General features: G+C 41.8%; 56 protein-coding genes, 10 tRNA genes and 2 pseudogenes (1 of these 68 cut by a window edge). 3 read left to right on the forward strand and 65 right to left on the reverse strand.

Annotated elements, in window-relative coordinates; translation table 11 throughout:
- The 29 genes and pseudogenes from G636_RS0105330 to G636_RS19370 all read right to left on the reverse strand — a co-directional run.
- Positions 1-361: the 5' end (the start) of a glycoside hydrolase family 2 protein gene (locus G636_RS0105330; protein ID WP_026507200.1), read on the reverse strand. Its footprint begins 1412 nt before the window's first position; the window shows 361 of its 1773 coding nt (coding positions 1-361); the start codon lies at positions 359-361; its stop codon lies beyond the left edge, outside the window.
- Between the two features lie 14 nt (positions 362-375).
- A complete protein-coding gene (locus tag G636_RS0105335; RefSeq protein WP_026507201.1) occupies positions 376-2625 on the reverse strand; it encodes a GH36-type glycosyl hydrolase domain-containing protein in 2250 nt (749 codons plus the stop codon).
- 16 nt (positions 2626-2641) lie between these two features.
- The gene (locus G636_RS0105340; protein ID WP_026507202.1) at positions 2642-3487 is read right to left on the reverse strand and encodes a carbohydrate ABC transporter permease; all 846 of its coding nucleotides are present in this window, start codon (positions 3485-3487) and stop codon (positions 2642-2644) included.
- Positions 3488-3496: 9 nt separating this feature from the next.
- On the reverse strand, positions 3497-4408 hold the full coding sequence (locus tag G636_RS17420; protein WP_051226553.1) for a carbohydrate ABC transporter permease: 912 nt from the start codon (positions 4406-4408) through the stop codon (positions 3497-3499).
- An 18-nt stretch (positions 4409-4426) separates the two neighbouring features.
- Positions 4427-5932: an ABC transporter substrate-binding protein gene (locus tag G636_RS0105350; protein ID WP_026507203.1), complete on the reverse strand. Its 1506-nt coding sequence runs from the start codon at positions 5930-5932 to the stop codon at positions 4427-4429.
- Between the two features lie 102 nt (positions 5933-6034).
- On the reverse strand, positions 6035-7603 hold the full coding sequence (locus tag G636_RS0105355) for a response regulator (RefSeq protein WP_026507204.1): 1569 nt from the start codon (positions 7601-7603) through the stop codon (positions 6035-6037).
- Positions 7604-7650: 47 nt separating this feature from the next.
- Positions 7651-9492 (reverse strand): sensor histidine kinase, encoded by a 1842-nt coding sequence (locus G636_RS0105360; RefSeq protein WP_026507205.1) that lies wholly within the window; start codon positions 9490-9492, stop codon positions 7651-7653.
- A gap of 130 nt (positions 9493-9622) precedes the next feature.
- Positions 9623-10423, reverse strand: coding sequence for a GH12 family glycosyl hydrolase domain-containing protein (locus tag G636_RS0105365; RefSeq protein WP_026507206.1), 801 nt, complete (start codon positions 10421-10423; stop codon positions 9623-9625).
- A 10-nt stretch (positions 10424-10433) separates the two neighbouring features.
- Positions 10434-13559, reverse strand: a complete 3126-nt coding sequence (locus G636_RS0105370) for an endo-1,4-beta-xylanase (protein WP_026507207.1) — start codon at positions 13557-13559, stop codon at positions 10434-10436.
- Between the two features lie 279 nt (positions 13560-13838).
- A complete protein-coding gene (locus G636_RS0105375) occupies positions 13839-14393 on the reverse strand; it encodes a hypothetical protein (protein WP_051226555.1) in 555 nt (184 codons plus the stop codon).
- Positions 14377-14799, reverse strand: coding sequence for a DUF4430 domain-containing protein (locus G636_RS0105380; protein ID WP_026507209.1), 423 nt, complete (start codon positions 14797-14799; stop codon positions 14377-14379). The genes G636_RS0105375 and G636_RS0105380 overlap by 17 nt, the downstream gene beginning before the upstream one ends.
- 75 nt (positions 14800-14874) lie before the next feature.
- Positions 14875-16236 carry a manganese efflux pump gene (locus G636_RS19360; RefSeq protein WP_051226557.1) on the reverse strand — a complete coding sequence of 454 codons (1362 nt, stop codon included), beginning with the start codon at positions 16234-16236 and terminating at the stop codon, positions 14875-14877.
- A gap of 28 nt (positions 16237-16264) precedes the next feature.
- Positions 16265-17440 carry a cation:proton antiporter gene (locus tag G636_RS0105390; protein ID WP_026507211.1) on the reverse strand — a complete coding sequence of 392 codons (1176 nt, stop codon included), beginning with the start codon at positions 17438-17440 and terminating at the stop codon, positions 16265-16267.
- A gap of 103 nt (positions 17441-17543) precedes the next feature.
- A complete protein-coding gene (bcp, locus tag G636_RS0105395; RefSeq protein WP_026507212.1) occupies positions 17544-17996 on the reverse strand; it encodes a thioredoxin-dependent thiol peroxidase in 453 nt (150 codons plus the stop codon).
- Positions 17997-18150: 154 nt separating this feature from the next.
- A pseudogene (locus G636_RS21255) lies at positions 18151-18264 on the reverse strand (HD domain-containing protein); the annotation flags it as partial.
- A gap of 39 nt (positions 18265-18303) precedes the next feature.
- Positions 18304-18780 carry a MazG nucleotide pyrophosphohydrolase domain-containing protein gene (locus G636_RS20215; protein ID WP_026507214.1) on the reverse strand — a complete coding sequence of 159 codons (477 nt, stop codon included), beginning with the start codon at positions 18778-18780 and terminating at the stop codon, positions 18304-18306.
- Entirely contained in the window at positions 18768-18908 is a 141-nt protein-coding gene (locus G636_RS20220; protein WP_196803037.1) for a hypothetical protein, read from the reverse strand. The genes G636_RS20215 and G636_RS20220 overlap by 13 nt, the downstream gene beginning before the upstream one ends.
- A gap of 13 nt (positions 18909-18921) precedes the next feature.
- Positions 18922-19884: a MarR family transcriptional regulator gene (locus G636_RS0105415; RefSeq protein ID WP_196803038.1), complete on the reverse strand. Its 963-nt coding sequence runs from the start codon at positions 19882-19884 to the stop codon at positions 18922-18924.
- 118 nt (positions 19885-20002) lie between these two features.
- Positions 20003-20155, reverse strand: a complete 153-nt coding sequence (locus G636_RS20225; protein WP_155832325.1) for a hypothetical protein — start codon at positions 20153-20155, stop codon at positions 20003-20005.
- Positions 20152-20442: pseudogene (locus G636_RS0105425) on the reverse strand (hypothetical protein); the annotation flags it as partial. The gene G636_RS20225 and the pseudogene G636_RS0105425, both read right to left, overlap by 4 nt.
- A 178-nt stretch (positions 20443-20620) precedes the next feature.
- Positions 20621-21667 carry an RNA ligase (ATP) gene (locus G636_RS0105430; RefSeq protein ID WP_026507217.1) on the reverse strand — a complete coding sequence of 349 codons (1047 nt, stop codon included), beginning with the start codon at positions 21665-21667 and terminating at the stop codon, positions 20621-20623.
- The gene (locus tag G636_RS0105435; protein WP_242826925.1) at positions 21664-22452 is read right to left on the reverse strand and encodes a tRNA(His) guanylyltransferase Thg1 family protein; all 789 of its coding nucleotides are present in this window, start codon (positions 22450-22452) and stop codon (positions 21664-21666) included. Before G636_RS0105435 ends, G636_RS0105430 begins: the two co-directional genes overlap by 4 nt.
- Positions 22453-22524: 72 nt before the next feature.
- Positions 22525-22600, reverse strand: a tRNA-Met gene (locus G636_RS20230).
- Positions 22601-22719: 119 nt separating this feature from the next.
- Positions 22720-22791 (reverse strand) — tRNA-Gly (locus tag G636_RS0105440).
- Between the two features lie 83 nt (positions 22792-22874).
- Positions 22875-23588, reverse strand: coding sequence for a metallophosphoesterase (locus G636_RS0105445; protein WP_026507219.1), 714 nt, complete (start codon positions 23586-23588; stop codon positions 22875-22877).
- A 3-nt stretch (positions 23589-23591) separates the two neighbouring features.
- Positions 23592-23954, reverse strand: a complete 363-nt coding sequence (locus G636_RS19365; protein WP_051226559.1) for a helix-turn-helix domain-containing protein — start codon at positions 23952-23954, stop codon at positions 23592-23594.
- A 285-nt stretch (positions 23955-24239) separates the two neighbouring features.
- Positions 24240-24542 carry a hypothetical protein gene (locus G636_RS0105455; RefSeq protein ID WP_196803039.1) on the reverse strand — a complete coding sequence of 101 codons (303 nt, stop codon included), beginning with the start codon at positions 24540-24542 and terminating at the stop codon, positions 24240-24242.
- Between the two features lie 282 nt (positions 24543-24824).
- Positions 24825-25253, reverse strand: a complete 429-nt coding sequence (locus G636_RS17430; RefSeq protein ID WP_051226561.1) for an ImmA/IrrE family metallo-endopeptidase — start codon at positions 25251-25253, stop codon at positions 24825-24827.
- On the reverse strand, positions 25228-25677 hold the full coding sequence (locus tag G636_RS19370) for a helix-turn-helix domain-containing protein (protein WP_026507221.1): 450 nt from the start codon (positions 25675-25677) through the stop codon (positions 25228-25230). The genes G636_RS17430 and G636_RS19370 overlap by 26 nt, the downstream gene beginning before the upstream one ends.
- Positions 25678-25846: 169 nt before the next feature.
- Here G636_RS19370 and ftsZ point away from each other — a divergent pair, with 169 nt between their 5' ends.
- Positions 25847-27037: a cell division protein FtsZ gene (ftsZ, locus tag G636_RS17440; protein ID WP_035778840.1), complete on the forward strand. Its 1191-nt coding sequence runs from the start codon at positions 25847-25849 to the stop codon at positions 27035-27037.
- Positions 27038-27119: 82 nt separating this feature from the next.
- Here ftsZ and G636_RS17445 read toward each other — a convergent pair whose 3' ends face one another.
- The 23 genes from G636_RS17445 to G636_RS0105585 all read right to left on the reverse strand — a co-directional run bounded on the left by G636_RS17445 (position 27120) and on the right by G636_RS0105585 (position 40046).
- Positions 27120-27314, reverse strand: a complete 195-nt coding sequence (locus G636_RS17445) for a hypothetical protein (protein ID WP_035778842.1) — start codon at positions 27312-27314, stop codon at positions 27120-27122.
- Positions 27315-27345: 31 nt separating this feature from the next.
- Positions 27346-27510, reverse strand: a complete 165-nt coding sequence (locus G636_RS20470; RefSeq protein ID WP_196803040.1) for a hypothetical protein — start codon at positions 27508-27510, stop codon at positions 27346-27348.
- A gap of 7 nt (positions 27511-27517) precedes the next feature.
- The gene (locus G636_RS17450) at positions 27518-28120 is read right to left on the reverse strand and encodes an AAA family ATPase (RefSeq protein ID WP_051226566.1); all 603 of its coding nucleotides are present in this window, start codon (positions 28118-28120) and stop codon (positions 27518-27520) included.
- 155 nt (positions 28121-28275) lie between these two features.
- Positions 28276-28806, reverse strand: coding sequence for a hypothetical protein (locus tag G636_RS19380; protein WP_051226568.1), 531 nt, complete (start codon positions 28804-28806; stop codon positions 28276-28278).
- A gap of 33 nt (positions 28807-28839) precedes the next feature.
- A complete protein-coding gene (locus G636_RS19385) occupies positions 28840-30900 on the reverse strand; it encodes an AAA family ATPase (RefSeq protein ID WP_051226570.1) in 2061 nt (686 codons plus the stop codon).
- A gap of 112 nt (positions 30901-31012) precedes the next feature.
- Positions 31013-31375 carry a hypothetical protein gene (locus tag G636_RS0105495; protein ID WP_026507222.1) on the reverse strand — a complete coding sequence of 121 codons (363 nt, stop codon included), beginning with the start codon at positions 31373-31375 and terminating at the stop codon, positions 31013-31015.
- Positions 31376-31456: 81 nt separating this feature from the next.
- Positions 31457-32107, reverse strand: coding sequence for a hypothetical protein (locus G636_RS0105500; RefSeq protein ID WP_196803041.1), 651 nt, complete (start codon positions 32105-32107; stop codon positions 31457-31459).
- A gap of 42 nt (positions 32108-32149) precedes the next feature.
- Complete coding sequence (locus G636_RS19390) at positions 32150-33343, reverse strand: MBL fold metallo-hydrolase (protein WP_051226572.1); 1194 nt, start codon at positions 33341-33343, stop codon at positions 32150-32152.
- A 25-nt stretch (positions 33344-33368) separates the two neighbouring features.
- Positions 33369-34352: a helix-turn-helix transcriptional regulator gene (locus tag G636_RS0105510; protein ID WP_026507224.1), complete on the reverse strand. Its 984-nt coding sequence runs from the start codon at positions 34350-34352 to the stop codon at positions 33369-33371.
- Positions 34353-34457: 105 nt separating this feature from the next.
- Complete coding sequence (locus tag G636_RS0105515) at positions 34458-34856, reverse strand: hypothetical protein (RefSeq protein ID WP_026507225.1); 399 nt, start codon at positions 34854-34856, stop codon at positions 34458-34460.
- 205 nt (positions 34857-35061) lie between these two features.
- The gene (locus G636_RS0105520) at positions 35062-35244 is read right to left on the reverse strand and encodes a hypothetical protein (RefSeq protein ID WP_026507226.1); all 183 of its coding nucleotides are present in this window, start codon (positions 35242-35244) and stop codon (positions 35062-35064) included.
- The gene (locus G636_RS0105525) at positions 35234-35566 is read right to left on the reverse strand and encodes a hypothetical protein (protein ID WP_026507227.1); all 333 of its coding nucleotides are present in this window, start codon (positions 35564-35566) and stop codon (positions 35234-35236) included. The genes G636_RS0105520 and G636_RS0105525 overlap by 11 nt, the downstream gene beginning before the upstream one ends.
- Positions 35567-35655: 89 nt before the next feature.
- Positions 35656-35740, reverse strand: a tRNA-Ser gene (locus G636_RS0105535).
- Between the two features lie 5 nt (positions 35741-35745).
- Positions 35746-35830 (reverse strand) — tRNA-Ser (locus G636_RS20235).
- 44 nt (positions 35831-35874) lie between these two features.
- Positions 35875-35953: transfer RNA gene (locus tag G636_RS0105545), tRNA-Leu, on the reverse strand.
- 3 nt (positions 35954-35956) lie between these two features.
- Positions 35957-36041 (reverse strand) — tRNA-Leu (locus G636_RS0105550).
- 80 nt (positions 36042-36121) lie between these two features.
- A tRNA-Tyr gene (locus tag G636_RS0105555) sits at positions 36122-36203 on the reverse strand.
- Between the two features lies 1 nt (position 36204).
- Positions 36205-36279 (reverse strand) — tRNA-His (locus G636_RS0105560).
- A 2-nt stretch (positions 36280-36281) separates the two neighbouring features.
- Positions 36282-36354 (reverse strand) — tRNA-Glu (locus tag G636_RS0105565).
- A 47-nt stretch (positions 36355-36401) separates the two neighbouring features.
- Positions 36402-36656 carry a helix-turn-helix domain-containing protein gene (locus G636_RS0105570; protein WP_026507228.1) on the reverse strand — a complete coding sequence of 85 codons (255 nt, stop codon included), beginning with the start codon at positions 36654-36656 and terminating at the stop codon, positions 36402-36404.
- A gap of 362 nt (positions 36657-37018) precedes the next feature.
- Positions 37019-38236, reverse strand: coding sequence for an RNA-splicing ligase RtcB (locus G636_RS0105575; protein WP_026507229.1), 1218 nt, complete (start codon positions 38234-38236; stop codon positions 37019-37021).
- 129 nt (positions 38237-38365) lie between these two features.
- A complete protein-coding gene (locus G636_RS0105580; RefSeq protein WP_026507230.1) occupies positions 38366-39835 on the reverse strand; it encodes a DUF2828 family protein in 1470 nt (489 codons plus the stop codon).
- A gap of 146 nt (positions 39836-39981) precedes the next feature.
- Positions 39982-40046: transfer RNA gene (locus G636_RS0105585), tRNA-Leu, on the reverse strand.
- Between the two features lie 165 nt (positions 40047-40211).
- Between G636_RS0105585 and G636_RS0105590 the strand changes: the two genes are divergently transcribed.
- A complete protein-coding gene (locus tag G636_RS0105590) occupies positions 40212-41198 on the forward strand; it encodes a WYL domain-containing protein (protein WP_026507231.1) in 987 nt (328 codons plus the stop codon).
- Here G636_RS0105590 and G636_RS17470 read toward each other — a convergent pair.
- The 4 genes from G636_RS17470 to G636_RS0105610 form a co-directional block, all read right to left on the reverse strand.
- A complete protein-coding gene (locus G636_RS17470; protein ID WP_035778845.1) occupies positions 41171-41389 on the reverse strand; it encodes a hypothetical protein in 219 nt (72 codons plus the stop codon). The two genes, G636_RS0105590 and G636_RS17470, sit on opposite strands and share 28 nt — an antisense overlap.
- 33 nt (positions 41390-41422) lie before the next feature.
- Positions 41423-41785, reverse strand: a complete 363-nt coding sequence (locus G636_RS0105600; RefSeq protein WP_242826926.1) for a multidrug transporter — start codon at positions 41783-41785, stop codon at positions 41423-41425.
- Between the two features lie 42 nt (positions 41786-41827).
- Positions 41828-42058 (reverse strand): hypothetical protein, encoded by a 231-nt coding sequence (locus G636_RS0105605; RefSeq protein WP_026507233.1) that lies wholly within the window; start codon positions 42056-42058, stop codon positions 41828-41830.
- Between the two features lie 110 nt (positions 42059-42168).
- Positions 42169-43110, reverse strand: coding sequence for a hypothetical protein (locus G636_RS0105610; protein WP_026507234.1), 942 nt, complete (start codon positions 43108-43110; stop codon positions 42169-42171).
- A 218-nt stretch (positions 43111-43328) separates the two neighbouring features.
- Between G636_RS0105610 and G636_RS0105615 the strand changes: the two genes are divergently transcribed.
- Entirely contained in the window at positions 43329-43778 is a 450-nt protein-coding gene (locus G636_RS0105615) for a hypothetical protein (RefSeq protein ID WP_026507235.1), read from the forward strand.
- Here G636_RS0105615 and G636_RS0105620 read toward each other — a convergent pair.
- The 9 genes from G636_RS0105620 to G636_RS17475 form a co-directional block, all read right to left on the reverse strand.
- Entirely contained in the window at positions 43775-44845 is a 1071-nt protein-coding gene (locus G636_RS0105620; RefSeq protein ID WP_026507236.1) for a serine/threonine protein kinase, read from the reverse strand. The genes G636_RS0105615 and G636_RS0105620 overlap by 4 nt on opposite strands.
- A 14-nt stretch (positions 44846-44859) precedes the next feature.
- Positions 44860-45051 (reverse strand): hypothetical protein, encoded by a 192-nt coding sequence (locus tag G636_RS0105625; RefSeq protein WP_026507237.1) that lies wholly within the window; start codon positions 45049-45051, stop codon positions 44860-44862.
- Positions 45052-45115: 64 nt separating this feature from the next.
- Positions 45116-45490, reverse strand: a complete 375-nt coding sequence (locus G636_RS0105630) for a VOC family protein (RefSeq protein WP_026507238.1) — start codon at positions 45488-45490, stop codon at positions 45116-45118.
- 75 nt (positions 45491-45565) lie between these two features.
- Complete coding sequence (locus tag G636_RS0105635; protein ID WP_026507239.1) at positions 45566-45775, reverse strand: hypothetical protein; 210 nt, start codon at positions 45773-45775, stop codon at positions 45566-45568.
- Positions 45776-45782: 7 nt separating this feature from the next.
- The gene (locus G636_RS0105640) at positions 45783-46208 is read right to left on the reverse strand and encodes a DUF523 domain-containing protein (protein ID WP_026507240.1); all 426 of its coding nucleotides are present in this window, start codon (positions 46206-46208) and stop codon (positions 45783-45785) included.
- 156 nt (positions 46209-46364) lie between these two features.
- Positions 46365-47093 (reverse strand): MerR family transcriptional regulator, encoded by a 729-nt coding sequence (locus G636_RS0105645; RefSeq protein ID WP_026507241.1) that lies wholly within the window; start codon positions 47091-47093, stop codon positions 46365-46367.
- An 85-nt stretch (positions 47094-47178) separates the two neighbouring features.
- The gene (locus tag G636_RS0105650) at positions 47179-47973 is read right to left on the reverse strand and encodes an aminoglycoside N(3)-acetyltransferase (RefSeq protein WP_035778847.1); all 795 of its coding nucleotides are present in this window, start codon (positions 47971-47973) and stop codon (positions 47179-47181) included.
- A 69-nt stretch (positions 47974-48042) separates the two neighbouring features.
- Positions 48043-48759: an SAM-dependent methyltransferase gene (locus tag G636_RS0105655; protein ID WP_026507243.1), complete on the reverse strand. Its 717-nt coding sequence runs from the start codon at positions 48757-48759 to the stop codon at positions 48043-48045.
- A 34-nt stretch (positions 48760-48793) separates the two neighbouring features.
- Complete coding sequence (locus G636_RS17475; protein WP_081668282.1) at positions 48794-49372, reverse strand: DUF5131 family protein; 579 nt, start codon at positions 49370-49372, stop codon at positions 48794-48796.
- Positions 49373-49517 lie beyond the last annotated feature (145 nt).

The raw sequence follows: 49517 nt of genomic DNA on the forward strand, positions 1-49517 counted from the left end.
CCTTTTCTCCCTGACCCGGGTCATATTTAAAGCACCTGGTAAAGACCATACTGCCGTCGTAGATGAGATACTCTCTCTCGAGAGTATTCCAGCATGAAGGCAGTTCCATAAGAGGCCAGCTATCAAAAGAATAATCTACAGGAAGGGTAAATCCCTTGTCATCAATATATCTCTCGTTAAACCACTTCTGACGAAGGCAGGTGTCATACTGGTCAACTGCATAATGCCAGCTGCCATTTAAGGATATGCTCTTTCTGCCCCCTGTAAATACCATAGTATCCGCCGATGCTTTAAGGCTCTCATATTGCTCTGTATAATCCTCAAGATGAATATCTGACATATATTTTCCGGCTTTAGTCATTTTTTCCACTCCATTCAAATATCTTCCGGCCAAGTAGCGGTGATATCACCGTCATAAGCCCTGTTAGTAATGATGTAACCCTGTTCTTTACCAGTATCTCTCCTGATACTGATGCTGCGCATGCCATCCCTTGTCTTTATCCTGCAGGATACCCTGTCCCATTCGGAAGGAAGGCAGGGATCTATAGTATCAGCACTTCCGTCCCTGATGCCAAAGATCTCTTCTATTATCAGAAAGAGCATCCAGGCCACAGTTCCTGTTCCGTAGTGCCTACTGCTCCTGCCATAGTTAGGAGACGTCCTTATACCGTAATAGTAATTGGCAAGATAAGTCGGACACTGAAGGCTCACCGAGGGCGGATTATAGGGATTGGTGGGAAGGGTACGTCTGATAGTGTCGTAGAGGCCGTCTGCGTCACCCATAAGAGCCTGTGCATAGGCATAAAACATGGATGCATGGCAGTATACAGAACCATTCTCTGTAGTGCCCGGCATTTTCACACTGATCCTGCCCCATCTGGGGTCCCATTTATAAAAGGGAGGATTCATAAGAAGGGGACCAAAGGGAGTCATAAGCTCATGCCCCATGATCTCAAATAGCTGTCTATATCTGCCCTCATCTGCAAGATCAGCTATTACAGCCCAGGACTGACTATTAAGAAAGAGCCTGTCAGATACGTCTCCTAAAAGGACGCCGTCATCATCTATTGCAGCCGCATATCTGTCAGTGCACCAGGCGTGCTCATTCACAGATTCTCTCATCTTGCCTGCAGCTGCTCTCAGCTCCTTTGCTGCCATAGGATCATAGCGCTCCATGATGGACATAAGCCTACGGACCGCATATATAAAGGCTTCGGATAGCCAGACTGATTCGCCTCTCCCTTTTCTCCCGGCGCCATTAATGGGATCATTCCAGTCTCCGTCTCCCATGAGGCACAGCCCTCTCTCTCCTGTGTGATCGGCCAGGTATCTAAGAGCCATGATCATATGCTCAAGGAGAGTACCCTTCCCTCCATCAGCATAGGGAACAGTTTCAAAGAAGAGCTTCTCATCTGCCATACGTCTGATCCAGCTCTCCAGGCAGATGACCAGCCAAACAGGGCCATCTGTATGGCGAAGCCTGCATAGGGCACCGCCTTGTCCTCCCGAGGTATCATGCCATTGCTGCAAGAAGCCGTCTCTATGCTGAAGTCTTATAACATCTAAAAGATAGTTCCCGGCCCTGACAGGGTCTATCATGGCAAGGCCCATTGCATCCTGGAGCCTGTTCCTGACAGGGCAGTAAGTCCCTCCCCTGTTGTGAGTAGTCAGTTCTATGATCTGCTTTTTAAGCCAGTAATTGGCAAAGGCATCAAGGTCCTTATCCGGAGTGTTTATATATAAGCCTCCAAGCTGCCTTTTCCAGCTCCTGACAGCTTCCTCTTCCAGTCTGTCATATTCGCTTGAGGAAAAGGATCTGCTAAGAGAAGAGATCTCACCGGGGTCACTTGTAGCTCCTGCTTCCAGGCAGATAACCCTGCTCTCTCCCGGCATCAAAGTGATATCATATGCAAAGGCGCTGCAAAAATCCTCTGCCTCTCCTGCTACCCCGCTTAGCCTTCCTGCTGTAACCGCAGCGGGAACCGATGAAGGGACCCCCGGGCCAAAGAAGCGAAAGAAGCTCATATCAAAGGAAGACGGCTCAGTATCTGATATTGTATATATATAAGTCTTCTCTGAAAGAGTAGCCTCATAGTCTTCATACAAAGCGTGATAGGCCGGCGCATGCTTGATGATCGCTTTACTCTCAGGATCATACTCGCATTTGCCGCCCATAACCCCATGGTCATAAGGCATAAAACAGGAAAAGAGGGAGAGTTTCTTGTCCAGCTCTCCCTTATTACTGATACTGATCTTCCACAGTTCCCTGCTACCCTTCGCCGGTACAAAGACCTTGATAGAAGTAGATATATCATGATAAGAAGATATAAGCTCTGTGGAATGGATACCATGTATGCAGCGATATTCATCTGTCTTGCTGCCAAGCGGGTAATAGCAGGGGCTCCAGACCTCATTGTCATTTTGGTCCTTTAAATAGAAAAATCTGTTTTTTAAAAATACTTTTTTTCTAACATAATCATCTACTATATAAGCCTCTCCCTGAAGAGTCTGACTAAGTTCAAGATAGTATTCATCATTAAAGAGATGATTGGTCCAGTCTCCGGGAGTAAGCGGAGTAGATATCTCATATGAGCGTCCATTATCTGTAAATCTGCCATATTCCATAAATGCTGCTGCCTCCCTACATCTTGACAGCGCCTTCAGTCACGCCGGAGATAACCCACCTGCTGGTGAATACATAGACAACTACAACGGGGAGTATTGCAAGGCTTGCTCCCGCAAGGAGCAGCCCCCACTCCGTAGCAGCTTCACCTGTGGAATCCTTGAGGGCAATGACTGCCACTACGAGAGGCTGGATCCTGGTATTGGTAAAGGTCATGACATAAGGCCAGAAGAAGTCATTCCATATCCTGTTAAAAAAGATAATAGAAAAAGTGCCTATCATGGGCTTAGCCAGAGGTATACCTATATAGAAAAATCTCTGAAAAAGGCTGCAGCCATCAAGGGATGCCGCTTCATCAATGGCCCGTCCCTGACTTTTGAAATAAGCTTCGAAAATAAAGACTTCCGCACCTGCTGTTGTGATAGTGCCCAGGATAATAGAAAGCCTTGTTCCTGTAAGACCTAAATTTCTCATGATCTCAAGCTTTGGATAGAGTGTCATGGGCCCGAGAGCTACAAACATGGTAGCAAGGATTGAAAGGCGAAGAGCCTTTTTGCCTATAAACTCCTGGTTGGCTATACAAAAGCCAAGTACACAGACATTAAACATAGATATCACAGTACCCACTGATGCATAGAGAACACTGTTGCCGATGTACCCAAGAAAATTAGCCTCCTTAAAGGCCCTTGTATAATTGCTCCATACCACCTTATGCGGCCAGAAGCCGCTGTCTGTGAGGAGCTCCGAAACAGGCTTTAGTGAGCCCATAATACTGAATGCTATGGGAAAAAGCACGATAATACTAAGGGTTATCAAAAAGAGATAAATCCCTGCATTTTGGATCAGTTTAATATATTTACGCATTTATTCACCTTAATCGTATTGCATACGCTCGGTAACGAGCTGATAAATTGCTGTAATAAATCCCACTATCACTGCAGATACAACCGCCACCGCAGCTCCCAGGCCGTACTGAGCCGTAGTTCCACTAGGGAAGAAGAGATTGTAGATATACATGAAGGTCAGCTCTGTGCTGTGCCCCGGACCACCCTTAGTCAGGATAAAATAGGAGCCCATAGCCTTGAGACAGCCCACAAGAGAGAGCATGATGATAACCTGACTCATGCGTGCCATCATGGGAATAGTGATGTAAAAGAGGCGCTGCATATCCGTGGCCCCGTCTACGCTGGCGCTCTCATATACATCCTTGGGAATATTGGTGAGCCCTGCTATAAAAAAGAGCATGTTCAGTCCAAAAAAAATCCACGTATCGGAAAGCACACCAATCAAAAAAGCAGTGGAGGTATGGGACAAAAGATTGTATCCCGGCGTAATCACACCCATTTTGCTCAGATAGCCTGTGATGATACCATTGAAGGGATTAAGCATGATACCAAACACCATAAATATTGCAAAGCTTGGAAGAATCTGAGGCATATAAAAGAGTGTCTTAAAGAAGGTGCGTCCCCTAACCTTACCGCTGACCAAAAGGGCAGATATGAAAGCCAGCGGGATCTCTATCGCTGTCTTGATCAGAGCATACATAAGGGTCCTTCCCCAAGATGTCCAATACGTGGCAAAAGAATGAAAATCGAATATCTTCCTGAAATTATTCAGTCCGACATAGATAGGAACTGTAGTTCCGTCATAGTTATAGAGGCAATATTTAAGTGCCCATATTATGGGATAGATTCCCATAGCAAAGAATAGTATCAAAGTAGGAGCCAGGAGGAGGTAGGCCGGTACACTCCTCCTGAGCTTCTTTGCAGAATCAGAAGATCTCATAGATGGCTGCTCCTCTTCTTAATCCTGCATAGCCTGCCATTCATCGGCAGTAACATAATGGATCTTTTCCGGATCGATGGCTTTCATGGGATCAAAATCACTAACAGTCATGATCTTGCCAAGGAAGGCTATATCATTACCTGCTGCAGCTGCCTTCTCTTCATCCATCCTGGCCTGCTCTAAAAGACCGTCATTGTAGCGCTTTGACAGGTCTGCAAGAGTAGCATCTATATCCATATCAGGAGAGTCGATGAGCTGAGCAAAGGTTGTAGATTCGTTATCACCTGTGATCTGCACTCCCAGATTAACATTGGATACCTGTACCATATCCTCTGAAGGGCTGTACTCAACCCACTGAGGGAACTGGGCTGCAGGCTTATCCTGTGCTGCTTCAAGAGCCCAGGGAAGTACAGACATATCAGTAGCCTTGGACAAGAGCTCTGACTGATAATCTTCGCCCAGCATAAATTCTACAAACTTAGCAGCTTCCTCTTTATGTTCACTTGTTGCTGACAGCATGTAATTAGCAGAATCTCTAAGGCAAAGTGCACCTTTATTTTCTCCGTCTATGGCAACAGGCCACTCAAATACGCCCCAGTCGCAATCTGCTTCAAACTGTGTGTTGATAGCTGCGCAGTCCCATGAAACTGAAGGAATCATACCGATCCTGCCTGCCGCAAACTGAGCACGAAGACTGTCATTGTCCAGTGTCTCTGCTCCGGGGAAGGTGATGCCTTCAGCGATCATCTGTCTGAAAAGCTCTATATAGGGTTTTGCATAGGAAAAATCATATCTGTTTGAAGCAAAGTCGTAGCCCATCTTGTAATAGCCTTCAAGAGCTCCAACAGGCTCCATGATAAAGGGTACTGCAGATCCTGACGCAGCAGAGCTAAGTCCAAAGCCGTAATAGTCTCCGTTACCTGCCTCTGTGATGAGTTTTGCGTCCTCATATACTTCCTGCCAACTGGTGGGAAGCTCAGTAATGCCTGCCTTTTCGAAGAGTTCCTTGTTATAAGCCATCTTGTAGGTCTTGGCGCCCCATACAAAGGCATAGGTATTAAGCTCGCCGTTTACTTCCACCTTGTAGGTATAGGGATTGATCTTCTCTTTAAAATCCTCTGAAAGATAATTGTCCCAGGGCTCAATCCATCCGTTGCTCAGAGCTTCTGCCACATCACTTACGCCATGGAGAATATCAGGCGCCTGTCCTGAAAGGATGGCAGTCTTGAGCGCAGTCTGCCACTCACCTGTTTTAAGTACTACCTCTACTGTGATATTGTCTTCATTAGTCTCATTGAATTTCTCAACCATGGGCTCTATAGCGCTCATGGAGCCGCTGGTCCAGGTAAAATACTGGATCGTCACAGGTTCCTTGTCAGAAGCCCCTTCTTCTGATTCCTTTGAATCTGCGGAAGAATTGGTAGGAGCATTTTCATCCCCTATAGCCACCTTGTCACCACAACCTGCCAGCATAGTAAAAGTCGTTAACAGCGCCATTAGAAATCCAAGCGTTCTTTTTTTCATATTGCTATCCTCCTCATTAGAATTGTTATCACCTAACAATCTAAAGTCTAACAAAGGAGTGTGTGAAAAACTTATGAGTAAGGTTTAGAAACTTCATATCAATTATTTATCTTCCCAATATTTCTTATATACTCTTGACAGATATCGTCCATCCTTGTAGCCCAGAAGGCCTGCCGCCTGATTTAAGGTACACTTATCCTCTTCTATCAGTTCTCTGGCGCGCTCCATCTTGACACGCACCACATAGTCTTTGAAATTCTCACCGCTCTCTTTAAATAGAAAACTAAGATAATTGGGGCTGACAAAAACACTCTCAGCAACAGTGATAAGTGAAACGTCACCTCCAAGGTCCTGCCTTATATATTTTTTGGCCTTCTCTATAATTCCTTCATTTCTAAGGAGGCGGTCATCATTGATGATCGTAGCTATGGCAGTAAGCTGTTCTTCTATCATAGTGTGAAGCTTGTCCAAAGTCATATACTGATCACCGCCTGAGAGCAGGGAAGACATCTCTCCAATTCTCACAGAGATAGCATCGGCAGTCTCTGATGCATCAGCCTCGATAGACTTATCCAGCATGGATATCAGTCCCTTTAGCCTGTCCATGATATATTCTCGGCCCTGAGAAGCATATTCGGACAAGGCTGCAAAATAAGCAGTGAGATACCTGGTAGTGCCTTCTATATCCCCTACGCTTACAGCCCCTGTCAGAAGCTCTTCCTTTTCCTTTAATAGTAGAGCATTTCCGCTTTCTCTTTTCTCTACATCTCCTATGAAAATGATTGAACCTTCGCCCATAAAGAAGCGGTAGCTCAGCGCTTTCTCGGCATCCCTATACGCAACGGCTATCCTGGAAACATCTGTGATCAGCCTGCTGATACCTACGCTTACAGACTTAGCGTTTCGCAGGAATATCTCCTTTTGGATCCTTAATGCCTTACCCTGAAGAAAGACCACAAAATCCTTTTTGCTCATATCAGACGGCTTATTACAAATGATGATCAGCCTGTCTTTCATGTCAATGGACACCTCGGTGCGAAGCTCAGAAGCCATCACCTCACTACTGATCTCCTGCAGGGCCATAAGAGTCATCTCCAGCTCCATCCTGTCTTCCATATAGCTGTCAGGCTCGCAGACAAGGACTGAGAGATCTTCCAGCTCAAGTTCTATGGACAATGATCCAAAGCGCTGTCCTATCTGCTCCTTTTTTTGACTAAGGCCCCCTATAAGCTGGTTGATATAATGCTGTCTCATAATAGGAGCAGATTCTTCTAATTTGCTCTTAAGGCGTCTTGTAGAGATGATCTCATCTCGAACAGAGGCTACTACCTCCATTAGTTTTTCTATTTTGACAGGCTTTAGAAGATAGTTGCAAGCCTTATATTCCATTGCCTTCCTGACAAAATCAAATTCCTCATGTCCGGACAAAAGGATAACGCGTATATCAGGGTAACGCTCATATACCTCTTTGGTAAGCTCAAGTCCGTCCATGACAGGCATTACCACGTCGGACAGTAGTATATCCGGCATTTCTTTTTCTATCATTTCCAGGGCCTGTTTGCCATTTGCTGCAGCACCCACAATTTCTATACCGCATTCATCCCATTTGCCTACCCTGCATATACCTTCTCGCAGGATAGTCTCATCTTCCACTACTATCATCTTTAACATAATCACATCACCCAAAATTACCTGAGCTTTACTAATAACAGACAAAGCTACTGCATTTCGCTATCTATATCACCAGGCAACAAAGATTCTCTGTAACGCAAAGGGAATCTGATTGAAGCCTTTGTATACATTCCATCCTGCGATTCGTAGAACACACTTCCCATTCCCTTTGAATAAAGTTTTATACGCTCTTTAACATTAGAGATCGCATAGCCGTGATTATCTTTAGCAGCCGTGATATACTCGCCTTCATTTAACTGCCTGCATATGGAAGAATCCATACCACTTCCATTATCTGTTACATCAAATAGAAGAAAATCATCCTTGCAAGTCACCTTGATATCTATATGTCCTTTTCTATCAATCCCTTCAAAACCGTGGATAAGACAGTTCTCCGCAAGAGGCTGCAATATCAGTTTGGGTATCCTCTCCTCTTCAAGTCCTTCTTCAAGCTCTATAGTATAATCAAAGCTGTCATCATAACGCACCTTCTGAATATCCAGATATTTACTCACATGATCCAGCTCTTTGCGGACGCTGGTGATATCTTCGCCTTTGTTCAGGCTGAGCCTGAAGAAGTCTGCAAGATCTGCTATGAGATCCGCAATCTTGTCCTCGTTTTCCATTTTGGCAAGCCAGTATACCATGTCCAGAGTGTTATAGAGAAAGTGAGGATTGATCTGGGCCTGAAGAGCTTTAAGCTCCTGTGCATGCTTTTGATTTTCTACCCTTTTAACTTCAACAAGGAGGCGCGAGACCTCCTTCATAAGGGTGGCGAAATTATCACCCAGCTCCGCCACCTCATCGTGGTATCTGGTATGAAATTCCACCTCCATATTATTTTCTATAGCAGTATCCATAGCTTTAGCCAGGCTCCTGACAGGCCTGGTAACCGTTCCTGACACAAAGGATGCGATCATAAATACCACGATCACTGCCAGCCCAAAGAGCAGCATGGCCACCTTTCGGATCTCACCGGTCTGCCTGTATAGCAGATTCATATTATAGACATATGAGATGTTCCAACCTGTGAGATCCATCTTACTGATATGGATCTGCAGCCTGTCCTCTTCAAATTCACCTTCGAAATCTTCTCTTATCTTCTGAGGCAAAAGCTCACTGACCGCGATCTCCTGCCTTCCGGCGAGCCCCTCCCTGTCTCCGGATCTGGCAATGATATCACCCTTATTATCAAATATCAGGACATTAGTATTTCTCTTTTCCGCTTCTTTACTCATGATATCTGTCAGATACTTTTTTCTAAAAGCAAATACCATGACGCTATAGTCCTTATCCAGATCCGACTGATAGCCAACTACAGCCTTGGGTCCATCATTGCTGCCCGAAGTCTGATAATAAAAGGATCTGACCATGTAGAGATCCTCTGAATTGCCATTCATGTACAGGAGTCTGTTCTTATTATCCATCGCCGCCTGATAGTAGGGCGTAGACCTGAAGCTGTCATAATCCGTGGATATGCGATATTCGCTGGAATATACATCACCTGAAGGAGTATACAGATATATCCCGTCCAGAGTATCATGATTTCTAAGCTTGATACTCAGCAGATAAGTCCTGATCTCATTATCAAGCTTTATCTGCTCAGACTTATCGCTTATATCTTCAGAAGCCTTGAAATATAGCCTGGTAAATGCATCATCATCAAAAAGGCCAATGAATTCGGCATTAACAGAGGAAATCCTGGCATATATAGTTTTCTCTAAATATCCCAAGGAATCCTGAAGAATAAAGGTTTCCTGCTTTTTAAGCAGACCTGTTGCAAAGAAATATGCATAGCAGGTGATGATACTGATAAGTATCACGGCAAATATGGTATATAGAAATGTGATCCTGGTCCTGATGGAACAATTCAAAAAAAATCTCTTCATGGCAGATCCTTAAGTAATTCTGCAAAATTTCTCCACACATATGTAATCGACATTTATGTCGCAAAAACCATGTATATGTAATATATCATTTATTTTTACGACATTGAAGTACCGATAATGATCCGTACATCTATTGCTGTACATCACATTTGTACAATCTGGTATTGACCCTCCCTTCTCCTTCTACAATCTCGCTGCCCGCCTCTATGGAATGTATCCAGCCGCCTGCGCTGACTCTTCCTGTATCCAGGAGATACTGCATAAAGTCCTTGAGATTAAGCTTGATACTGCATGTATTACTAGTCCGCTTAAAGCTGATACATGTCCACGCATCATCTCTCACAGTAGAATATACCGTACCGGAATAAATATCCCACTGGCTTCCCCCTAGTGAAACGCCGGATGCTATCCTGGTCCCAAGAGGCGTTGCGCCTCCTGCAGCATAGGTCCATATCATGATCTCATAGTCATGCCATACCTTTTCCCCAAAAGAGGGATTGATCCAAATATCCCAAGCGCAATTAAAGGTGCCCGACGGAGTCCTGACATTGTCAAAGCCTGTGAGATCGTAATCCCATTCCAGCCAGATATTTCGCCCCTGTCCAAGACCTGCAGGCAGACGGCTTGGATTGGAATCACTGTTTACTTTAATTGAAGGATAGGATTTTACTTTATTATTAATCCCTGTAGGCCATTTCCATCTCCATCCAAAATTATTGACAGTAGGCCCATCGCCAAATATACTCTGGGAATAATCCGGGACGCCCCCTTTGCCCCACATATTATTTACCAGAAAGTATTTGGGCTGATCCACCAAGGTTATAGTATTACCATCCCCCCATTTTTCTATAGTTTCTGCATGAGCACTTACTCCCAGGCAGAGCATAACTGCTGCCAGGAGCAATGCTATTAACCTTCTCTTTGTCCCCATATGATCCTCCTTACCTTGTCAGTCTCTGACTCAGAATACCGGAGAGTATCTTTATGATGGAACGGACTACTATTTCTACTCTCTTTTCGATTATTTCAATCTTTTTATCTATTCTGTCTTTATCGCATGAAGTCTGTTTCTTCACAGTTACGGTAACCGTCGCAGGTTCCGCTGCCTTGTACTCATCAGTTTCTTCAGACCTGATCGTAACAGTAAAATTACCTGAGTAATTCCTGGGAATAGTAACTATTCCATTAGCATCTACCTTAGCTTTACTATCTGATGATTCATATGTCAGATTAGCTGCATCTGAGCTGGCATTTAACTTCAGAGTCTGAGTTCTAACAGATGAAGATACGATAGTAATATCCTTTTTACCTACTAAGATAGTATTATCTTTTTTCTCAGGCTCTTCCGGAATATCTTCACCGGGATCAGCGGGATCAGATCCTGTAGTCACGTTTATCACTACCGGTTCATCACCCAGCTCCACTTCGTACTCATATTCCTCGCCGCAGGCTGTCACAGTCACCTTCTGAGTGCCCTTAAAGGCACGGATGCTGTAGATACCATCTATATCTGTCGCACCTTCTTCATTGGTCCACCACTCATTGTAGATCATGTCATGCCATACCTGGCCGTTGGGCTTTAGGTTAAAATCGCTGTCCACCATGGCAGCTTTGGGCTGATACATGCAGCCCTGGTAGAAGCCCCAGGTGGTAATGGATGACACAGCCTCTTCACTAAACACCGCGATCATAAAATCTCTGGTAAAGCGTGCCTGAAATTCCGGATCATCATCTTCATAGGTAAACTCTGTGATCTCAATATCCTTGCCCAGTCCCGAGAATCTATCCAGGATATTGATGATCTCAATGGGAGAGATCAGACTTATATGGCCCTGGATGCCTATGGTTGTAAGAGGCGAATTCTCGGAGAGATATTTGCAAAGCTCATAATGATAATCCTGATGACCCTTATCCCTTGATAAGATACCATAATCATTGTAGGTAAGCTTGCAGTCAGGATCTGCGGCCCTTGCTCTGTCAAACCATGCAGCTACTGAGTCAAAGCTGTAATAGGGACTGTCCGCCGGATAGGAGCTAAGCCTGTCTGCCCAGTCATGGGAGGTCATGTTCTCATTTACCACATCCCAGTTGTAGATCCTGCCCTTATATTTCTCCACATAGGTATCTATGTGATCCATGGTCCAGTCCCTAAGAGCAGCATTTCCCTCCTCAGTACCTGAGGTAAAGAGCGCCTTGTCCTCCATATCAGTGGAAGCACCGCTCATATCCACCTTGCGGAGCCTTGTATCATCACCATAGATCAGCACATGTCCTCTGATATCCAGATCCCTGTCTTCAAAATAATCCATCCAGTCATTTATCAGGACCTGCCTGTCAGGATCCGTTACATAATAGGGCTTAAGGGCATTTTCAAAGCCCACCCTGTTATGGGCTATCTGCTCAAATGCTGCTTTGTATTTTTCCTGTTTGGCGCTATCCCATTTATTATATTCATCCACATTTACAATGGTGCCAAAGCCAAAGGCGTGCCTTTGCTGCTCTACCTTAACAGCTGCATCTTTTATGGGATTGCCCTTGGAATCGGTTACCTCTACAGAAAGATCCTGCTTTCTGATCTCTTCTATACGCTGATATGCGTCTTTTCTCCACTGGGCATCCTCTTCCATTCCCAGATAGGATCTGGACATCACAGGCATCTCTTTGACTGAGATATCCTTGCCAAAATCTATTACAAAAATATCTCCTATCATCAGCTCCTGAACGGCTCCACCCAGATGAAATACCCAGGCGCCATCCAGATCTGTAGACGCGGCAGGAGCTTCACATGCGCCATACACCAAAGTCCATGCGTTTTCATCATCAGCATTTATTGATGCAGTGATGTCGAAATTGGCAGAAGTCTTTCTGTCAGGCCTGATACGTGTATTGGCAGCCACAAACATAGCTTCCTTGTTGGTCACAGAGCTGATGCCCCTGATCCTGCAGCCATAGAAAAGAGTATCACCCTTTTGTATAGCCTTATTATGATCCAGGTTAAAGAAGACCTGCGCATCCCAGGCCTGATCACCTGTACGCGTGGTTTTCACATAAAGAGCCTTGTCAAAAGACTGGCCGCTTACATCTACAATGCTGCTTACAAAATCACTGTCATTGTCTTCTAAAGGCTCCTGGAGCTCTACGTCATATGCTCCTTCACTATCAAGCGAAGGGAAGTTTACCAAAGTGCCCTTGCCGCTATTATAAAGCTTCATAGCTTCCTCAAAGGAAAGCCTCTCAAGCTCGGGCTCAGGCTCATCCTCTTCACCGGTAGTCCTTGACAGGTTATAGATCTGAAGATCTGCTATCTCAAAGGACTCTGCAGCCATGCCCACCTGGAGCACAAAAGCTCCATACTTGTTGCCATTACTGTCAACGCTGCTGCTATCTGCAGAATTTGCAGGAGCATCAGCATAGCCCCATACAAGTGTCCAATCGTCATCGATAGGCTCTTTGATATCATTTCGCTGGTAGTTAACAGCTGCATCGCCGCCATTACTGGGACGGATACGCATATTGGTGACCGCTTCATCAGCACTCTCACTGGACAGCCCCTTCATCCTAAAAGCATAGAAGAGATTATCTCCCGTGCACACTTTACCTGTAAGCTTAAAGAATATCTGGCCGTGATAATTGCCCTCTCCCTTTTTATATGTTTCGATCCTAAGTGCTTTTCCATAACTATCATCAGTGACAGCTGCTGCCTTGACATCTGCAGGAGTCAGAGAATTATTGCAGTCAACCCAGCAGTTATCCCCCCTGCTGCCTACGCTGTTCCATTCCTCCGCTGTGAGACGGGATGCTGTTCCGGCCTTGTAAGCTGCTATAGCTTCACTAAGGGCCTTTCCCCCTTCATCAGCTTCCGCAGCACTTATATCCTGAAGATTGATAGCATCATTGTAGAGAGCATTGACGCTGACGCTATCTGCGACGCCGTCCTCACAAGCTTCATTTGTTACACTTTGCTTCTCGATACCTACTGCCTCCTCAGCTCTGACAGGCTGTGCGCACAGCGTAGTCAAAAGGACTACCGATGACAATAGAAGCGAGACCATTTTCTTTACCTTCATGATTACCCCCCTTGATATGATCTGATCCTGCCGGATAGACTCCGACTTATTTTGACTCATTATAAAAGGGGCCGGTGGTGAAATAATTATGATAGATGTGTAAAAAACAAAGAAAAAACGCCAGTTCAGATCTGTACTGGCGTAAAAATGACATAGAAGTACATCCATGTACTTCTAAACATGTCACAATGCATCCTTGCAAATGACATAGAAGTACATCCATGTACTTCTAAACATGTCATAATGCATCCTTGCAAATGACATAGAAGTACAAACACATTAATTTTCCGGCGGCAGGTTCCTGACCCTGCGCATGACCTTGCTGATGGGATGATAGAGTACCAGCATCAGCACAAAGTTGCCTGCGCAGTGGATCAGATCCCAGGGTATGCCCGCTATCCACCAGGTGACCATTGATCTAAATCCAGCTGATAGTCCGCCGGAGCTCAGTCCTATAAAGAAATAGGGGATGGAGCACAGGGCTCCGAAGCATAGGCCAAAGGTGCCTGATATGATAGCCCACAATACAGGAGAAGTATTCCTTCTGAATATCCAGGCTATGAGCACCAGAAGGGGCCAGGCATAGAGATACATGATCCACCAGATATGCATCCCGTATAATGTCCCTTCCAGCAGGATCAGTACAGGGACCAGCAGCGCCACCTTCCAGCCAAAGGTCAGTGTGAACATGATGAGCCAGAAGCTGGTAAGCTCTATATTGGGCATACCGCTAAGGATAAACTTGGACACCTCTATTACAGCTACCATGATACCTATCATGGCAATATCTCTTATAGAAACCCTGTCCGAAGGCCTATTACTGTGCAAACTCATAGGTCCAGCTATATGTATCGCCGTCAGCTACAGGCTGAGAGTCAGCACCGTACTGGCCATACTCACCATTCACATAGAGCGCCCAGTAGGCATTGTCCTCTGCATAGAGAGCTCTCTCGCCATTGACGATCTCAATCATCATGCCATAATCTCCATCAGAACCTGAATATGTAAAACCGGAACCATTTGCTGCCAGTTCATCCATGGCTTCTATGAGATATTCAGCATCAGTTGCCAGCTCATAATCAGTAGTTTCTCCGTTACTTCCCGTAACCTCGATCACGATCTCCTTGGATCCCTTATGTGCCTTGGGTCCAAATACCATGTACACACATGCAAATGCAGCCAGAAGTGCAACGAGCACAACGGCTGCAATTATCAGGGTCTTCTTGTTGTTTTTCTTCATCTTCTCATCCTCTTTTCTCGTATTATTTTGCTCGTATGAGTATATAACCTTTTGAAAGAGTTGAAAAGAGACAAATCACGCCGCTGTGGAAAATGTAATGACCATCATCAGACAGAAGAAGAGCATAAAAGTGATTGTGCCTTTATCCGAGTGCTCGCCTGTGTGCATAGCAGGAATATTTTCTTCCAGCACCAGGAAGGCTATAGCTCCTGCTGTAAGGGACATGGCAAGAAGAAGTACTCCCGGAAATGATGTCACAAGGATCATCATAGCAATACCCAGAAGGGGCTCTACTACACCTGATACTACGCCTATCAGAAATGACTTGTTCTTTTCCACGCCGCCGCTTCTAATGGGGCCAGAGACAAATATTCCCTCGGGGATATTCTGCACAGCGATGCCGATAGTAAGGGCAAAAGCCGTGGCAAGAGACACTTCTCCTGCTCCATTGACAGCTCCGGCGAAGATAATACCCACAGCCATTCCCTCGGGAACGTGGTGGATCACCTCTGAGAGCATTACTCTAAAGGGATATTTCAGGCTGCTGGACGGGCCCTCTTCAGCATTGGTAAAAACGTGAGTATGGGGAACCAGCTTATCCAGCAAATACTGGAAAGCTATTCCGATCATAAAGCCGGCTGCTGCTGTGATGATCCTGCCCTGGCGGATTGATGGATAAAGGAGAGTCCATACAGAGCAGGCCATCATGATACCCCCTGCCATGCCCATCATGATCAGCTTAAAGGATTCCTTTAGTTCGCTGTCTGTAATGAATACAAAGGCCGAACCCAGGACAGTCCCCGCAAAAGGTATCAAAAGGCCAAAGATAAGATCTCCGCCCTCCATAAATTCCAATACTCCAAGGTGCTCCAAGAGGATCTTGAGGCCTATGAAGATAAGGACAAAGCCGCCTGCTGCCTCTGCTCCGGACTTGAATCTGGTGCCAAAAGCATTGCCTATCTTGACTCCAACTGCAGAAAAAGCAAAGGTCGTAGCCATAATGATCAGGCATCCGATCATGGTATTTATCAGCGCAGGTGCATTAAGGAGCTGTACAGGAACTGCTACAAAGGTGATGCCTACTGCCAGAGCGTCTATCGAAGTAGCAACTGCCAGTATAAACATGGACTTTACATCAAAGCCTGCTCTGGTATCATCATCATCTGAAGAAAAGGCTTCTCTGAGCATGTTGGTACCGATGATGGCCAGTAGTATAAAGGCCAGCCAGGGGGCAACTCTATTAATGATAAATGCCAGGCCAGAGCCCAGGACATATCCTAAAAACGGCATCAGTCCCTGGAAAAAGCCAAACCACACTCCGCAGAGCATGACCTGCTTAAAGGTCGCCTTTTTGGTCTCTATTCCCTTACAGATAGAAACTGCAAAGGCGTCCATAGATAGGCCTACGCCCAGAAGCAGCAGTTCAATGATTCCCATATGATCAATCTCCTTAATAGCGGGTTAATTACTTTAGTTCATCACGAGAGTATAGCGTTTTGAGAATAACAGGCGTGAGTATGGAACTAATAATGATCAATAGAATTACAGCAGTAAAATATCTGCTGTCTATAATACCGGCTTTCAAGCCTCTCTGAGCTACTATCAGAGCCACCTCGCCTCTTGTCATCATTCCAAAACCGATCTTGGCACTGTCTGACAGGTTATAGCCAAGAAGTCTTGCTACAGCTCCGCAGCCCAGGATCTTGCCAAGCAGTCCCACCAGCACAAATGCCAGAGAGAATGCCAAAATAGTCATATCTATTTCTCTAAGATTGGTCTGAAGTCCTACGCTGGCAAAAAACACAGGCCCAAATATCATATATGAATTGATATCCATTTTCCTGTCTATGTACTCAGAATCGTCAAGAGAGCTGAGTATGATACCAGCAACATAAGCTCCTGTAATGTCCGCAACACCAAAGTACCTGTCTGCTACATATGAAAAAACAAGTGCAATAGACATACCCATTATCGGTATTCTTCTGGTATGGGGCCATCTTGCATCTAATTTTTTCATGATCCAAAAAATAATAAGTCCAACTACAATTGAAAAAGCGAAGAAAAGGACGGTCTTAACACATACCATTCCCACATTTGAACTGGGATCCTTTAGTCCAAGAACTGCTGTGAGAACGACAATACCGATAACATCATCAATGATTGCAGCGCTTAAAATAGTGGTTCCCACATCGGTGGATATCTTTCCAAGCTCCTTAAGAACCTGAACAGTAATGCTGACCGAAGTCGCAGTCAGGATCGTGCCTATGAACAGAGCCTGCATAAATCCGCTTGTTCCAGCGCCTGAAAAGCCATAGAAACACATATACAGAATCGTTCCCAGAATCAATGGGATCGATACTCCGGCGCAAGCAATGATGGTCGCCTTAATACCTGACTTTTTAAGCTTGTCAATATTGGTCTCAAGGCCTGCACTGAACATCAGCAATATCACGCCGATCTCTGCCATTCCTGAAAGAAAATCATTAGTAGTAACTGCATTTAAAAGGGTTGGTCCTATCAACAGTCCCGCGATGATCTCGCCGGCTACCTGAGGTGCCTTGAACTTTCTGGCAACGATGCCCATTACTTTGGCCGAAATGATAATGATCGCCAGATCACGCAAAATACTTAAAGTATCCATGTCTATCCTCCCGCTGTCTTACAATATTTAAATCACCAACAATTATAAGTTGCAATCCAATATTGTCAACTAAAGAGGCTGATAAACAATTGTTTTCTATAGTTCATAGTTCCCCAAGCATTTTTTCAGGGTCATCAGCAGCTTTTACTTTGTCATTGGCCCTTATGATCACTCCATCTTCGTCAATGAGATATGTAGTACGCACAACGCCCATGGATACCTTGCCATAGTTTTTCTTCTCTTTCCAAACATCATAGGCTTCGATCACCTTGCGTTCAGGATCCGCCAGAAGTGTGAATGCCAGGCCATACTTCTCCTCAAACTTCTTATGAGAAGCCACTGTATCCTTACTCACGCCAAGGACCACTGCCCCCTTTTCTGTAAATTGCGGATAGCGCTCTGAAAATCCACATGCCTGCTTGGTACAACCGGATGTGTTATCCTTTGGATAAAAATACAGAATAACCTTTTTACCTCTGTAGTCCTCAAGAGAATGCATCACACCGTTCTGATCCGGAAGTTCAAATGATGGTGCCTTTGTTCCTATTTCAAGCATATAATACCTCCCAAGACATCTTTTGTAGTCACAAGCTTGCCCTTGTCTAATCTGCCAGATTGCCCTTTTTTATGTGTTTCTTTATGATCTCATCTGCTATGTTATAGAGGATCTCAGAGCCAGGCCTGGTCCCCTCGTGCCTGCCATAAACAGCCTTTGCATCATTCTCTTTCCTTCCCCCTCCGGAAAGACTGGTCTGACGAAAAACATTCTTTTCCTTATCTATTTCTAATGCAAAATCAAGCTGCTTTTTTATACGTTCATCCATTTTTTACCTCACAAACTTATTTATATCATATCAGTAAACTTATCTTATATACCCCTTTCTCTCTTCCGCCTTCCTTATCAGCTCCGTGGCCTCTTTGAAAGCTGCCGGAAGATAATCTTCATGCCACTCCTTACCGGCTTTTTCTTCTTTCTTGATCTCAGCCCAAGCCTGGTGCAGTTCTTCCTCAGAAGCGTACGTCACACCACTGAAAACATGAGGATGTCTTCTCACCATCTTATCAGATATGCGCTTTACCACATCATCAAAGGTAAATAATCCCTCTTCCTCTGCAATAACAGCATGAAACATTATCTGCAGCAAAAGATCCCCCAGTTCCTCCTCAAGATTATCCGGATCCTTTGCTTTCTCCAGAATATTTATCCCGCATACCAGCTCCGCTGCTTCCTCTATAACCGGAGCCTTAAGACTCTCATGAGTTTGCGCGCGATCCCAGGGGCAACCATTCTCACTTCGCAATGTTTCAACTATTTTCTTTAATCTGTCTATCTCAGCCATCTTTTGACCCCCCTCAACGTATTATCAGCTGATTTTGTTTCTACAGGCACACGTACACCTTCATAGTCGGTGATAAAATCAAGCTCTGCATCGGACTTGGTTCTCCAGAAATAACTGTCGATCCCCATGAACTCAAGCCTATTACTGCCACTTAATCTCCTCCAAAACATTTTCTATTTCTCCCTGGACCCTGGGATCTTTTGTATCCTTCAACGAGTAATAAAGGGATAACTTGTCCACTATTCCGTTATCGCAAAGCTTCAGCGGATCATAATTCCACAATTCGACCTTGCATATCGCAGAAGGATTTTCCCATCCCGGCTCATCAACGATTTCAAAACCATCTACAATCCTATCTTTCTTAAAACATGCATATACACTTATTTCCGGTGGGTTTATCATACTGATTTCAGACAATGCATAATCAGAAGCCTTAGGAAGTCTTGTAACATCTTCTGTTTTTCTCACATAGATAACATCACTGACAGGACTGGTAAATGAAGCGCTTGCGAGCTCAAACAGTTCTTTTGAATCGATCACTCGTCCCACTTCGACACTACGCCCATTTCTTTTCTCTTCGATAAATCCCCTGGAGACAAGTTCTTTTGTGCTCCTTGTTACGTAAACAGGATTGAGCCCCAGCCTTTCAGACAACTCTTTTTTTGTAAAATCAGCTTTTACATTATACGTCAGATAAAGAAGAATCATCTGAGCATTTGATGTTAGCTTTAGTAAGCTGTTTCCTTGGTTCCCTGAAAACTTCCTACTGAAAAGTATTCCTAAAAACGGCAAATAAATCTGAGTCGGAAGCATTATGAAAGGAATGTGATGCTTTACGTATGCATTCCTGTTATTCTTTGTAAGAGTCTCAAACCAGAATGCGACCGGTACACCAAGTTTATCTTCGTATAGCATCTTTTCTTTATAAAGTATTCTGCTGTCAATTGCAGATTGAAGCTTTACTATGAAAAAAGAAAACTGTTCATGTTGCGCTGTATATATGGTTCTGCCCGTAGTCAGGTATCTTGGCAGACCATTCTTTTCAGTCTTCTCAGATATTGCAAAAGATAAACCAAATGCATTTTCTAATTCTTTCTCAATCATCATAATTACACCTATATAATTCTTTACATAGTTATTGTAATAGTTTATATATATGTAATTATAAATCTAGAATGCCCTGATTTCAACTATTACCTATTGTTACCACACCACTGTCAATTTAGAGAATCCAGTCCGACACATGTCCATCTTTGAGATTAGAAATAGCTGCATCCATCATATTTATAGTATTTTTTGATATGGAATAATCATCACTCTTCTCTTCCCAGGTATCCGGGTTATTCTTTATGAATTCTAATATTCTTGGCTTCATGTCTGTGTCTCTTTGCTAATCCACTTCTTTTCCTTCTTCTCTACGGCATGATCAATCGTGATCCTGTGTATACTGTCGATATCAGATAGAATCCCGTCTTTTATCAGTTTTCCAAGATTGACCGGAGTATATCCGCATACATTGGCTGCAAGGTTTAAATGCTTGCAGCCTTCCTTGTAATCTCCCATTCTGTCATGGTTTCCAAGAAGCAGTATCTTCTTTCTGACCCTGAGCTTTTTTATATATTCAGGACTTCCAACATCTCCCAAGCAGACAAATGTGTCATTTTCATGATCACGGAATTCAGGATATCGACCTGTTCATTAGGATCTATCCAATTGGGATCCATTATTTACAGTCATCATCATCAAAGTGAGTATCAGACAGGATATATACCGATCCATTTTCTGACTAGTGTCTGAATGGTTCATATAAAGTTGATATCATGCTGCCTCCTGTCTATGATCACTCATCATTTTTCATTAGATACTTGTTGTTTATCACTTTCATTGATAAAGGTCCGCTAAGTGTATAAGAGTGAACAGGCGTAACAGGCCTTATTACTATTCCCTCTCTTATTGTCCCATTGTATCCAACACCTTCAGCCCTGGCTAAAAGAGCTGCTTCATCTGGATACTTTGCAAGAAGGTCATCACCTTCCTCTTCCACCGGGACCATCTGGCAGTGAACGTATTCACAGATTTCCCTTAGCGTTGTAAGATCAGTTCTCTTATCATCCGTTTTAGCTGTAAATACAAACCACTCCGGCCTCTTTAGCTTAAGCCTGTTCTTCTGAATACCTTCACCGCACCATTCTCCCTGAAGTACAAGAGTGCTAAGTCCATGCTCATCTGCATACTCTTTCATCTTTTCAGGTATACCTACCGCCTTTACGTACTCAACAAATGCAGACTTTCCATCATCCTTATAAGTGAAGTTATGTCCGGTAAAAGAAATCTCCCCATCCCTTACACCTATTGAATGGCTTGATCCATCCATCTTTGTAGTTATGTAATAGGGTAGTCCCCTGAACTCATTTAGGAGCTCTGGTGCAGACTGTATTCTGGTCTCATCCGTCTTAGGGATATATCCCGGACGATCTCCAATCATAGTTCCTCCGGATCCTGCACGCTCAGGCATTTCCCATTCACGAACGCCAAGGATCTCTGTAACATCCATTCCTTCCTCCAGTGCTATTCCCTGAAGCTTTGACAGCTTATCTATTCCTAGACATAGCCCTTGGGATATCTCTCCTCTGAACTTCATGGTCTTAAGCCTGAATCCTTCTCCCATGAACTCATTGTTCTTATAGGAATTCTTTCTTAAAAACTCGAACTCCTCACATACAGGGAGAAAAGAATCTATCTCGAAATAGACCACCATATCCCCTACATGGAATTCGTTTTTTCCACCGACACACTTCCATCCAAGTACCTGTACTAGTTCAAGTCTATCCGCATCCGGTATAGGCATGACTGCCTTTACCTTCTGTATTGATGCTAATTTTCTCATCTTTTCTTACCTTCCTTCTCAATAATGCTTCGAATAAGCTTCCCATATTCATCTCCTATCGAAAGCTCGTAATCTACATGTATCCTTTTGCGCGTTGTCATCTTTGTCTCACCGGACAAGGGATTAGTGTCCTCTTTCTCATACTCTTCCATCCACATACCGACTCCGCGTTTCTGCCATAAAGGCAGCTTATCGTAATTAATTCCTCTGCTGAAAAGGAGTTCATTTTTGTAACTCACACCTTTGCCATTCAGCTCTAATGTCGCCTTGTGAACTGACACCCCTTCTTTTCTAAGCATCCAGTAACAGTGCGAATTAAGAGCATTTCTGTTAGCATCCTCCTGTCTCCATCGGAAGTAATCTTCAACTCTTTCTACATTGGTGAGAGGCACCATTCTGCAATCAAAAGTTGCTGCCATTCCAAGTTCCAGCGAAAACACTGCACTGGCTTCAGCAGCCAGGGTTGAATTGTATTTTCGCACTTTCCTTCCAAATGCATCCTCGCCAGCAGCAAACAGTAATGATATCTCATCGCTTTCTGTGTATGCATACACAACTCTGAATCCACAATCCATGAGCGCCTTTGTAGTTTTCACCATCATATCTCTAAATTTTTCATCAAACGGTGCTTCAAAGTTGCAAACTTCTTTTGTAAGCTTTGTAAAGCCCCGACCATCAAGCCTTGCAACCATATAAATGTCAGGAAGTAATACCTGATCTAACGATTGCTCATAAATTCGCATCTTTGCATCCATCTCATCAAAACGCATTGTTTTCTCTTCCATTACTATTCTCTACTAACAATAGTATTCCTCCACTGCACAGTTGTCAGTTAACTCGTGGTTGATAAAACGAAGTCGCGGGGGCAGGAGTCGAACCTGCTATCACTTGGGATATGAGCCCTGTATGGTCATTCCGTTCCACTCCCCCGCAAAGGCCGGATGAAGGATGTGCGACTTCCGGCCCATGGCGCAGAAGACCGTGCCTGTGGCCTTCTGCTAAATTTATTTGTTTATCCAGAAGTAAGGAAGTGCCTGCTTTCTCCTTCTGAGAGTGGATAACCGGTTATGATCCGGCACCTTCGGTTTGGAAGACCGATATGCTGCCAATTACACCACATCCACGTATTTTTGTATTAAAAAAAGGATCCATCCAACACGGACAGATCCCAAAAATCTACAGTTTATTCCGATGCCACTATTAACCTCTATCCGTTCTGAAACTTTGCCTCTTCGAATTTCCTCGTCAGAGTATCAACGATGTAAAGTTTCTGATTCCCGAAAGGATCCCCATTTGAGTAAGTCGAGAAAAGATCCAAAGTCAACACTCCTCCCAAGTCAAGAGGTTCTTCTACCGGTGTATGGCCCACAACATGGTAAAACAGATTGTCCCTGAACATTCTGTAAAAATCAGCCTGAGGTCTTGCCCAGATCGGCGAATTATCCCTCCACAGTTCCTGCTTACCCATACGGTTAATCCTTGCAAGAATATCATCAATCTCTTTCATATGATATCCGCAGGTTTGGAAAACAAAACTCTCCGTAAGACCGGCATGACTAAAAAGCACATCATCAATCATATGAACAAATCTATAACGATCTTCAAGCACACGCTCCAGTCTGGTAATGCCTTCAATGGCAGTCATCCTTGCCTGAACAGAATATCCCGATTCCATTGCATCCCAGAGATAAGATACATCGTGATTCCCGTAGCACCAAAGAGACTCACCATGTTCTTTTCCAAACTCTGCAGCTCTTTTCAAAGTCTCTTCATAAGCATCAATATCATTGCCCTTCCCCCAGTCATCTACCAGATCGCCAAGAACAACAATATCTTCATAACTGCTTTTATCAACTTTTTCAGCCTCATCAAAAATCCAGGGCTTTAAATGCACATCTGGAATTACTAAAACTCTACTCACGAATCAACACCTTGTTTCTATCAAAAAGGTCTGTTCCTTCCATGTCTTGGGAATAATAAGCTCATCAATGCTTACTCCCAACATGCCACTTAAAATATAAAGATTATCGATAACAAGAAATGTTCCCTTATGTCTCCATTTATTCACAGCCTGAGGCGTAACACCCATCTTCTCCGCAATAGCCCTGTCTTTTAGCCCCTTGGTCTTTATCATTTCACAGATGTTTTTCTTCGTAGCCTCCATATCCATACCTGAAGCTCTATCCGGCCACTTACAACTCACTGTATATTCTGCACATCCGATCATTTCACAAAACGTATGTGAACCTATCATTTCCAGTATTCTCCTGAGACTATTATTAGGCATATCATCTCTCCATCTATTTATGTTTTCTCTAGTACTACTTATATTCTAATAGCAAAGTTTAGCCCTGTCATTAAACTCGTGGTTGATGAAATCACCAACCCAAAAATCATTAGTCCCAGAACTGCATAAACTGTTTGTTACTAAATTGCTTGTTGATAGTTACGTAGTACATTTACAATAAATCCTCTTAACTTTCTGCTGCTCCCCGCAGCTCCATATCTTTGTTCTGTTAGTATTATCGCCTTGTCGGACCTATTTGTATAGGGTCATCAGATGACACAAATTTTACGTAATTTGATTATCAATTGGTTTCTCCCTACCCAAGTAACTAAACGGCTCAAAAAGTGTTTTAAGAGACTCTGACTGAGCCCAATCAATCTTGGAGATAAATGTTCCAAAAGAACGCATTGCATTTTGTGGATCCCTGACACTAAAGAACGTTCCAACAGTGGCCTTGTTATATTTATTTGCATGGTTTAAATCCGGAACCATTTCTCTTTTTAAATCATCAATGAATCTAATCACCTCCCCGATAAGCCCTTTTTCTTCTGGGATATCCTCCAGTGCATCTATAATAACTCTTTCCAATGCACCGTTTATTTCACACAAATCTTCCTGTGTAGTGAGGTTGCCTCAGAATACAGTTTGATAATACCATTAATTTACTTGCTCAGAGACACGGAAAAGAGCTACCAATTATCACAACAGTTCTTCAGTAATTTAATTTGATGTTTAGAAATATTTCAGTGCGATTATGGTAAAATAGAACCACTTCATGTAGGTGCGAGAGTCACCTACATATCATAAAAAGCGAGGGGCGTCCATTGTCTTGGATACGCTCCTCGTTCTGCGCTTATTATATATTTATATCTATTTCTTCTCGACACTTTGCTCAACAATATTCTGCAACAAATATGGCGCAATTTCTTCCATAGCAATTCTAAGATTGGCCTGATCTTCCAGAAGTGCAAGTGCGAACAGATTTGCCTCATACTCAGCCTCCATATTTATTCTGCCACCAACATCTGCAAAGTTATTTACCGTCTCGTTATGTAAAAAGATGTGTCCCAGTTCATGGGCACAAAGCACTATCTTTGAACTCTCTGTGTATTTCACATTTATGACGATATAAGGTGTATATCCCCTGAATTTAACAGCATGAGCCTTGAACCATTTAGCACCGCTGTCTGATTCCATTACCTTTATTCCAAATATCTCAGCAAGTTTGAATGGATCGCTGGTATGATAAGTATTCTTCAGACCAGTAACAAACTCAACGATCTCCTGCTTTCTTCTCATCCCCCGAAGCCCCCTTTGTCTGATATCTGTAACTCATAACCTTTAGATGACCAAGAAGTTCATTTGCAAACTCGACAATTGTGGCCTCATCCATCTGGCTTGGATCATATCCTCCAAATGCTGCCAGAGTTGGCGTTTTCAAAATAAACTCGATTGCCTCCTGTGGATTGTCAAAATGATTAGGAAGTTTATTGATATCTTCCCTCTCTGAAGTCTCTGCCTTAACAGTGTTCCCCATCAACTCCGCAGGAGTAGTATTAAGAATTTTGCAAAGTTTATCAAATGTTTCAACAGGAATCTTTGTAATACTAGACGCCTCATATCTGTAAAGAGTCGTATAGGACACTCCAAGCTGTTCTGCGATACTCTCAACAGACAATCCAAGCTCTTTTCTTCTGTTCTTTAGTCTTTCTCCAATCTGCATATATTTTACCTCGCCTTGAGTATCATCTTACCCTATTATTTGCAAAAATGCAAATTTTGTATTGACACAAATTTGCATAAACGCTATATTGTAAAACATAAAATACTTGCATAAATGCAAGTTCTCATTCAATCATTTGCACAAGTGCAAATATCGGAGGTGACAAAGTATGTTGGAAATAAAAGAATCACGTAAGAATCAGAACATGCCTAAAGTCCTTGTAATAGGAATTGGTGGCGGGGGTAACAATGCAGTATCACGAATGATTGAAGAAGAATCTGAGTATGTTACTTACGCAGCATTGAATACGGACTCAATGACACTGAATAAGTGTCCTGCCAGTACCAGACTCCAACTTGGTCAGAAGCTTACTCAAGGTAATGGAGCTGGTGGTGACCCTGCAATAGGAGAATCTTCTGCAAAAGAGTGCGAGGAAGAAATAACAGAACTGGTCAAAGATGCTAACATGGTCATTCTCACATGTGGTATGGGCGGTGGAACTGGCACAGGTGCAATCCCTGTTGTCGCACAGATCTGCAGAGATTTAAACATACTAACAGTTGCTGTTGTAACCATGCCATTTGAATTTGAAAGCCGCCCAAGAGTCTTTGCCGCTCAAACAGGGCTTAAGAAACTCGAGCAAAATGTTGATACACTTCTGGTTATTCCTAACGACAAATTGCTCACCATAACTGACAAGCCCTTCTATATTGAGGACGCTTTCAAATTTGCTGACTCTGTCTTAAAGTATACTGTTGAAGGAATCACAAATATAATATTTAACCACGGAACCATCAATCTTGATTTCAACGACCTTCGATCCACCTTAAAAGACAAGGGATATGGCCTTTTCGGCATTGGAATTGCCGGAGAGGAAGAGACAATAACCGATGCTGTAGAGAAAGCTATCTGCTCACCGCTTCTCGATACAAAAATAACTGGAGCATCCAACATCCTTATAAATACCAGCGGGAAAGTAGACCTTGTAGCTCTCAACAAAGCCATTTCCTATATCAGGGAACAAGCAGGCGAAAATGTTAATATATTTTGGGGTACTGTTACTGAAGAAAATGCTTCATCAGATATAGTGGTCACTGTAATCGCCACAGGAATGAAACCTGCTACCACTGTTACAGCACAACTCCCTTCAGCCAAAGCTGTCGTTTCCAAAGACATTCCTAAATTCGATTATTCAAAATCAAATCCAGTGAAAGCTAAGCCTACAACTCCCGATTTGAATCTTGAAATATTAGGCCATGCAAAATCAGCAAATGATGTTTCCTTGAAACACATAGATAAAGTCAAATCAAGTGTAGCTCCTGTACAACTTATGATTCCTGAATTTCTTATTCGAAAGTAAAGGATAACCTCAAAGCCAGGGCGACCTGGCTTTGAGATTATATACTGATACAGTTCTGCTTAAACTGCTAAGTCAAATGGAATCAAAACTCATCATAAAAATCATCCGTATTGAGCCCTGCATCTTCAAGAGCCTCTCTTCGTTCATCTTCATCCATGAACTCCAGCTCATCTCTATCGAGCCCTGCAATTTCAATCTCATCTAAAACATCGTCATCTTCATCAACACTACTCTTTTCGTTGTATTCATTCATAGCAGCCCAAATACACTTAGCCATATCATTCTCTCTCTTATCATTTCAAAAACATTTATACAGCAAATCCGATTGTATTACTCTTTCGCTTCGTTGCTGCATCTGAAATATTTACATCAAAGTCGCTATCAATGAGCTTTTCAACACTAGTCTTTGGAATATCTCTCTTTCCATAAGTAGCAACAAGTCTCTGAGACTGCTTTAACATTGCCTGTTCCAATAGGTTCCTAACAAATCCATCTTTCCTTTGCTTTATTATCAATCTTAATTCCTCGATTTTTAGCCATAAGCTGCAGGATGCTCATCAGTTCTTCCTCGTTATAATCCGGAAAACTTAGATGAAAGGCAATTCGGCTTCTTAATCCCTCGTTTTGATCTAAAAACTCCGCCATTTTTTCCGGATAACCTGCAAATATGACTATTACGTCCCCTCTATGGTTTTCCATTTCTTGAGCAATAGTATTAATCGCTTCCATCCCAAAGGTCTTATGATCTTCGACTAATGAATATGCTTCATCTATGAAAAGGATTCCACCGCTAGCCTCCTTGAACTTGTCTCTCACTTCTCTAGCAGTCCACCCTACATACTGGCCAACTAAATCAGCTCTTCCGCACTCAACTAAAGCACCTGTTTTCAGGATTCCTTCTTCTGTCAATATGTCTGCAATCAGCCTTGCCACAGTCGTCTTTGCACTACCAGGATTCCCAGTAAAGACCATGTGTCTTGATACCGCCTCATCTTTAAATCCATAACCATCTCGAATTTTCTGTAATTTATACGCTGCCACTATCTGATCTGTAACAGCCTTGATTTCTGACAGACCAATCATATTCTGAAGATTTTTATATGCACTTCTTTTCTTTGTCTTCTGGGGGTGCGGACAGAATCTTGGACCGTCACCCCCAATTTATGGAAAACTACTTGCCGTTTACACTGCTAGTATATCCTCATCAATCAACCAAAATACACCACGCATAATACCGGCTATCCTTCCTTCTGAATTCGCTTTACCTCCAGTAGCAATTGTTTTTCATAAGAATCTCTACTGAGTTTATGTGCTCCAGAGACCATGTATGTTTTTGCCTTTCCAATCACTTTCTTTGTAATGGAATGATCTATGACTTCATCCTTATTCCCAAGAATAAATATTCCATTTTCCCAGTTGTTCTGGTATTCCTGGCTCATAAACTTAAAATATTTTTCATCCCTCATGCAATAGTCTGGGGACAGCTTTTTCAAGCTTATTAGTGGACACACACAAGGATTAGTGGCTATAAATGGGATATCTAATTTCGCTGATAAGATATTTGCAAAATAACTACCATATGAGGTTGCTACAATTAACCCTATTTGATATACCTTTACCGCTGCCAAAAGAAACTCTTCAACATCTGAGGCTGCACAACTATCATAATCTATTGCAAAACTAATCACGTTATACCCTGCTTCATGTAGAATTGAATAGTTCGTATTCTCAGCTATTCCGGCATATCCATGTATATTAAGGATATTCATATTTATCTCCATTTCTGTAATTTTTAACACTTATCAAATAGCGAACCCTATAGTATTAGCCTTTTTCTTGAGGCATGCATCTGAAAGATTAACATCAAAATCCGAAACTTCTAACTTCTCAACACTCGCCTTAGGTATTTCCTTCCCTTTGTATGTAGAATAAAGTCTCTGAGATTGCTTTAGCACAGCCTGTTCTAATAGATTTCTGACAAAACGTCCATTACCAAATTCCTTTTCCGTACAAGCCTTTTCACATATACTCTTACACTTTTCTATTGCCTTGTTATCAAGTTTTAAGCCTCTGTTTTTAGCCATAAGCTTAAGAATACTTGCAAGTTCATCTCCGTTATAATCCGGAAAGTTTACGTGAAAAGCTATTCTACTTCTCAATCCTTCATTCTGATCCAAAAATTCTGACATTTTTTCCGGATAACCTGCAAATATCACAATAACATCATCTCTATGGTTTTCCATTTCCTGAACGATAGTATTGATAGCTTCCGCTCCAAAGCTCTTCCTGTCATCCACTAAAGAATATGCCTCATCAATAAAGAGCACTCCACCGCTTGCTTCCTTAAACTTGTCTCTAACTTCTCTAGCCGTCCATCCCACATATTGACCAACAAGATCTGCTCGTCCACACTCTATTAATGCACCTGTTTTTAGTACTCCCTCATCAGTTAATATGTCAGTTATGAGCCTTGCAACTGTTGTTTTGGCACTTCCTGGGTTACCTGTAAATACCATATGTTTGGATATCCCCTCATCTTGCAAGCCATAGCCACTACGGACTGACTGCATTTTGTATGATGCTATAATTTGATCCGCCAACGCCTTCACCTCAGAAAGGCCAATCATATTTTGTAATTCTTTATAAGCAGTGTCCTTTCTTTTCTTCTTGCCGGCTTTGGCAATGCATTTACACTCTCTGTAAGAGCTATAGGCTTTATTTCGAAGAACATCTTTACTCCATTTATTAAATGCAACATGCACATCGTAACATTTATATGTTTTTCTCTCAGATTGTAAATAATCTCCCAAACCATCATCTTCAAGCTCAGAAAAATTACTTTCTTTCACAAGATGATGCAGATACTCCATTGCTTCTTCACGTTGCCCCGTACCTTCATGTAGTTCTATTCTGTCTATGAAATCCTCTGTCTTAATCAATAATTCTTTTGAAAACCCATGATTCTCACATTCTTCCAAAAAGAAAAAGAGTGTTTTTGTATGATACTCTTCAACAAGTTCCGCAAAATACCTTATAACACGTTCATAGCTTTTAGCATAGTTGCCATGGTTACCATCAGAACCACGCATATCTATTACAACAGCAGCTCCCTCAGCATGCTTGCAAACATGTCTTAGATCACTTTCATCGTAGCACCCCTCTTTTATCTGACTTATCAGATTTATTCTCGAACTCAATATACGTCCTTGACTATAAAGCATTTGAACCATCAGCTTAATAATTTCCATGCCAGAATCTCTATTACCTGATAAAACGCAATAATGCACAGGATAACCATAAAATTTCCTAGAATTTCCCCGCGCGAATATTCTTTCCAACTCATCATAAAGCGTTATATCTGCCATTATTTCTTTCGCTTTAACTATTGCTGATTTTTTATTTAGCTTTTTATTGGCGGTCATTATCTCATTTATCTTGAAATAGCTGTTTCCATAGAAATCAAAGTCGAGATCACTTCTACTCTTTCTCGTACTTCTTCTCACATAATCCCTGTTATCAGCTTCTTCAAGCATTTCCGAGTATTTCTTTGTAGTTATTTCTTCAATTGGTGCCACTATGATTCCTTCAGCACCATATACTTTTTCAGTAGCTCGAATAATTATCTTTTCAACCTTCGAAGCTGAAATCCTATCAGGCCATACAGCCACCGCAAAATCCAAGGAATCCTCATCCACACTATAGACAACTGCAAAGAAATCATCTTGAGAAGTATGAGAATATATTTCAGCATTCAGCTTTACCATTTTATCTTCAAGCGATTCTTTCTTCTTATCTTTATCATCCTCTTTATTTTCAACCTCTTTTAAAGATTTGTATTGCAGGCTCAAGTTATAACATAGCATTGTACATTTCCTCCATTTTGCTATCATCCCTCTTCGTCATGTACCTTATAGATCACATAATAAAAAAAGCAATGTACTTTTTTTGGCACATTGCTAAAATTCATTTTCTTTATCAAAAGCTACTCATATATTGTCCAACATATACAACTTCAAAGTTCTCATACCAGAAATCAATGTTAGCTCCAATGCGCAATTTCTCAGTTATATTGCGGTTCAATCCAATATCGAACATATCAAAAACCTCGATACTAGCCTCTACTACTATTTCCATTATTTTTGTTCCCTGATCCATTACAGAGTATAGCTCAACAATCTTGTAATCACATAATCCAAGCTCATACCAATACTGGTAGCAATAATCTCCATCAAACCAAAATGCTTCGGGATTTTCCTGAAGATACTTGGTTATAGCATTGAATATCTCAAAATAATACCTACTCTCTATAATATGCTTTGTCTTCTCTAACTCGTTCATAAAAAGCTCCTACAAGCACCATTGTGTTTATATAATAAAAAAAGCAATGCGCTTTATTTTGCACATTGCTCTTAAATCAACTTAATACGGTTCAATCTTGTAATCAACAATGCCTTCTCCAGATTGACCAACAATTCTTATGATAAATACTTGGACATATCTTCTTATAATCTCAAAGTCACAGTTGTTTAAACTATCCAGCTCATCAATCCTTTTTTGCTGATTACTATTTTCAAACACCGCTATAGCTGGAAGGTATGGAAAATCTATTGTATACGTCAGAGTCTCTGAAACCATTCTGCTTATTGTCTCATCGTTGTTCTCTGGTGGTTTAACTTCTGCGCCATATATTTTTTTATCATACTCCAGACACAAATCAATATTACCGATTTTTTCTATCTTGTATGGCATAGGTGTTTCGTAATCAATAATATCAACATTGTCCTCTATATGTCGCCACTTTCTCTTAAAATGACATTTATGACAATTATCATCATTCTTTCCGTAATAAAACATACACCGGCATATTTGTTGCTCATCCGTTTCTTTATTATGCTCATTATACCAACCAGCACATTCTTTATGATCAGGATGGGTCGGAATATTTGATGGTTCTTTATCCCGAAGTTTTTCGACTAAATAAGTAACATCCTTTTGTTCATCTCGATACGCTCTTTGGCAAATCTCTGCTAAATCATGCAACGCTTTTAACTCTTTTTCCTTCTGATTCATAAGCGCAGTATCCTTCAAATGTGCCATATCTGTCACCTTCTTTCAAATTACGATTTCTTTACCATCACCTATCGCCAGTATTGTTGTCTCCTCTGGCAACAAAAGATTGCTCTTTTCTTCTTCATCGGCTGATGTATGATGGATAATTAGTTGTTTTGGTTTTATTATTTCTATTACCTGCTCCAGATCTTCTTTGGTAATATGCCCTGATACATGAACTCGCTCAATATGTCCCTTACTATATTCGAGCAACTCAGCGACATCTGGAAGCGTCTCATATCCCTTCCACATCGAATAAACCAGGCATGTTTTATCCGGATACTTTTCAAAAAACTCCTTAACAAGAGGTGTATGCCGTTTGCCAGCCCGAATTGCCATTCCAAAACCACGTTTTTCGTATAGATCTCTTTTTTCATCCATATAGGAATGAATCTTAAATGATTTGTATTCTTTTTCTCTATTCTTATCAGCAATATGCATCACATGCGTTTGGTAACCATCGGCCAAAGCATACTTTCCTGTTGGAACACATCTTGAAAAAGCCGCGATTCTATCAATGTTTGATGAAGAGGCCAAGAGAAATACATACTTATTTTCACGAAGTATTCTCCAAAACTCTTTTTCGCACCACTGCTCATCCTTATAGTAAGATGATGACCTCGAAAGATTTGTTCCTTCAGTAATCAACAAATCTATATGCCCTAAGTTCTCAAGCGTATCCTTAAGTCTATCTGCATAGAAGCCATGCAATCTGTAATCTCCTGTAATAAGAATTCTTTTTCCGCAGCCTTCCACTAAGTACATAAGTGAGTCACTTGCAGAATGATCAGATGCCAGAGGCGTTATCTTCAGCTCTTTTATTACTACTGGTACACCTTCCATAAGTTCCTTTATTTCCTTCGCCCATACTATCTGACCCACACTAACTTTATGTTCCTGCTGTGCCTGAAGGATTTCGCGGGCAGTTTTATGCATATAAACCGGTATATCTGCCATGATGTTAGGCACTTCTCCAACATGATCTCCATGATAATGAGTTATAAAAACAGCGTCGCAGTTGGCTTTGCCCGTGGTTACACCATCAATGTCGAGAATATCCTGTCTGCCTTCACCTTCCAATGGCGATCCAAAATCAAACAATATTCTCGCATTATCTGTGGCTATTTCTGTACAGACTCCGCCAATCTGCATAGCACCTCTGTGTGGTATTACCCTTATCTTGTTTACATCGCTCATATTATCACCCTTTAGATGAATCAGATTACTTATACTTCCTATATATTTCTAAAGAAGCTTCCTTTATCCGCACTCTCATGCTTTCAGGCTCTAATACCTCTGCATGCTGTCCATACTGCATTACCCAATAAAAGAAAGCTTCCGGATTACATTTAAGGTCCACAATAATATCATTGCCATCTCCAAGTGTTACTCGGAAATCCTTTCCAAAATTATCAATGAGAGTATCCATCAAGTTTTCATTTGCACGAATCTTTATATGCTCACTTTTTCCAGAAAACATATAAACATGTTCTGAAATATACTCTGAAATATTAAGTCCATTTTCTAAGCCTTTGATACTCTTCATCGGCTTTCGCGGATCCTTAAGCACCTCGACATCTACAATCCTATCTAACCTATAGTGTGAGATGTCATCATATGCATCATAGTTTCCAATGAGAAAAAACTTTCCCTTGTTGCTTATCATCTGATAGGGACTTACAACATATCTGATATCCCGCTTAGGATGGAGCTTAAAATCTATGCCATATTGTAGATAGGAAAATGATATCTTCTTCCCCTTTGATATCGCTGTATCAATAGCAGCAATAGATTCCATAACTTTCTGATTTTCAGCATTCTTTCCACTGGAAGCACTATGTATATGTAACACATGCGCTTTAAAATACTTATTGGAATATTTTTCAAGCTTCTTTACAAGCTGATGAGCCTCCTTGTCTGTTATAGCGTTTGAAGAAAATATGCTATCAATTATCAGTCTTAATTCCGCATCTGTAAAATCTCTCGTCTTAAGATAATATCCCTTGCTATAATCAATTTCGTACCCCATTTCCTGGAGGGATACTATATTATTTTTTATTGCTCGTCTCTCGCAACTTATTCCATAATTACTTTCCAAGAGATCTATAATATCCTGTTGTTGTAATCTATGCTCACTATCTGAATAATCCTTAAGAATGTTCAGAATAAGCATATTCAGCATTTTCTTTGTACCTGTTCCGTACATCAAACATTCCTCCACCAATGCTTTTTATTCCAGCACTTGATTCACGGTTTATTGATATACTTTAATATTATCACACCGCTTTCATTATGTGCGTTTTTTAGCACATTATAGTTTTTCAACTATACTCTTCATTTCTTCGCGCCATTCTTCAACTTTTCTTCCCCCGGTAAACCACTTAACATCATACTTAGGATGCATTATCTTTAACCACTCTTCTTTAGCCGCATTATACATATCAACTGTGCCTCTTTTATGAATTTCTACAAAAACCTCTCTTACCCATACAATTGCAGCTTCTTTGATAAGAAACGGAACTCTTAATATCATTTCTTCTTTCTCATCCTTTATGATCTCTACTTCCATCAGATTTTTCCTTAAGATTTTTTTATCCCGAATGTAGATAGCATCCGCATCTACGTCTATAATATTGTGACATTCAAGATCTTCTTCACACTTACTGTCAGAACATCTAACAGTAAGTATATAAATAACATTCTTGTCCATTTATCTATTACCACTTCCCTATAAAATATTGTTTTATGGAAGAGTATCAAATGGTATGTGCCTTTTTTGGCGCACAAAAAAATGAGGACATATTGCAGTCCTCATCTTAATCATTTATACAAGAATAATAATATCTGTAGAAGCTCTCATTCTTTATGTTGGGAAAACTCAGTTATTATTGTATATTATCTTTTCACTACCATTTTTAAAAATCTGAATACTGGCTTCCCAAATTTTTTATACCGATCGCGCCTAACCCAAGGATGCCTAACACTTCTGCACCGCTTCTTAAATCCTTGTCTGCACACTTAGGGCACAGTCCCATCTTTGATTCACTAATTAAAATCTTTCCACACTGTTTGCAGCGTACAACCTTATTATTCTCCATATTGTTCTTCTCCTGTCAAAATATACACATCTCCAGTTCCTATCTTTTCATATGCTTTCATCATCATGGGTTTCATTTTAGCTTCTAAATAGTACCAACAATCCCTGTTATCCGCAGAATACTCAATATTCTCATGTATGAATAATGCCAATGATTTGTTGGCATCAACTTTGCCATTTTCAAAAAGCCTATTGATTCTTGCATGATATGTATCTAGAGTATTCCTGTTGCTAATTCCATCCGCTGTCACAGCCTTACTCTCACTCGCTGTCACAAACCTTTTCATTTTTCTGTCATAAGTTTGGAGAGGTTTGTGCGGCATCAGCCGCACTCCTCTTTATGATATTTCTCAATCCAGCTGTCTGCCTCTGCAATGGCTCTTGATCTGTATAGTGTCATCAGATGACACAACGCCGTGAACAGGGATCGAACCTGTGTATCCGTATAGATAACCGCTGATTAGCAATCAGGTGCCTTGCCACTCGGCCATCACGGCTAAAGCGCTGCATGAAGGAGTCGAACCTTCTCTCCCGCGAAGGAGCCAGCGGTTTTCAAGGCCGCGGCAATCCCGTTCTGCCAATGCAGCATGAGCATAACCCGCTACGTCTTCCGCTCCGCCAATCCTGCCAGTACGCCCTAAGAGACTCGAACTCTTACGCTTTCGCAACAGATTCTAAGTCTGCCGTGTCTACCATTTCACCAAGGGCGCAGATGTGACCGGCGAGACTCGAACTCGCAACCAGCATTTAGGAACAGAGACTTAAGCTCTGCGTGTATACCAATTCCACCACAGTCACAAATAATTCAGTTGTATACTCCTAAGTCGGAGTCGCAGTAATCGTATCATATCTTTTTCTCCTGTTATCTTATAGTTTAGTGGGCAAGATGGGTGTCGAGCCCATTACCTCCGAAGAGAGCGGATTTACAGTCCGCCGCGTTTGCCGATTCGCTACTTACCCTTGGGGTGACCAGAGGGAATTGAACCCTCATATGCGGGACCACCACCCGCCGTACTAGCCGTTGTACTATGGCCACAGTGATCCCCACCGGACTTGAACCGAGTATCTCAGCCTTGAAAGGGCCGTGTCCTGACCTTTAGACTAGGGAACCGCATCTGGAGCCGTAGATGCCCACAGCTCCTTTATCCAATTATTCTTTCAAGCACCTACCTGTGTCTGAAAGCCGTTATCAACGACAATAATGTCATCTATCGGTACATTAAATACCACTGCCAGTACCACCAGATTATCTATGGTTGGCATCGCAGCGCCGTGTTGCCACTTGTAAATGGCCTGAGGTGTTGTAAACCCAAACATCTCCTGCAAATCTCCAACGGTCAGACCTGCATCCTTGCGCAACTTTGTTATATTCTTCCCGGTTGCCACCATATCGATGGCTGGAATTGTTACCATTTTGGCTCCTTTCCGCATGTTGCATTTAAAAAACCGCCTACCTTTCATTTAAGGTAAGCGGTCGCCAAAACATGTTTATTTATCTGCAAAAACCTGGTCTTATTCCCACCGGATTCGCATGTCAACAACATTTTCTCGCATTTGCCTATCCTTAAATGAAAGCATGGAATGTAATCCCCACTCTGAATATTTCAGGAGTGATGACTGATAGCTTTCACTATGGAGGCAATAACTGCGATTCATTGTTGTCATGTCTTTTTTCCTTTCCCGAAGCATTTGTTTTGCTCCGCTTATCATTTTCTATATCGTATATTAACACAAATAAACTTAGATTACATTAAACCAGTGGTATAAAATCCACCTCAGTTCGAAGCCTTAAAATTGTATATAGGCTTCATCACATCTACGATCTCCACTGACTCCTTGATCACATCGATGATGTCTTCCAGTGACTTGTAAGCCATTGGCGCCTCATCGATGGTAGCCTCGCAGACAGATGAAGTGTAGATTCCCTTCATAGACTCCTTATACTCTTCCATGGAAAGGTTATTCCTTGCTGCAGTTCTGGACATAAGTCTCCCTGCACCGTGAGGAGCTGAGTAGTTCCACTCAGGATTGCCCTTGCCTATGGCAAGAACAGAGCCATCCCTCATGTTTATAGGGATAAGAACCTTCTCCCCCTTGTGAGCAGCTATTGAGCCCTTTCTCAGTATCATCTCGTCAGTATCGATGTAGTTATGAATAGTGTGAAAAGACTCACCGGCAGAAAGACCATTCTTATCTAAAAGAATCTCAGCCATCTTCTCTCGGTTTCTTCTGGCAAATCTCTGGCATATCTCAACGTCGTGAAGATAGTCCTCCAGGTACTGCCCTGATAAATAGCACAGATCCTCAGGCATTGTCATAGGACCCTCATGGTACTTCAGATTGTATAGATCTTTTAAAGCAGCCTGTATCTCTGTTCTTCTTCCCTGCTCCTTGTAAGTTCTGATCAGCTCATCTCTTGCCTCCAGGTACTCTCCGATTCCCTTATCTAGGTCAACTGCAAGTGTCTGATATATCTCAGCAACCTGCTTACCCAGATTACGAGAACCGGAATGGATGACAAGATACTGTGTTCCGTCTGCTGCTCTATCTATCTCTATGAAGTGGTTACCACCTCCAAGGGTTCCAAGGGATCTCTCAAGACGCTTAGCCTCCTTGAGCTGTCTGTAGCAGCGAAGTTCAGTCAGATCGAACTTCTCAATTCTTCCCTCCCAAACCTCTCTTCCGGAAGGAATTGTAAAAGCAGACATGTCGAACTTCTCAAGGTCAATCTTCTGCTTTCCAAGATTTACAGTGTACATGCCGCATCCAATATCCACGCCAACCACATTAGGAACTGCCTTGTCTGTGATAGTCATTGTTGTTCCGATTGTGCAGCCCTTTCCCGCGTGTACGTCAGGCATAATTCTGATCTTTGAGCCCTCAGTCATAGGATAATCACACATTCTGCGTATCTGCTCTATTGCCTCATCCTCTACCACCTTCGCATAGCAGATGGCAGTATTAACCTTACCTTTTATCTCAGTTGTATTCATAATTGTCCTTCCATTCCGGCTGGGAGTCTTCATTCTCCCAGCCACATCTATAATAAGGAACTTCCGCTCTCGCTATTCGCTCGCCGGAAGACGTTCGAACCAGGCTCTAAAATACATCGCCAGGTTCTCTCAGCCAGCGATTCTTTCATATCGTGCTGATGAAAGGACGCTCACCATGAATTTATATGGTTCCAAATTACCGTCTTTCAGCATTGAAAAGATCTGTGTGCTAACGCCTGATACCAGCGCCACACCCTGGTCATTCATTCTGACAGGCTGCTGCAGATTTCTGCTGTTAACATTCCAAAAAATCACCTGAGGAAGCTTGTAGCCCCATCTCTCAAATTCTCTTTTGGCGTTTTCAAAGTTAGTTGCCTTTGCATCACCCGCACAGCAGTCAAATTCCATGTCAGAGATGATGAATAGCTTTTCAGGCATATCGGACTGTTTCAGCCTATTGTGCACAGCAGTCTGAAGTATCAACATGAATGTCTTTTCAATATTTGTATTGCTGCATTCATTGAAGCTCATGCAGTAACGCACTTTATCAACTATGTCTCTGCCCTTGATCTCGATGAGTCTTGGGTTTGTAGAAAAAGTTATGAAGTGGTTATGGAATGCTCCGGTATTTCTTTCTGCAAAGTAGATACCCAGTGACTGTGCCACTGCTGCAGGACTTGGATTAGCATTCCAGTACATTGAGCCGGAGCCATCAACCACAACAAGAGAATTGTCAGCGCCAGCGTAATTCTCCAGTGCATTCCACGTTGCATCCATAGCTTGTCTTTCAGCTTCAGAGAACTCTCTTCTACTTATAACAGGAGCTATGACATCATAAGGTGTAAGTGTTCCAGTGTGCATAACCGAAGGATCTTCAGCAGCCTTTTGGATAAAAGACTCATACCTTGCCTGATCGTTTCTGATGAAAGCCTGTCTGTACTTATAAAGAGCTTTTGAAGGCTGCTTCGCATAGTCAAAAGAGTAGTCTCTCTCACGGAGATTATTCTCTATGATCTTGATCTGCGCCCTAAGCGCTGAGAGCGCTTTACGATACTCAGCATCAGTCATCTGCATTGCTCTTGCTATCTTCCTGGCATTTCTGACAGCTTCTTTGTTGCTTGTATTTACTGAAGGAAGCCATTTAGCCAAAAGAGATACTCCGGCATTTTCCTTATCTGCTGAAAGAGCAGCCATATCGGCTTTGAGCGCTTTGCCAAAATACGCCAGTACTTCTTTTTCTACCGGTGTACCAAACAGCGCCAAAAGATCATCGTATCTGCCATACTCAGCAACGAACTCGATATTCTTTCTAACTGATTCAGGCTCGCACTCAGCCAGGTATTTAAGGATAACCTTGAACACTCTTCTCTCGCCAAGGCCACCTCTTATATCTCTTGCGAAGAAAAGCATTTTCATTGCAAGATCTGCATCCTCAGCGTAAGCTCTGGTGAATCTGCATATGATATCTTCGTCAGATGCATGTCTAAGCGCGCCGATTGTTGCAAAGAGATCCAGGCAGTCAGACTTTGTTGATACGTAAGTTGCTGCGCCGTTCTCAGTATATGTTTTATTTGCTTCTCTTTTTAAGAATTCTAACATCTTCAGTTCCTCTCTTTCATGACAAGGTTCAACCGGGTTATAGTGCCCGGCTCACTTACCCTGCGCAGGCAGGGTGCGATTTACAGTCGCGGATTGTATTAGTTGCTGTATGCACCTTTCTTTCAAGACACATACACCCCAGAGGGTTGGAGCGGGATTCGAACCCGCAATTGCCGAATCCTTGATCCGGTGCTTAACCATTTAGCGATCCTGTAATGATTGCTGTCTGTGTCTTTGTTGTGATTTAATCATAGCTCTTACAAATGGAGATAAAAAGATGCAGATTGACTTGCAATTGCAACCCCAATATAATTCTATATATGGCTTATTATCGTAAATACTATGCAATTTTACATCCCCAATTAAGAGGTGTACTATGACTGAGAAGTATAAGATTTATCTTTCAGACGATACCAGATCAAGACTTATAAACGATGCAGAGCTGTTTGAGTTCACCAAGAAGGATGAATCCGTGAACCTCAACGCTTTTCTTAAGACGCTTATTGTCAATTACTTTGACCAGTACAGGCATGACAGTGAGAAGCTGATGACAAACATAATGCAGGATCTGACCAGCATTACCAGTATTTCAGATAAGGATGCAGTAAGGCTCGCAGACAAGATTGTAAGCACCTATATAAAAAATGACCAGTTCCAGAGCAAGCAGACCAGCGCTGTAACTCTTACTGTCAGTGGTTCTTCTTACGACATTATCAAGATCATAGAGAACAACATGTTAAAAGATACTTCTCTTTCCCAGTACCTTAAAGACATGTTTAATTCATATCTGTCTATTCCCAGGAGCGAAAGAGAAGCAATCATTTTCAAGGACTCCTACGAAGATATTTCCAGGGCACTTAAGGAGCATAAGATTCTCTCTTTTACAAACACAACCTCAGGTGATGAGCATGCCTTTTTAGTGGAGCCATACGTAATTGCGCCATCCAAGGAAGAACAGTGTAACTACCTGCTTTGCATGGATAGAAATTCCAGAAGGCCAAGGACATTCAGAATTTCCAGGTTACGAAGTGTCTTTGTAACAGCAGATTCTTTTCCCATAAATCCGGAGACGCAAAAAGAGCTTCAGGAAAAAGCAATCCGGAGCCCTCATTCAGTATCTTTGACTGTACAGGCAGTTGTACGCCTTAACAAATATGGAGTTAGAAAATTCAAGGCAATCACCAAGAACAGGCCTATAGTATCGAAGATTGAAGGCGACCTTTACTACTTTGACTGGCCCGAACTTCAATTGGAAGAATACTTCAAGCGCTTTGGAAGGGATGCAATAGTAATAGAACCAGAATCTCTCAAGGAAAAAATCAAGAAGTTCTACTACTATGGCCTAAAAGAATACCGCAAATAAAAAGGACCTGCTCCAAATCCATCTCTGAATTCTTTGCTGATCCTCTCTTTTTCCTTCTTGCGGTTGTAGGCCTTTCCACTTGGAACGCTCCTCGTTACGGGATTTAACTCTCCCCAGGTGCGTCTCTGTTTGGAATGGTACTCTTTTTGCGCTTTCTTACTTCGTTTGTCCAGTGAAACATACTTACTCATTTTGATTCCTCCGTTTCTTCCTTAATGTGCTTATTATAACTCACGCCAACCAATATGTCCCATACGCTCTACTATTTCTTTAGTCTCGTCACTGAATCCCTCGAGGTCCTTCATAGAGATAACCTCATATCCCACCAATGATGCCAGATGCATATGAAAGTTGGATCTTCTAACATCCTGCAACAGAACTCCTGGATTCTTCTTATCTTTTTTGATCTTTTTTTCAAGCTCCCAGAACTTGTCAGATGCAAGTCCGTCGCCTTTAAGGAAATCTACGTATTCTTTTATCAGCTTTTCCATGTAGTTTTCCTGCCAGTCAGGAAGGTTCTTTCTGAAAAGCTTCCAATCTTTTTCGTTTACATCCATGCTCATCACCAAATATCCCCATCTCTGCATTCGCAGGCATAATCAAAAACCGGGAACCACTGGAACTCAGAATCACCTTTCAAATACAAAGGATGTCTGGGATTCCCCCATATGTTCATTGTAAAGCTCAGAAACCCGAAGATCACTTAGCTTTGTCTTACGGCTCTTTTCCGCAATCTCTTTATCCTTCTTGTCTCTGGCTTCCTGAATCTCTTCCTCTGAAAGCACGTTCAGCTCTATAAGAGGCAGCCCGTCGTCCGTACAAACTCTTTTCTCCATCTTCACATGAGGGATAATTTCCATCTGTAACTCCCCTTTTCCCAACTCCCTTAATTATAAGCAAAAAAGCACTTCCATGCTATATGAGTCATGGAAGTGCTATCTATAGTCTCTTATATTTACCTATACAAAAGTCACTTACATTTATTGCAATATTCCCTTATTACGCATCTATTGCATGCTGGACTAGCTGTACATACTTCCCCTTTTCCAGATGCGCAGTAAGCCCATATCAAGTAGTCTATTTCAAATTTTGTGTACCCTCCTTCATTTGAAATACTTTCGACTGCAGAAATCACCTCTTCCTCTGTTGCTTCAGAATTCATAGATACTCCGATTCTATCTGCTCCAAAGAACCTTCTTAAGTGTGTGTCCGGTTTACTCCCGTCAATTCCTACATTTCTGAGGTATTCCCATGCCAGAGCATTTCCTACACCCTTTAATTTGTACTTTGATGAAGGCTCTGATAATTCCCTAACCACATCCTCAGCCTGCATAGAAGTAACATAATTATCCATACTTCCACATCTTTTCACCAGCGACTCAAAAACACTTATGTCATGATGAAGGCCTTCCATCTGCTGCCTTATGCTGATATTTCCACACTTTAATGCCCGAATGCCTCTTTCAAAGTATTCTCCATCATGTTCCTTGATCTTCTCTAAATCATAATTGAAGAATAGGTTATCAATCTGTGGTAATTTGGGTTCAACATCACTCCATTTTCTCTGATTTGTTAGAAGCGCATATATAAGCGCCCTAATATGGTCCTCTAAATCAAACTCTTTTCCATGCTCCCTATCTATGACAGGGTTCCTTTCTTTTTTTATATCAACAACTCCCTGTTCCTTGAGAAAACTATCTATTTTTCTTACTGCTTCTGTTGTAAAAGTATTATTCATATTATCAGTTCTCCTTTCAGATTTGTGTTCTTCATTATCTTTTTTTCTTGATGATTTAATCAGTCCTGAAAATATAAGACCTATTATTACCATTGCCACAAGGGCAATCAGGCCAATCCCTTCTATCATCATTACTATTAGCCATATCAAGATTGAAAAAAACAGAGTTATCATATTTTGAAACCCTCAATAAATTGTCCGTTCATATGGATCATGAGCACTCTTAAAGCCATATTTCTCCGTAAGTACACCCTGTCTATACAGCTGTATGCTATTCGCTATTAGCTATTATCTTAATGAAAATATACATCTTTGATGCTATAATTTTGTCATCTGAAAGAGGACAATATAAAAAGCCTGCAATACACAGGCTTTTTACAAAGGTTTCTATTATGAACGAAAAGGATACATCATTTTTTCAAAATGCTATAGATAACGCTAAAAGCATTGCAGACGCATCATCATTGGTAAATGATACGTCTCTTCCGTTTGCTGATATGAGTTTCAGTAATTATATGAATGAGTTCCTGGCTTCACACCCTGATTTGACTGTAGCCAAAATAGTTGCTGATTCAGGATTAACCAGACAATACGGATACGATGTTATTAATGGCAAGAAAAATGGTAGTAGAGACAAAATAATAGCGCTTTGTTTTTCCTGCGGCATGTCGCAAAGCGAAACAGACCGGGCTCTATTATATGCTAAGCATAGTAAACTTTATCCTCGTGACAAAAAAGATCTTTGTATAATTTTTGCTTTAAATAACAAAAATAAGTATCCCAATGTAACCGCTCTAAATGTATTTCTTGAGGAAAACAAACAATCTCCTCTCGATGTCTAGCATTCATTGAGCGCATTAATAAGTTCTTCCATAGATTGATACCTATTCTTCGGATCAATCTCAGTACACTTCTTTATAACATCATGAAATGCTCCTGGGGCTATCATCTGTAAATAGTACATTCCTGTAAGTAAATATGACATTGTCGCACCTACGCCAAATACATCTGTTGCCCTAGAAGATGAGCCAAATCCCTTCTGTTCTGGAGCAGCAAAGTAGTCCGTACCAGCCCATACAGTATCCTCATTGGCATTATCTCGATACTCCTTAGATGCATTAAAGTCTATAAGAACCACTTTGTTTTCCTGACTCAGTATTATATTTGATGGCTTAATATCTCTATGTAAAATATCTTTATCATGAAGTTGAGAAAGTATACCGCATAGTTCTAAAACTAGTGGCCTTAGCGCCCCTTCAGAGAATGGTCCATCCTTCTCAAATATCTCCAACAGCGTTTTTCCTTCAATATACTCTTCTATGGTCCACAAATCCTTACCTTTAACTTCAACCTCACATAATTGAGGAATTCCAGATATCTCTGCATTCATGAGACTCTTAAATACATCTGCATTATACTCAGAGTATCGCTTTCTAACGTACAGTTTGCCACTAACACTGTTTTTTACAAGTTGTACATTTGTTTTATTTTTTAAGTTCTTTATAAACTGATACTCATCTTGACTATGACTACCATCACTTGTCCCATTTATAAACTCATAAAAATACTCCAAGTCTCTGGAATAATACTTGATATCTAACTTAAGATTACTACTCCTTCTATTGGCAGAAATTAACAGTTCTTCAATTCTTCTTTTGGCAGATTCTAACGTATCTGGACTTACAAACCAGCTCAGAAAATCTGAAGGATCCTTCCTCTCCAGGTAAAAGGTATCTCTTGCAGCGGTTTCAGCACTACTATCAGAATCGCTATAACCATCTCTTCTCAAACACTGTTTTACATGCATTAAATACTCATCCCAATATTTCTGCTGATATGATTCTTTCCGAGATGCAGAAAAGCGGGAAGTCCTGGTATTATCCTCATTCTCTTTTAGTATTGCCAGCATAATTAACATCCTTTCTAGCAGATACCCTGCATAGGCCAAGCATCGCCTACATTAAGTCCGTTATCAGAAAGCCATGCATCTTCTACGGAAACAAGCTTTGTTTGTCCCTCCTCATTTTCGAGTGTTACTGAAACCTTTGGCCTTTCTCCGGGTGAGAGCTCCTCGCAGCCAAAGTCTCCATCAAATATCTGCTTTATCTTCCACATGAGTATTCCTCAAATTCTTCATTTATCAGATCTTCGCTTGCTGCCATACTTCCCTCCGCTCAAGTTATCTCTCGCAAAAGAACTCTATCTGTTCGCCAAGTGGCCCAAAACAAAACGCCATCCTGATAGGATATTCCGGATTCGATGAAATAACTTTGTCATTTGGTTCAACAAACACTTCATATCCAGCAGCTTTCACTTTATTAACTGCATCATCAACATTATCTGTAAGAAGTGCAAAATGTCTAATCGCCCCAAGACAATGCGTTCCATCCGCATTAGTAAAAATCTCTATCAATCCATTACCGGTATCAATCATGATGCCTTCCGCCCATTCGCGAATAAGCCTTAATCCTAATAAAGAAATATAGAAATCCTTTACCTTTGGAAGATCTCCTGGTAAACATTTCATTGAAATATGATGAATCCCTTTGATCATTCTCTTGCCCCCTTTTATTGCGTCATGCAATAAACTATTATTGCCTGCTGTACCACCAGTAAACTCTCTTTAAATCTATACTTTTGAATCTATAACTTCTTGTCCACCAAGGAGGTAAATACCCTCTTCAAAGGTAACTCTTGTCCGAATACTGGATGCTGGAAAAAACATTACCACAGTCTTTCTCTTCAAGAATCCTTCATATTGTTCAATTGAATCCGCGATTTTGAATATTGCCAATAACTCTCGCTTGGAAAAATCAGTTAATCTGATAAATGATGTCATTTCTGCATTATCTCTCCAACAATTCACTCAAATCTATAGTTTTAATACCATTTTCAGCCAGGAGTTCTGCAAAGATACCCTTGCCTTCGATAAGTTTACCGCTAAAACTACCATCATATACCTGCTTCACCCCACAGGAAGGGCTCCTTGACTGGAGAATCACCAGATCTACTTTTTCTGTAATGGCTTTTTGAAGACATTTCTCAGCACCGGATCTGAATTCTTTATCTTTGCTTTCTCCCTGCTTATTAGTTACTATGCCATTTACTATTTCGCATGGGATCCTTGGTACCGGAAGGCCACCTTCCACTTCAGGGCATACAGGGATGACCTCATGCCCTTTTATGTACTCCGCAACTTTTTCACTGTAATTGTTACCACCATTATATTTGCAATTCTGCCCCAACAAGCAGGCACTGACCATTATTTTCATCTGTTAGCTCCAAGACTCATATTGTCTGACTCTAGTCCAAAATTGGTTCTTTTTTCCAAATACTTATCTTCTACTATATCTGTTTTTATAAAAGAAAAAAAGCCACCTGACGGTATTTTATCCGCCAGATGACTTCAAAATCGTGTTTTGTTGTGATCATCTTCCGCAATAGATCTTAATTGCCTGGAAGATAAACTCTGAAGTTCCTTCACCGCCCATCTTTTCAATATTCTGGGTCAACTCTCCGCCACCTACATAGCCTGTTCCAAGGCCATAGAGAATATCATCTGTGCATGTGTACATATTCTCCGTAATGAAATCCTGTACTTTCTTTACCTGAGCCTGAACCTCTTCGGATGCCGGATCCATTCCCTTCATAGTACCAAACTCTTCAAAAAGCTTAGTAAAGTCAGCCATCAGTCCGCTTTCATATTCCTTTGTCCAGTTCTTGCTTTTTACGGCATATTCTTTATAAGCAGGAGTATCTCCCCACTGCTCTTTAGCCTTTTTAGCGTATTCATCAAGCTTACTAGTATCAAATGCTGAAAAATTCAATTTCCTCACTCCTCTCACTTTAAGGTATTTGCACATGTTCAGCAGATTCTCAATGTGCTCCTTCTTAAGTTCCAGAAGTTCTATCTGCTGTTCCAGTGCTTTTGTCTTGTCAAAGTCAGATCTGTTAACTATTTCCTTTATGTCTTTTAGCGGAAATTCCAGCTCCCTGAACAGTAAAATCTGCTGCAACTTTTCCAGAGCTGCATCGTCATACAGCCTGTAGTCTGAATCGGTGTACTTCGCCGGCTTTAAGAGTCCGATCTCGTCGTAATAATGCAGTGTGCGTATACTCACTCCCGTCATTTTACTTACATCATTTACTGTCATCATAGCTTTCATCTCCTTCACGTGTAACTATACCTTAAACCATAACGTAACGTGAGGGTCAATACTTTTTGCAAAATAATATAGAGATTCAAAATGAATCCCTATATTTCTGAATCCAATCAACAGCAAAATCCACAAGTCTTTTTTGATTCATTAAGCGTAGTTCGGCATTTCCAATCATGGCTTTATTAACAGCATTGCTCTGTTCAAAAGATTCTCCTATCCGGTCAAAATCCTCACCATCAACAAAAAGCGTCTCGTACTCTTTCCATACGCGCTTACCGCTTTCCATGATCGCACTATGCTCTATGCAATTATGCTTGCCGGGATAATCAGCGCGGACATCTGCAAGATGCAAAGACGTATTTTTATCATAACCAACACCGATAAGCAAAACCTCTCCATTCAGTTCATACAGTTTTCCTATTGGAGAGCCCTCTCCGAAAATATTGGAAAGGTCATGATCATTAACAAGATATTCTGCGTGTTTGCCCCATGCCGCAACGGATCTTGCCGGATGGTCGCTTCGCAGGGTTCCCGGCCATTGACGGAACGCTTCAGCTACAGCTCCCATGGTATTTGTTGGCGTAATTCTCTTATCATAAGCCGGCCAGTTATCGCGGATTATCTGCCAGTATTCTTCCGAAACGGTCCAGTGAACACCATCTTCAGGATCTAGATTCTTCCAGGATTGTGCTGGCATCATGATCGTACCGTCTTCTCCAACCACTTCAATCAATGCCTCAATAACGGTCTGCGCACCACCACAGACATAGCCCATTTTAGATAATGCTGTATGAACCATCACAGTATGGCCTTTCGCCAAACCAACAGAATACAGTGCATTTACAATTTCTTCCTTTGTAATTGGTTTCACCATCATGTACCCCTTCGCCGTTTATATCTTCCATATAATCCTCATTTATATTAAAAGAAAAATCAAATCCATTTATCATTCTTTTCGAACATAAATTAGAAGGAAATTCAGAATATCATACAGACCCTTATCCAAAAACTCCTTATCGCGTATGCCATATTCATGTCCTGATTCAAACCATTCCCGCCAAGCGATATCGTAGCAATCAGCCTCCTTAACTTCGATATCGCATCGGTCTTGGCACTCATCCTTCAACAGTTTTTCCCACCAAGATGCTGTCTTGAAAAGTTCCGAATCATCACCTTCCGCCCATGTCTCAAATATTACTTTAAGCTCACCTTGCGGCTGTTCCTTTAACCCCGGAACCGCGATCATAACTGTACCACCTTTTTTTACATATGGTAGTACCTTCTCAGAAAAGATGCCTTCTTTACATCCAAAGTAATGATATGCATCTACACTGACTATGGCATCGAAATACTCTTCAGCGAAAGGCATGTCCATGGCATCACCATGAATTGGAATAATCTTGTCTTCCAGACCATTATCCTGAATCCTTCGGTAGTTTTCTGTTGCGGGTACCCAAAGATCAAATGCGTATACATGCTCTGCATCCGTTTCATTTGCTACAAACATCGATGTTAAGGCATAACCGCACCCCAAATCCAGTGTCCTGTTAAAGCAAGCGCCTTCAGGTCTTTTGCGAATCAATTCATCAAGCAGCCTAAAGGAATTCGGTCCCATCAAATATTCCTTTGTAAAATACTTCTTGTACATTTCTATACTGTTCATAAACAGTGTCCTCCATAGCACGATATTTAGAAAGTTATAAATCCAATCCAGCTTTATGCGCCTGAATATGCTGTAGCTTTCTTGGGATGTTATAAAGCTTCCCATCCTTAATCAGTTTTGCTCCTGTCTGGTGATAATAAAATGAGATTCCGTTCTCTTTACACTGTAACCACACCTTCTCTACCCATTTATAATCGCAGACCCTTGCATTTGCTCCTGACTCTCCACCTATGGAAACCTCCTCGATGAGCGGTCGCCCATCGGAAGTCCTGTATTTTTCGATATATGGGCTCAAATCCGCCTCAGTCAGCATAGGTTCTATCATCACGGCATGATGGAACAATGGAAGATCCAGATAAACCGTAAGTCTCTTATCCAGCATATCCTGATTCTCACAGGTAACGGCTATCGTAACATGCTCCAATCCGTTCCCCCATCCTGCAGGGAGATGATCTGCAATACGCTCAGGTCTTTTAGTAATCATAAAGAATGTACAATCTGAACGCTCATGCATCATTTCCCAGGCATCTTTTCTCCATCCATCTGCATCGGGATGAAAGGAATCTGAAGAAAAACATGTATAAATGTGTGACCCGCATGGAACCTTATACATGCCCTTATACTGTCCTGACCTTAGTTTTCGTATTGGTGTTGCTAATTCCTTCCGCTGTCACAGCCTTACTCTCACTCGCTGTCACAAACCTTTTCATTTTTCTGTCATAAGTTTGGAGAGGTTTGTGCGGCATCAGCCGCACTCC

This window comes from Butyrivibrio sp. MC2013 (assembly GCF_000424585.1).
Taxonomy (GTDB): Bacteria; Bacillota; Clostridia; order Lachnospirales; family Lachnospiraceae; genus Butyrivibrio.

Coding starts and splice junctions, on each gene's coding strand:
- G636_RS17430 (WP_051226561.1), bottom strand. CDS start 25,253: ATGAGAAGAAAGCAGGAGATCGTTGAGTTTGTTACTGGTCTGAAGAAT.
- G636_RS0105645 (WP_026507241.1), bottom strand. CDS start 47,093: ATGATGACAGTAAATGATGTAAGTAAAATGACGGGAGTGAGTATACGC.
- G636_RS19380 (WP_051226568.1), bottom strand. CDS start 28,806: ATGAATATCCTTAATATACATGGATATGCCGGAATAGCTGAGAATACG.
- G636_RS0105620 (WP_026507236.1), bottom strand. CDS start 44,845: ATGCTGGCAATACTAAAAGAGAATGAGGATAATACCAGGACTTCCCGC.
- G636_RS17470 (WP_035778845.1), bottom strand. CDS start 41,389: ATGAGTAAGTATGTTTCACTGGACAAACGAAGTAAGAAAGCGCAAAAA.
- G636_RS0105630 (WP_026507238.1), bottom strand. CDS start 45,490: ATGATCAAAGGGATTCATCATATTTCAATGAAATGTTTACCAGGAGAT.
- G636_RS0105650 (WP_035778847.1), bottom strand. CDS start 47,973: ATGATGGTGAAACCAATTACAAAGGAAGAAATTGTAAATGCACTGTAT.
- G636_RS0105570 (WP_026507228.1), bottom strand. CDS start 36,656: ATGGTAACAATTCCAGCCATCGATATGGTGGCAACCGGGAAGAATATA.
- G636_RS19370 (WP_026507221.1), bottom strand. CDS start 25,677: ATGCAGATTGGAGAAAGACTAAAGAACAGAAGAAAAGAGCTTGGATTG.
- G636_RS0105335 (WP_026507201.1), bottom strand. CDS start 2,625: ATGGAATATGGCAGATTTACAGATAATGGACGCTCATATGAGATATCT.
- G636_RS19365 (WP_051226559.1), bottom strand. CDS start 23,954: ATGCCTAATAATAGTCTCAGGAGAATACTGGAAATGATAGGTTCACAT.
- G636_RS0105615 (WP_026507235.1), top strand. CDS start 43,329: ATGAACGAAAAGGATACATCATTTTTTCAAAATGCTATAGATAACGCT.
- G636_RS17445 (WP_035778842.1), bottom strand. CDS start 27,314: ATGGCTAAGTGTATTTGGGCTGCTATGAATGAATACAACGAAAAGAGT.
- ftsZ (WP_035778840.1), top strand. CDS start 25,847: ATGTTGGAAATAAAAGAATCACGTAAGAATCAGAACATGCCTAAAGTC.
- bcp (WP_026507212.1), bottom strand. CDS start 17,996: ATGCTTGAAATAGGAACAAAGGCACCATCATTTGAACTTCCGGATCAG.
- G636_RS0105655 (WP_026507243.1), bottom strand. CDS start 48,759: ATGAACAGTATAGAAATGTACAAGAAGTATTTTACAAAGGAATATTTG.
- G636_RS0105510 (WP_026507224.1), bottom strand. CDS start 34,352: ATGTACGGAACAGGTACAAAGAAAATGCTGAATATGCTTATTCTGAAC.
- G636_RS17420 (WP_051226553.1), bottom strand. CDS start 4,408: ATGAGATCTTCTGATTCTGCAAAGAAGCTCAGGAGGAGTGTACCGGCC.
- G636_RS0105590 (WP_026507231.1), top strand. CDS start 40,212: ATGACTGAGAAGTATAAGATTTATCTTTCAGACGATACCAGATCAAGA.
- G636_RS17475 (WP_081668282.1), bottom strand. CDS start 49,372: ATGTATAAGGTTCCATGCGGGTCACACATTTATACATGTTTTTCTTCA.
- G636_RS0105355 (WP_026507204.1), bottom strand. CDS start 7,603: ATGTTAAAGATGATAGTAGTGGAAGATGAGACTATCCTGCGAGAAGGT.
- G636_RS0105430 (WP_026507217.1), bottom strand. CDS start 21,667: ATGAGAAAATTAGCATCAATACAGAAGGTAAAGGCAGTCATGCCTATA.
- G636_RS0105580 (WP_026507230.1), bottom strand. CDS start 39,835: ATGTTAGAATTCTTAAAAAGAGAAGCAAATAAAACATATACTGAGAAC.
- G636_RS0105525 (WP_026507227.1), bottom strand. CDS start 35,566: ATGCCGCACAAACCTCTCCAAACTTATGACAGAAAAATGAAAAGGTTT.
- G636_RS0105415 (WP_196803038.1), bottom strand. CDS start 19,884: ATGATTGAGAAAGAATTAGAAAATGCATTTGGTTTATCTTTTGCAATA.
- G636_RS0105435 (WP_242826925.1), bottom strand. CDS start 22,452: ATGGAAGAGAAAACAATGCGTTTTGATGAGATGGATGCAAAGATGCGA.
- G636_RS0105625 (WP_026507237.1), bottom strand. CDS start 45,051: ATGTGGAAGATAAAGCAGATATTTGATGGAGACTTTGGCTGCGAGGAG.
- G636_RS0105360 (WP_026507205.1), bottom strand. CDS start 9,492: ATGAAGAGATTTTTTTTGAATTGTTCCATCAGGACCAGGATCACATTT.
- G636_RS0105575 (WP_026507229.1), bottom strand. CDS start 38,236: ATGAATACAACTGAGATAAAAGGTAAGGTTAATACTGCCATCTGCTAT.
- G636_RS19385 (WP_051226570.1), bottom strand. CDS start 30,900: ATGCTATGTTATAACTTGAGCCTGCAATACAAATCTTTAAAAGAGGTT.
- G636_RS20215 (WP_026507214.1), bottom strand. CDS start 18,780: ATGGCTGAGATAGACAGATTAAAGAAAATAGTTGAAACATTGCGAAGT.
- G636_RS19390 (WP_051226572.1), bottom strand. CDS start 33,343: ATGAGCGATGTAAACAAGATAAGGGTAATACCACACAGAGGTGCTATG.
- G636_RS19360 (WP_051226557.1), bottom strand. CDS start 16,236: ATGGGAATCATTGAACTGCTGCTTCTGGGCGTAGGCCTATCTATGGAC.
- G636_RS0105600 (WP_242826926.1), bottom strand. CDS start 41,785: ATGCAGAGATGGGGATATTTGGTGATGAGCATGGATGTAAACGAAAAA.
- G636_RS0105640 (WP_026507240.1), bottom strand. CDS start 46,208: ATGAAAATAATGGTCAGTGCCTGCTTGTTGGGGCAGAATTGCAAATAT.
- G636_RS0105370 (WP_026507207.1), bottom strand. CDS start 13,559: ATGAAGGTAAAGAAAATGGTCTCGCTTCTATTGTCATCGGTAGTCCTT.
- G636_RS0105605 (WP_026507233.1), bottom strand. CDS start 42,058: ATGGAAATTATCCCTCATGTGAAGATGGAGAAAAGAGTTTGTACGGAC.
- G636_RS0105635 (WP_026507239.1), bottom strand. CDS start 45,775: ATGACATCATTTATCAGATTAACTGATTTTTCCAAGCGAGAGTTATTG.
- G636_RS17450 (WP_051226566.1), bottom strand. CDS start 28,120: ATGATTGGTCTGTCAGAAATCAAGGCTGTTACAGATCAGATAGTGGCA.
- G636_RS0105380 (WP_026507209.1), bottom strand. CDS start 14,799: ATGAAGAAAAACAACAAGAAGACCCTGATAATTGCAGCCGTTGTGCTC.
- G636_RS0105350 (WP_026507203.1), bottom strand. CDS start 5,932: ATGAAAAAAAGAACGCTTGGATTTCTAATGGCGCTGTTAACGACTTTT.
- G636_RS0105495 (WP_026507222.1), bottom strand. CDS start 31,375: ATGAACGAGTTAGAGAAGACAAAGCATATTATAGAGAGTAGGTATTAT.
- G636_RS20220 (WP_196803037.1), bottom strand. CDS start 18,908: ATGGGGATCGACAGTTATTTCTGGAGAACCAAGTCCGATGCAGAGCTT.
- G636_RS0105390 (WP_026507211.1), bottom strand. CDS start 17,440: ATGGATACTTTAAGTATTTTGCGTGATCTGGCGATCATTATCATTTCG.
- G636_RS0105610 (WP_026507234.1), bottom strand. CDS start 43,110: ATGATAACTCTGTTTTTTTCAATCTTGATATGGCTAATAGTAATGATG.
- G636_RS20225 (WP_155832325.1), bottom strand. CDS start 20,155: ATGAAGCCAAGAATATTAGAATTCATAAAGAATAACCCGGATACCTGG.
- G636_RS0105520 (WP_026507226.1), bottom strand. CDS start 35,244: ATGGAGAATAATAAGGTTGTACGCTGCAAACAGTGTGGAAAGATTTTA.
- G636_RS0105365 (WP_026507206.1), bottom strand. CDS start 10,423: ATGGGGACAAAGAGAAGGTTAATAGCATTGCTCCTGGCAGCAGTTATG.
- G636_RS0105500 (WP_196803041.1), bottom strand. CDS start 32,107: ATGAATCAGAAGGAAAAAGAGTTAAAAGCGTTGCATGATTTAGCAGAG.
- G636_RS0105375 (WP_051226555.1), bottom strand. CDS start 14,393: ATGAGTTTGCACAGTAATAGGCCTTCGGACAGGGTTTCTATAAGAGAT.
- G636_RS0105515 (WP_026507225.1), bottom strand. CDS start 34,856: ATGGACAAGAATGTTATTTATATACTTACTGTTAGATGTTCTGACAGT.
- G636_RS0105340 (WP_026507202.1), bottom strand. CDS start 3,487: ATGCGTAAATATATTAAACTGATCCAAAATGCAGGGATTTATCTCTTT.